We start from the raw sequence: 56,665 nt of genomic DNA on the forward strand, positions 1-56,665 counted from the left end.
GCGCGCACCGATGTCGGCGCCGTCGCCGATCACCCCGTCGCGGATCAGCGCCCGGGGGCCGATGCGGGCACCGAAGCCGATGATCGAGCGTTCGATCACCGCGCCGGCCCCGACCTTCGCGCCGTCGAAGATCACCGCCCCGTCCAGCCGTGCGCCCCCGGCGATTTCGGCGCCGCGGCCGATCACCGTGCCGCCGATCAGCAGCGCGCCGGGTGCCACGCTCGCGCCGTCGTGCACGAGGTCCTCGCCGCGGGGCGCGCCGAGCGCGGGCGACGGGGCGATGCCGCGCACCAGGTCGGCCGAGCCGCGCACGAAGTCCTCGGGGGTGCCCATGTCACGCCAGTAGGTGGCGTCGACGTAACCGCACACCCGCAGGCCGTCGGCCAACAACCCGGGAAACACTTCCCGCTCCACCGAAAGCGCCCGCCCCTTGGGGATGCGGTCAATCACCTCACGCTTGAACACATAGCAGCCGGCGTTGATCTGATCGGTTGGCGGATCCTGCGTCTTCTCCAGGAACGCGGTGACCCTGCCCTCGGCGTCGGTCGGCACACAGCCGAACGCGCGGGGATCACCGACCCGCACCAGGTGCAGGGTGACGTCGGCGTTGTTCTCCTCATGGGAGTTGAGCAGTGCGCGCAGGTCGGCGCCGGACAGCACATCGCCGTTGAAAACCAGCGCGGTGTCGTGGCGCAGTTTCGACGCCACGTTGGCGATGCCGCCGCCGGTGCCCAACGGTTCGTCTTCGACGACGTAATCGATCTGCAGACCCAACTTGGAACCGTCACCGAATGCCGACTCGAAGACCGCGGCCTTGTACGAGGTGCCGAGCACGACGTGTTCGATGCCGGCGTCGGCGATCCGGGACAACAGGTGGGTCAAAAACGGCAGGCCTGCCGTGGGCAACATCGGCTTGGGCGCCGAGAGCGTCAGCGGCCGCAGCCGCGTGCCGAGCCCACCGACCAGTACGACGGCGTCTACCTCTGCCGGATTCACGCTAACGCCGTCCTTTCCCGCGGTTGCGTTGCGAATTGCGTACCACCAGCCCCCCGCGCGCCGCGAGGGCCCCCTTGATGGTCCAACGCAGCGGACCCTGCCACCACCTCGGATACCGATCCGCGAGGAAAGTGTAGGTGCTGGTGTGGTGGGCGGCCAAGTTGCGGGCCGGGTCGCGGCCGGCCGCGTGGCCCTTGTCGTGCAAAACCTCGGCGGCCGGCACATAGACGTTCTGCCAGCCGGCCCGGCCGAGGCGATCACCCAGGTCGACGTCCTCCATGTACATGAAATAGCGCTCGTCGAAGCCCGAGATCTCGTCGAACGCCGCCTTCCTCAGCAACAGGCACGAGCCCGACAGCCAACCGACCGGGCGTTCGCTGGGCTCGAGTCGCTCCTGGCGGTAGGCGGCGGTCCACGGGTTGGACCGCCACACCGGGCCGACGACCGCGTGCATGCCGCCGCGGATCAGGCTCGGTTGGTGGCGTGCCGAGGGGTACACCGAGCCGTCGGGGTCGCGGATCAGCGGGCCAAGCGCACCGGCGCGCGGCCACCGCGCCGCGGCCTCCAGCAGGATGTCGATGCTGCGCGGACCCCATTGCACGTCGGGGTTGGCGACGACGAGGAAGTCCGAATACGCCGCCGCCTCAGTATCTTTCAGATACTCGCTGACGGCACGGTTTACCGCGCTGCCGTAGCCGAGGTTGGCGCCGGTGGGCAGCAGGCGCACATTGGGGTAGCGCTGCAGCGCTTCTTCGGGAGCACCGTCGGTGGAGCCGTTGTCGGCCATGATGACCGTCACCGGCCGGTCGGTGGCATGCGACAGCGACGCCAGAAACCGGTCGAGGTGGGGCCCCGGTGAATACGTCACCGTCACGACCACCAGATTGTCGCTCACGCGACGTCCGCCAAATTGTCGCTCACGCGACGGCCACCAAATTGTCGCTCACGGCGTAGAGGTTAGCCGTGCCCGACCGCGCGCCGAACTCAGCGCGTCGCCGCCCCGACGGGCCGCGCTGTCGCCGATGTCACACCGGCGGCGACGTCGGCGCCACCACAGCCCCCGCCGAGGGGTCCTGACCTGCCAGGACGCCGCCCCACGCGGCGTCGCCGCCGCAGCTAACGAGTCGGTCCGAGTCACGCTGAGCCGAGGTCACGACTCTGGCACGCCGACGCGCGCTACCCGGGATGTGGGCGATGCGCAAGTAGCCTGGGCTGATGCCCGCGCGCACGATTCGTGTCATCGCCGTGTCGGCGGCACTGTTGGTCTTGATCAGCACGGGCGCCGCCTGGGGCAAGATTCGCTCGTTTGAAGCCGGTATCAACCAGATCTCCCCGGTCGCGCTCGGCGGGGGCGGCGAGGACGGCGCGATCGACATCCTGCTGGTCGGCATGGACAGCCGCACCGACGCCCACGGCAACCCGTTGTCGCAGGAAGAACTTGCGATGCTGCGGGCCGGCGATGACGAGGCGACCAACACCGACACGATCATCTTGGTGCGGGTGCCCAACAACGGTAAGTCCGCCACGGCGATCTCGATCCCCCGCGACTCCTATGTGGAGGCGCCCGGGGTGGCCAAGATGAAGATCAACGGCGTGTACGGCTCGGTCCATCTGGAGCGGATGAAGGAACTCGTCGAAGAAAAGGGCATGGACCCGGCCGTGGCCGAGCCGATGGCCGCCGAAGCCGGCCGCGAGGCGCTGATCAAGACCGTTGCGAACCTCACCGGTGTCACCGTCGACCACTACGCCGAGATCGGGCTGCTGGGCTTCTCGCTGATAACCGACGCCTTGGGCGGTGTCGAGGTGTGCTTGAAAGAAGCGGTGTACGAACCGCTTTCAGGTGCGGACTTCCCGGCGGGCTGGCAGACGCTCAACGGCCCGCAGGCGTTGAGCTTCGTCCGGCAGCGCCACGACCTCCCGCGCGGCGACCTCGACCGGGTCACCCGCCAGCAGGCGGTGATGGCCTCGCTCGCCCACAAGGTGATCTCCGGTAAGACTCTGTCCAGCCCCGCGACGCTGAACCGGTTGCAGGAGGCCGTCCAACGTTCGGTCGTGTTGTCCGACGGTTGGGACGTCATGGAATTCGCCCAGCATCTGCAGAACCTCGCCGCCGGTAACGTCGCGTTCGCGACCATCCCGTGGCTGCAGGAGAACGGCTGGAGCGACGACGGCATGCAGAGCGTGGTCCGGGTGGATCCGACCGCGGTCAGGGAGTGGGTGGCCGGCCTGCTGACCGACCAGGACGAAGGCAAGACCGAAGAGCTCGCGTACACGCCGGACAAGACCACCGTCGACGTCCTCAATGGCACCGATGTCAACGGCCTGGCCGCAGCGGTGTCACAAGTGCTGGCCAACAAGGGATTCACCCGCGGCATCACCGGTAACCACGAGGGCGAACCGCTGTCCAGCAGCCAGGTGCAGGCCGCCGCCGATGACCTCGGCGCCCAAGCGGTGGCCGCCGACCTGGGTGGGCTTGCGGTTGTCGAAGACCCCTCGGTGCCGCCCGGCACGGTGCGGGTGGTGCTGGCCGACGACTACACCGGTCCCGGCTCGGGTCTGGACGGCACCGACCCGACGCTGACCTCGGTCGACGCGCTCGCCGTCGGATCGACCGCCTCGACCGACGGCACCCCGCCCCCGCCCCAGATCATCACCGCGGGCTCCGATGACCCGCAGTGCGTCAACTAGCCGTGTCGACGGTCAGTTCGGCGATCCTGGATCCGCTGATGGCGGCCGACCCGGCGGGTCCGCGCATCACCTACTACGACGACGCCACCGGTGAGCGCATCGAATTGTCAACGGCCACACTGATTAACTGGGCCGCCAAGACCGGCAACCTGTTGCGCGACGAGCTGGGCGCCGGGCCGGGCAGCCGCGTCGCGGTGTTGTTGCCCGCGCACTGGCAGAGCGCCGCGGTGCTGTTCGGGATCTGGTGGATCGGCGCGGAAGTGGTGTTGGGGGCAGGCGAGGCCGACGTCGCGCTGTGCACCGTGGACCGGCTGTCCGACGCGGACGCCGCCGTCGGCGTCGGCGAGGTCGCGGTGCTGTCGCTGGACCCGTTCGGCAAGCCGGTCGATGACCTTCCGGTCGGCGTGACCGATTACGCCACCGCCGTGCGGGTGCACGGCGACCAGATCGTTCCCGAGCCAAGCCCGGGCCCGGCGTTGGACGGCCGCTCGGTCGCCGACGTGCTCGCCGAAGCCCGGACGTCGGCGGATGCACACGGGTTGACCGCGCGCGACCGGGTGCTTTCCAGCGCGTCCTGGGACAGCGCCGAGACGCTCATCGAACACCTGCTGGCGCCGTTCGCGGTGGGCGCGTCCCTGGTGCAAGTCGCCAACCCGGATCCGGCCGCGCTCGAGCGGCGCAGACAGATGGAGAAGGTCACCAGGGGCTGACGGGCCGATTAATTTGCGGTTTCGCAAGCGACGGCCGCGTTGTGGTGCCACGCTGGACCCGTGCTCGACAGGCGCGGCTTTCTCGTGCTGTCGGCCGGCCTGGCGGCCGGTGTGGTGGGCGCATGCTCGACGCGTACCGCAGAGCCGGCGTCGGCCCAGCAGGCGGCGGCCACGCCGGGCTTCGACATCGCGTTCACACCCGTGCAGACCGACGTCGACCTCGGCGGCGTACAGGTACCCACCTGGGCGTACGGTGACCGGCTGCCGGGCCCGGAGATCCGCCTGCGCAAGGGCGAGCGGCTACGGGCCCAGCTGACCAACAAGCTGCCCGCCCCCACCACCATCCACTGGCACGGGCTGGCGATACCCAACGACATGGACGGCGTGCCGGTGCTGACACAGCCCGCGGTGGCTCCCGGCAAAGACTTCACCTACGAGTTCGTCGTACCCGATGCCGGCACCTACTGGTATCACTCCCACGAAGGCACACAACTCGATCGCGGCCTCTACGGCCCGCTGGTCATCGAAGACCCGGCCGACGGCGCCGACTACGACGATGAACTCGTTGTGGTGCTTGATGATTGGGTCGACGGCACCGGCCGCGACCCGGACCAGGTGCTGGCCGAGCTGAGGAAGGTCGGGATGCCCGCGATGCCCGAACTGCCGGACGCGGGCATCACGCCGTCGACCCCGCTCGGCGACGACGGCGGCGACGTCACCTATCCGTACTACCTCATCAACGGGCGGGTCACCACCGACCCGCAGGTAATGGATTACCGTGCCGGCCAACGTATCCGGCTCCGGGTCATCAACGCGGGCTCGGACACGGCATTTCAGGTCGGGGTGCCGAACCACCGGCTGCACGTGATCGCCACCGACGGGTTCGCGGTGCAACCGGTCGACACCGACTCGGTGATCCTCGGAATGGGTGAGCGGGTCGATGCGATCGTCACGCTGAAGGCATCGGTGCCGGTGATCGCGGCGGCGTACCGCAAAGACGGCTACGCGCAGCTGAACATGCGCGTCGGCGACAAAGCCAGCGCGGTCAACACCGACGACTACGTCGCCGCGCTGCGCACGCAGGCCCCGCTGGACACGGCGACGCTGAGCGCCCCGCCCGACCTGAACCTGCCCGGTGTGCCCGTCGACCAGAGCATCGACATGCGCTTGGCCGGGCCGGTGGGCGGCTACAACTGGACGATCAACGGCAGGCAATACGATCCGCCCAACGACGGTTACCCGGTGCGCCCCGGCCAGCGGGTGCGCATCCGCTACGTCAACGAGTCGAAGATGTTTCACCCGATGCACTTACACGGCCACACGTTCCAGGTGATGGGTTCGGGCTCGACTCCGTTGGCCCGCAAGGACACCGTGCTGGTGGCGCCGCTGCGCACCGTCGAGATCGACTTCGACACCGACAACCCCGGCCGATGGATCACCCACTGCCACAACACGTATCACCTCGAGGCGGGGATGGCCACTTTCATCGAGTACGCCTGAGCGCGAGCAGACACAAAAGCCCCCTAAAGCACCGGAGTTTGGGGTTTTTGCGTCTGCTGACGGAGAAAGCCGCAGCTATTTCAGCAGGGCGCGGGACATCACCACACGCTGAATCTGGTTGGTGCCCTCGTAGATCTGGGTGATCTTGGCGTCGCGCATCATCCGCTCGACGGGGAAATCGGTGGTGTAGCCGTAGCCGCCGAACAACTGCACGGCGTCGGTGGTGACCTCCATCGCCACGTCGGAGGCAAAGCACTTCGACGCCGACGAGATGAACCCGAGGTTGGGCTCACCGCGTTCGGCGCGCGCGGCGGCGGTGTAAACCATCAGCCGGGCGGCCTCGACCTTCATCGCCATATCGGCGAGCATGAACTGCACCGCCTGGAAGTCGGCGATGCGCTTGCCGAACTGCTTGCGCTCCTTGACGTATTCGATGCTGGCGTCCAGCGCGCCCTGGGCGATGCCGATGGCTTGGGCCCCGATCGTCGGGCGGGTGTGGTCCAAGGTGGCCAGCGCCGTCTTGAAACCGGTGCCTTCATCGCCGATGATCCGGTCGGCGGGGATGCGGCAATTCTCGAAATACAGTTCGGTGGTGGGCGAACCCTTGATGCCCATCTTCTTTTCCTTGGCGCCCACCGAGAACCCGGGGTCGTCCTTATGGATGACGAACGCCGAGATGCCGTTGGCGCCCTTGTCCGGATCGGTCACCGCCATCACCGTGTACCACGTCGACTTGCCGCCGTTGGAGATCCAGCACTTGGTGCCGTTGAGCACCCACTCGTCGCCCTCGCGGCGCGCCCTGGTCCGCATCGACGCCGCGTCGCTGCCCGCCTCACGTTCGGACAGGGCGTAGGAGGCGGCCGCGTCGCCGGCGGCGATCGACGGCAGCACCTGCTTCTTGAGTTCCTCGCTGCCGCGCAGCAGCAGGCCCATCGTGCCCAGCTTGTTGCAGATCGGGATCAGCGACGAGGACGCGCACACCCGCGCCACCTCTTCGATGACGATGCAAGCCGCCACCGAGTCACCGCCTTGGCCGCCGTACTCCTCGGGGATGTGGATCGCGGCCATCCCCGCGGAGGTCAGCGCCGCCAGCGCCTCGTCGGTGTAGCGCGCCTTCTCGTCGACGTCGGCGGCGTGCGGTGCGATCTCTTTCTCGCACAGGTCGCGAAGCACCGACCGCAGCTCGTTGTGCTCGTCGGACAGCTTGAAAGCGTCGAAAGACGGGTTGCCAATCGCCATCACAGACTCCTTGCTACTCGCCGGTAACTTTACCGGCGTCATGCTCAGTGGGCCGATCCGCCGCGACCCGAGACGACCTGCAGGCCGCGCACCATTTCACGGTACGTGCGGTGGTAAAGCGAGCGGATGGTGGCGCTGCGGCGCAGCAGGTCCACCGGCCCCTGCGGGGCGACCAGACCCACGTCGTGCCCGGCGAACACCGACGCGCCGGTCGCCAGCCGCACCTTGCCGCTGACCGCGGACTCCACCTCGGCCCGGTACAGCCCGCAGTAGTCGGGCTGGGCGAAGAAGACCTTGTTGAACCCGATCAGAAACGGCGCCAGCCTCGCGCCCTCCTGCAGGTAGCGCAGCGTGCCGACCGCGACGCCGGGCCACTGCTGGTTGAACACGTCGTCGGCGATGACGATGCCGCCGTCGGCGAGCGTGGCCTCGGCAAGTTTCATGTCGGAGTACACGATCTCGTCGGTGTGGCCGCCGTCGACGCTGAAGAACCGGATGTCGCCGCCGGCCAGGTCCCGCAGCGTCTGCGGGGATAGCTTCGTCGAATCGCCCTGGTGGATCACGACGTCGTCCATCGACGACCACAGGTTCACGTTGTTGACGAACTTGGCCAGGTCGCCGTGTCCGGATCCGTCGACGTTGAGATCCTGGTCGCCGAAGATGTCGATGGCGACCGACTTTTCCCCGGGACGCTGCAGCAACCGCAACCCTATGAACAGCTTGCCGTGGTGCACGCCGATTTCGGCCACCGCGCCCGACACCTGTTTGGCGCGCTGCGCTGAGTTCAACGCATCGAGCAGCAACAGGACCTCAGGCTCTAAGAATCCGGTGACCACCCGATGCCCGACAGCCCGGTACCGTGCGTAATTGCGCTCCATCGGGTTGCAGCCTACTGCCCGAGGAGGCGTTCGCGCAGCGCCGCGTCCTTGCGCAGAACGGTGTCGTGTAGCTGCGCCTGGAACTGCTCGACCCGCGCGCGGAGCGCCGCGTCGGACGCCCCGAGAATCCGCACCGCCAGCAACCCCGCGTTGCGGGCGCCGCCGATCGACACGGTGGCCACCGGCACGCCCGCGGGCATCTGCACGATCGATAGCAGCGAGTCCAGCCCGTCGAGCTTGGCCAGCGGCACCGGCACGCCGATCACCGGCAACGACGTCGCCGAGGCCACCATGCCGGGCAGATGCGCCGCTCCCCCGGCGCCGGCGATGATCACCTCGATCCCTCGGCCCGCCGCGCTCTGGGCGTAGTCGAGCATGCGGGCCGGGGTGCGGTGCGCGGAGACGACGCCGACCTCGAACGGGATGTCGAATTCGGCAAGGGCCTGTGCGGCGTCCTCCATCACGGGCCAGTCGCTGTCGCTGCCCATGATGACGCCGACGCGCGGCGCAGGAGCACTACTCATGTGGATTCCATCCGTCCGTCCATTCCGCATGTGACAACCAGTGCGCCGCCAGGCCGGCGCGTTCCCGCACATCGGCGACGTACGCGTCGTCGTCCACCGAACCGGCCGGTGCGCCGATGATGTTGACGTGGCCGATCTTTCGGCCCGGCCGCTCGGACTTGCCGTAGAGGTGCACCTTGGCCTCGGGCATCCTGGCGAAGAGGTGATGCAGCCGCTCATCCATGCCCATCTCCGGTTTCTGCTGGGCACCAAGAACATTGGCCATGACGGTGACCGGCGCGATGGGGGCGGTGTCGCCGAGCGGGTAGTCGAGCACCGCGCGCAGGTGTTGTTCGAACTGGCTGGTGCGGGCGCCGTCCATGGTCCAGTGCCCGGAGTTGTGCGGGCGCATCGCGAGCTCGTTGACGAGCAGCGTGCCCTCGACGGTCTCGAACAGTTCGACGGCCAGCACCCCGACCACGCCGAGTGCTTCGGCCAGCTGCAGACCCAGTCGTGTGGCCGCGGTGGACAGTTCGTCGCTGAGGTTGGGGGCCGGGGCGACCGCCTCGATGCAGATGCCGTCGCGTTGCACGGTCTGCACCACCGGCCACGCCGCACCTTGCCCGAACGGCGACCGCGCGACGAGGGCGGCCAACTCGCGCCGCATCTCGACCCGCTCCTCGACGAGCACTTCTGAGCCGTCGGCCAGGTGCCGCGCGGCCGCGTCGCGCGCCTCGGCCACATCGCGCGCCAGCGTCACGCCGCGGCCGTCGTAGCCGCCGCGGGCCGTCTTCACCACGATCGGGCCGTCGACCCGGGCGGCGAACGCGTCGACGTCGGCGGGCTCGGTGACGGCTGCGAACCGCGGCACCGGCGCATCCAGGGCCGCCAGCCGCCGCCGCATCACGAGCTTGTCCTGTGCGTGGATCAGCGCCGACGGCGGCGGCGCCACGTTCACCCCGTCGGCCACCAGTTTTTCGAGCAGCTCGGTCGGCACGTGCTCGTGGTCGAAGGTCAGCGCGTCGGTCCCTGCGGCCGCGCGGCGCAGCGCGTCGAGGTCGGTGTGGGCGCCGATCACCACATCGGGGCTGACCTGCGCGGCCGGGTCCTCGGCGGTGACGGCCAGTATCCGCAGCGTCTGACCCAGCGCGATCGCGGCCTGATGGGTCATCCTGGCCAGTTGCCCGCCGCCGATCATGGTCACCAGCGGGGGCCCGCTCGGGGTTCGCGACACGCCTTTATGGTGTCATGGCCACGATCGGCCGCCTCGGCTGCCTTTAGGCCGACCACCTGCGCGGCTACGCGCTGGGTGGGTGATTTCCGTAGACTGTCTCTTTGTGTCCTTTACCGATGCCACGATCGCACGGCTGCCCCGCGTGGTTCGGCCGTACCTGGAACGGCATCACGAACTGATCAAGTTCGCCATCGTGGGCGCGACAACGTTCGTCATCGACACGTCGGTCTTTTACACGCTCAAACTGACCGTGCTGGAGCCCAAACCCGTCACGGCCAAGATCATCGCGGGCATCGTCGCGGTGATCGCGTCGTACATCCTCAACCGGGAATGGAGCTTCCGCGACCGGGGCGGGCGGGAACGCCACCACGAGGCGCTGATGTTCTTCGGGGTCAGCGGCGTCGGGGTGTTGCTGTCCATGGCCCCGCTGTATTTCTCCAGCTACGTGTTGATGTTGCGGGTGCCCGAGGTCAGCCTGACGGTGGAGAACATCGCCGACTTCATCTCCGCCTACATCATCGGCAACCTGCTGCAGATGGGGTTCCGGTTCTGGGCGTTTCGCCGCTGGGTCTTCCCCGACGAGTTCGGCCGCAACCCCGACAAGGCCCTGGAGTCGCTCACCATCGGCGGTATCACAGAAGCGCTGGAAGACCACGTCGAGCACGTGCAGCGCAACGGCTCGCGCAATGGGAACGTCACGCCGCTGCGCCGCCCCAACCGGCGGGCCCGGCGGCTGGCTCAGCTCGACGATTCCTCTGAGCCCAGCGTGTCGAAGACTTCGTGATACAGCAGCGAGTGCACCCGCTCCACCCGCGGAATGTCGTAGAACTCGAGCGGATCCTGCGACGCTGACTCGATGATCAGCGTGCCGGTGCGCACCACCCGGTCCAGTAGCCCGTGCCGGTACTCGACGCTGTTGATCCGCGCCAGCGGGATGTCGATACCCGAGCGGGTCAGCACGCCGTGCCGGAACATCACCCGCCGGTCGGTGATCACGAAATGTGTTGTCCGCCAGCTCAGGAACGGCCAGAGTGAAAGCCAGCCGACGATCACCAACCAGACCGCCGCGATGACGATGAGCACGACGTTGCGGGCGGTGGGATCCCATCCGGTCTGGTTGACGTAACCCGCGCCGAACGCTGCCAGCGCGGTGGCGACCAGCAGCACCAGGATCGGACCGATCAGCCGCTTCCAGTGGGGGTGGCGGTGCAGCACCACCTGTTCGTCGGCGGCCAGCACGTTGTCGGGATATCCCATGCCGAGCACTTTAAGGCGATTTGGGTGCGTTTCGTCGCGGTGAGCGTGCCCAAACGCACCGAAATCGCTACTGGGCGGGGCGCAGGTGGACGATGTCGCCTGCCGACACCTTCGTCAGGGCACCGTCGGTGTCGATGTCGAGCCTGCCCTGCTCGTCGATGTCGCGGGCGACGCCGACGACCTCCTGACCACCCGGCAGCATCGCCCGCACGGGCGTGCCGAGGGTCAGGCTGCGGGCGCGGTAGTCGGCGATCAGCGCGGGGTCGGCGCCGCCGTGCCTGCGCCAAGCGTCGAAGCGACGGCCCAGTTCGTGCAGCACCCGTTGCAGCAGTTCCTGACGGTCCGGGGCGGGCACACCGAGTTCGACGAGCGAGGTGACCCCGGACACCCCGATCTCGGCGCCGGTCAGCGAGACGTTAAGCCCGATACCGACCACCACGGCCTGCGAAGCGGCGGCCACCTCGGCGAGGATGCCCGCGAGCTTGCCGCCGCCGGCCAGCACGTCGTTGGGCCACTTCAGGCCGGCCTGCACGCCGGTGTCGGCGACCGCGTCGACGATCGCCACCCCGGTGGCCAGCGGCAACCATCCCCACGCCTGGCTGGGTACCGCGGCGGCGTCGACGCCGACCGACACGGTGATCTGCGCGTACGGCACCGCCGACCAGCTGCGGCCCTGCCTGCCGCGTCCGGCGGTCTGGTTCTCGGCGACCAGCACGGCGCCGTCGACGGCCTCGCCGCGCTGCGCGCGCCCGATCAGATCGGCGTTGGTGGAACCGGTTTCGGCCACCACGTCGATGCGACGCCACAGCGGCGAGGCACCGATGACGTTGTGCCGCAACGCCGCCTCGTCGAGCGGAACCCGGTCAGCAGTCATTGGGTGCGGGCCTTCCTGCGAAGCGGTCGGATAACCAGTCGAGCATCTGCAATGCGTTGGCGGGGTTGTGGCCGCCGCCGGGATCGAATTCGACCGTCACCGTCCCGCCCAGCGCGCACGCTTCCTCGATCGCCGAGCGGGTCCATTCGGCGTCGATGAACGGGTCCTTGCCGCCGTAGAACACATACAGCGGCGCCGACAGCGGCTGTTGGGGCAGCGCCCAGTTGTCGAGCAGCAGGCGCAACCGCTCGGCGGCTTCCGGGGTGCGCGGCGTGAACTCCCGCGGGCCGATCCGCTGGATCGCCGCCGCGCGGGCGTAGGCGTTTTCCTGGCGGCAGTCCGACAGCTTTTCCCAGTTCCGCGCGGCTTCGAACCCGCGGTAGTCGTCGCGGTCGAGGTCGGGATGTAGCCGTGCCAGCGACTCGACAACCGCCTGCATGACGGGTCGCTGCTCGGTGGTCAGGGTGCCCTGTTCGGCCTTCGTCACGAGCCCGGAGATGTCGGCGGCAGGCGATGACGCGACGGCGCCGACGAGCCGCAGTTCCGGTGCGTAGTCGCGGGCCTGTTCGTTGGCCGCCCACGCCGCGCCGCCGCCTTGGGAGTCGCCCAGCGCCGACCAGTTCTCCGACACGTCCCCGAACGTATGTCGCAGCGCGCGCACTGCGTCGATCATGTTGCGTCCCGCCGTGCGGGCGTCCGAATACGGGTGGATGCCCTTGACCCCGAGGCCCTGGTAGTCGGGCAGCGCGACGGCATATCCCCGCTGGGTGAGCACCCGCACCACGTGGACGAGGTTGTGCAGGTTCGGCGACAGCGACGGCGCGCACTGCGGATCGATGCCCAACGTGCCGTGACCGAACGCGACGACCGGCCATCCGCCCTCGGGCGCGGCCTCCTTGGACGTGAACACCGAGCCCGACACCACGGTCGGTGCTCCGGTGTCGCCGGAGGTGGACCGGTAGACGACCCGGGCCGCCCGCAGCTGTCGGCCTTCCACGGTGCGGGTGACGCCGGGCATCGTGGTGGCGGTCACCAGGGTACCGGGCCCGGTGCCGCTGGTGTCGGCCGACTCGACCGGCACCGGCGGCCCGCCCGATGACGGGAACTGGTTGAGGAACTTCAGCGCGAGCGTGGTGGCGATCGGTTGCAGCGGCACGAGGGCCAGCGCGCCGACCACCACGACCACCAGCGCGACGGCGACGGTCACCACCACTGTGCGGGTCGTGCCGCTGCGTTGGCCGGGCATGAGCCTCCTACCGTTGTCGTCGCGCCGCACCGCCACCCAAACCTAGGGCAGCCGCATCGGTGCGCCGCCTCGAAGTGCGGTGAGAATCACATTCCGCGAACATCGCGACGGCCGCGCACCGCGTTTTCATGATCGATCGTCTCGGACGAACCCCACCCATTACGCACGATGAATTCTTTTGCGGAGACGTTCCGAAGTGAAACCACAATTTGCGTGTCAGCCGACAATATTGATGTTGCTGGCTGACTTGTTCACATGATGGAGGTATTTCGCATTCGGGATAGCTGGCGGGACCCGCAGCACACGGTCAGTACGCGCCGTTGCCCGCCGCGACGGTGCGGATGGTCTTGGCCGCGATCAGCAGGTCGCTGGTGATCGACCAGTTCTCCACGTAGGACAGGTCCAGGCGCACCGAGTCCTCCCAGGACAGATCCGAGCGTCCGCTGACCTGCCACAGCCCGGTGATACCCGGCAGCACCAACAGCCGACGGCGGACCTGGTCGGTGTACGTGTCGACCTCCCGGCGCAACGGCGGACGCGGCCCGACCACGCTCATATCGCGGCGCAGCACGTTGATGAACTGCGGCAGTTCATCGATGCTGTAGCGGCGCAGGAACTTGCCCACCGCGGTCACGCGCGGGTCCTCGCGGATCTTGAACAGCACGCCGCCGACGCTCTCGTTGATGTCGAGTAGCCGGTCGACCTCTTTGTCCGCGCCGTCGACCATGGTGCGGAACTTGAGCATCTCGAACGGCCGGCCGTCCAGTCCGATCCGCTCGGAGCGGTACAACACCGGGCCCCTGCTGGTCAGTTTGATGGCCAGCGCGGCCAGCAGCATCACGGGCAGCGCGCCGGTCAGCACGGTGATCGACACGCAGAGGTCGAAGGCCCGCTTCTGCAGTTTCTTGGTTCCGCTGTACTGCGGCTTCTCGACGTGGATCAACGGCAGCCCGGCCACCGGCCGCATGGTCAGCCGCGGGCCCGCGACATCGACGACACCCGGCGAAACCACCAGGTCGACACCGAGTTTGTCCATTTCCCAGGACAACTCGCGTATCCCTGCGGGGCCGAAATGGTCGGTGGTGGTCAGCGCGACGGTGTCGGCGTCGGTCTTCAGGATCGCGTCGTGCAGGTGGTGTTCGTTGCCGAACACCGGCAGCGCGCCGACGCCGGGCACCTCCAGGGTGCCTCCGCCAGGGCGACCGGTCAGGCACACCCCGACCACCGCGTATCCGTACGACCAGCCGCGGGCGAGCGACTGCACCAAACTGCGCACGGCGCGGGCGTCACCGACGGCGACAACGGTCTGCACGCACTTGCCCTGGCGACGTTTCCGCGCCAGCAGCCGACGGCACAAGTTACGGCTGGCCAGCAGCGCGAGGAGGCCGAGCGGAAGGGCGACCGCGAGATAGCCACGGGCGTACTCCGGGCGAAAGATCATCAGCCCGACGGCGATCACGCCGACCGTTGCCAGCGTCGCGGAGAAGACGCGGCGATACTCCTCGACGCCGGCGCCGACGATCCGCGGTGAGCGGGTGCGGTAGGCCGCCAGCAAGGCCAGCCACGTCGCCGCGACGATGATCGACAGCAGCGAGTAGTAGGAGAACACCCAGAAGTACGCCCCGTGGGGCATCTCCTCCGGCGCGCCGAGCCTGACGAACTGGGCGGCGACGAGGGACAGGCAGACGACGAGGACGTCCGAGACGATCAGGGCGAGGCGGTATGAGTTGTGCCACGGCGCGCTGTGCGCGGCACCGATCTTCGTCAATCGAGGCTTCGCGGGGGTGTAAGCCTCTTCAGCCACGAACACGGCTAGGCGTTCCTCCTAAGATTTGCTGACGGCTACCGGCCCCCCGACGAAGCACGATTGCGCGTTTACTATGTCAAAGTTTGCCCAGCTCCGCTACCCATATCGTGAAATAGCTGGTCAACAAGGAGTGTCGACCAACAACGCCTTCGCGACGCTGGCAAATTGACATGAATTGATAATTTTTCGGCCGGGGTAGCGAGAACTGTCAGCTCGTCGCATATCGAGCAAGTTCCTCGGCGCGCAACTGGCGGAATTTGGTCCACATGTCATGGCCCATCTGCCGCATACCTGCGGCGTTGTAGTGCCGGTCGGTCGCGGAATTGACGCAATTGCGTGGTCCCGAGACGAAAGCGGTGCCCGGTATCCGGGCCGGCGTGTCGACGTGTACGGCGTGGATCTTCGGATAATCGCGGCCGCTCAATTCCATCTCTTCGGGCGCCATTCCGCCCAACAACACCGGCAGGCCTTTCCCGTATCGGGTGCGTAAATCCGCGATGAGGGAATCGAGCTTGGCCCGATAAACCGGGCCGGAGGTCAGCGGAACGTCGCTTTCGCCCTGGTGCCACAGCACCGCGGCCACCTCACTGCCGGGATGGGCCGCCAGCGCCTTGTCGATGGCGCTCACCCCCCGCCGGTAGAGGTTCACCCTGGTGCGGGTGTCGGCGGGATCCCAGGTGTAGCCGTTTTTCGGCGTGAACGACGTGTCACCGCGTGCGCCGGGGATGAGCAGGACGGTGCGTCCGGTCTCGTCGGCCAAGTGTTTGGCGAACGTCATCCCGAACCCGACACCCTTACCGGGGATCTCGTGGATGAGGGGGTCGACGGCGAGGACGGCCTTACCCGCCGACGGTCCGCACATCGCCCACTGGTGCACCCGTGGGTGCGGCCGGTCCGGGCCGCTCAGATCGAGGCCGAGGCCCATGCCGAACGCATTGGACTGGCCGAGCACCGGCACGATCAGATACGGCTGCTCGGGTGGCGCGACGTCGATGCCCTTGGGTGCGAACAGTCGTAGCACCACGCATTTGGTCTCGGTCAGCAGTCGCCGCCACAGCGGCCAGTCGCCGTCAGCTACCGGGTGGCGATGAGGTGCACTCATTTGTCACCGGCTTTCCTGCGAATCTGTCTGCCAGCCATGCGTATTGGGAGCTGATGTCGACGTTGCCGTGGCCTGCCTGCGGCTGCAGGTCCCATACGATCGGGCCGCCGAGGGTGCAGGCGCGCGCGATCGCATCGGTGGTCCACTGTGCGTCGATGTATTCGTCCTGACCGCCGTAGGACACCGACAGCGGCGCCGTGAGCGGTTGCTGCGGCAGTGCCCACTGACCCAGCAGTTCGCGGAGCCGCTCGGCGGCCTGCGGTGTTTTCGGAACCAGGTCGCCGGGCGTGAGCGCCTCCGCCGCCTCCTTGCGGTCCAGTCCCTTGGCGCCCGAACACGACGACAGCACGTCCCAGTATTCGGCGGCCGCGCCGCTGCGGTAGTCGTCGCGGTCGAGGTCGGGGTGCAGCCGCGCCAACGTCTCCACCACCGACTGAAACGCCGGCCGCTGGTAGTACGTCAACGTTTTGGCCTCCGCCTTGTCCACCAGGCCGGTGACGTCGGCGGCCGGAACCATCGCGACGACCCCGACCAGGTCGAGTTCGGGCGCGTAGCCGCCCGCCTGCTCGCCGGCTGCCCACACCGCGCCGCCGCCTTGGGAACCGCCGAGCGCCGCCCACTGCGGCGAGATGTCGTCGAAGGTGCGGTGCAGCGCGCGCACCGAGTCGATGACGTTGAGCCCCGCGGTCTTGGCGTCCAGGTAAGGGTGAACGCCGGGCGCGCCGAGCCCCTGGTAGTCGGCGAACGCGACGGCGTAGCCCTTCCGAACCAGCCCGACCACCATGGAGGACATCCCGAGCAGTGAGTCCGACAGTGACGGCGCGCACGGCTCGTCCATACCCGTCGTGCCGTGCCCGAACGCTACTACCGGCCACCCACCTTGGGGCGCAACACCTTTGGGGGTGTACACCGATCCGGAGACCACGGTCGGCTCGCCGGTGTCGCCGTTGGTGGAGTGGTATAGGACGCGTGCGGCATTGAACTCGGCGCCGACCTTGCTGCGCGACAGCCCCGGCATCGTCATGGCGCTCACCAGGTCACCGGGTTCGGATCCGCCGAGGTGCGCGGTCGGAATCGGTTCGGCGTCGGGGTGGGCGGCCGGGGTGTCGCCTTCACCGTCGCCGGAGCGAAACGCCCATGCCACCACGACCGCGCCCGCCACCAGAACGACCGCTGCCGCGACGGTAAGCGCGACACGAAGCCGACTCATCAGCGCCACCGGTAGCGGTAGCGTCGGGCGATGTTCATTGCGGGCTTCTCCACCGTGTAGTAGGTGACGCTGGACACCGCCAGCGTGACCGCAAGCACCACAACGATGTTCAGGCACATCCCGCCCAGGGAGTCACCGGCCAGCAGGCCGAACCGGTGCAGCATCAACATCGTCGGGAAGTGCAGCAGGTACAGCGACAACGACACCTTACCCACGAACAGGAACGGGGCCCGTTCGAGGCCCTCGCCGATCCTCGAGCGTTGTCCGCACGACAGCGGTGCGACGATCACCAGGATCACCAGTGCCGAGGCGATGGCCATCGCGCTGGTGCCGAACATGTTGCCCAACGCGATCAACGCCAACCCCACCACCAGCACGACGGGCAGTGCCAGCGCCGAAACCGGCCGCACCCGCCGTGCGGCCGACGTCCGCACCGTGCCCTGTTCGATCGCCACGACGGCGACCGCGGCCAGCATCCCGAACGCGAAGTTGTCGGCGTTGACCAGAAAACTCCTCAGGTACACCGAAACCCAGTTGGGTCCCCACTGCATCAGCTCGGGGTCGGTGACACCGAAGTGGTTGCTCACCAACGGCAGCAACAGTTTTGCGACGAACCCGATCACGATGAACACCACGGGCAGGCTGGCGGCCAGCAGCAGGGGACGCGCCGAGGTTCTGCGGCGTATCGCGAACAACAGCACAGCCGACAACGGCAGCGACAAGTAGAACGCGAACTCCAGCGTCAGCGACCACGACGGGTTCAGGCCGGTGAAGATGTACTCGGGAATATAGGTCTGCACGAGCGTGAGATTGGCCAGCAGCTGCCACGGATCGGTGATGGTGCCGGTGCCCTCGTCGGTACCGAGCGCCTGCACGGTGGGGTTCTCGACATACACCACACCGAAGACGTAGTTGCACACCAGAAAGATGACCAGGTAGCCGGGCACGATTCGGGCGATCCGGTGGACCGCGAAGTTGCGTGCGCTGGGCGGCGTTGCCACCGCGGCGTCGTCGGTCAGCCTGCGGACGTAGGGCAGAAACAGCAGGAACCCGCTGAGCACGAAGAAGAAGATCAGGCTCATCCCGACGACGCCGATCTTGGTTTGCGCCGAGGTGTTTGGGGAGAAGTTGGCGGCGACGTGCATGACCGCCACGCCGACGGCAGACAAGCCACGCGCCCCGTCCAGGCCGATGATGCGCCCGGTGGTGGCGGGCACCGGCCGTGCCGCCGACGGGTCCGCGTTATCCCGCGGTTTGATGGTCACTGCGGCGCCCCGGGCGGTGTCAGACCCAGACAGCTGTCGGATGCCGGCTCACCGCGGAACCGCGCGTTGACCCAGCCGAACGCCGAGGAGACGTCGATGTCGGCGTGGCCCTTGTCCGGCTGCGGCGCGATGTCGATCACATCGCCCATCGCGCACGCCGCGCGCAGCGCACGGTCGGTCCACTCCGGCAGGACCAGCGCATCGTTGCCGCCGTAGAGCACGAGCATCGGGGCCGTGGTGGGGAGCTTCGGCAGGCTCATGTTCTGCAGCAGTGCGCGCAACGTGTCGACGGCCTGCGGGGTGGCCGGCCGAAGGTCCTCACCGGTGAGCTGCGGCGTCAGCGCGCTGCGTTCGGCGACCTCGGGCCCGTCGCACGCAATCAACGTGTCCCAGTTGTCTTCTGCGAAGCCCCGCCGGTATTCGTCGAGCGCGAAGTCCGGATGTGTGCGGTGCAGCGATTCGAGGATCACCACCAGTGCGGGCAGCTGTTCGGGGGTGAGCTGAACGGTGGCGGCCGCGTCGGCGAAACCGGCGATGTCGGCGGCCGGCGCCACGCTGACCGTGCCCAGCAGCGCGAGGCCGGCGCCGTAGGTGGCGGCCAGTTCGTTGGCCGCCCAGGCGGCCTGCCCGCCCTGGGAGACGCCGATCGCCATCCAGCGTTCGGATGCCTCGGGGACCAGGTGACGGGCGGCCTTCACGGAGTCGATCACGTTGTAGCCGGCCGTGGTGGCATCCAGGTACGGGTGGTCGCTGTCGTCATCGATGCCCAGGCCCTGGTAGTCGGGCACGGTGACGACGAATCCGGCGTCCACCAACGCGGTCATCACGTTGGACGTACCCAGCAGGTTCGGCGAAAGCGACGGTGCGCAGGTGGATTCGATCCCGGTGGTGGCATGGGCGTAGACCACCACCGGCCAGCCGCCGTCGGGCGCGTCGCCCTTGGGCACGAAGACGCTTCCGCTGACCCGGGTGTGCTGGTTGTCGATACCGGAGGTAGACGTGTACTCAATGCGCGCGGCCAACGAACTCACCGCGCGCAGCCTGCGGTCGATGGTCGGCAAGGAATTGGCTTCGGCCAGCGCACCCGGCTCTTGTCCGGCGGCGCTGTAGTCCGCGTCGATGGGCATCCCCGACATCGCCGCCGGCGCCTCCTGCGCGGAAGTGTCGTCGGCGCAACCGGTTACGAGGGCGCCGGTCGCCACAAGTAGGCACGCCAGCCCGATGCCCCCGAGGTGAGCGCGGATCATCAGTCCCTTTCTGCCAGGACCTCGTCGACGACGTGATCGAGGTGTCGTGTGCCGTGCGTCCGGTCGCGCAGCAGTCCGTACGCGAGCACCAGGATGGCGCTGAGCCCGAACCCCACTGCGCCTGCCGGAACGATGAACTGCCACACCGAGCCCTGCCGGACCGCCGGTTCGGCGGCGTCGACGACGACCAGTTCTGCGGCGCCGGTGTCGACACTGGCCATCTCCTTGGTCAGCGCAACCAGGTTCTCGGTAACACCGTCGGCGGTGCGGCGGGTGAGGTCGGGGTCGCTGCCGGTCACCGCCACCTCCAGCAGCGCGGAGTTCTTGGCCGACACGGTGATACGGGCCGCGAGTTCGGCCGGGCTGGTATCGAGGCCCAACTGCTCGATGGTGCGGATCGTGACCTGCCGGCTGCGGGCCAGATGCTGGGTGGTCAGGTTTCGCGAAATCGAGTTCAGGTGGCCGTAGTAGGCGTCCACGGGGGTCGCGCCGCCCGGCGTCACCGCGAAAACGCGTGCGGTCGAGGTGAACACGGGCGCCGCGCTCTGCCAGGCCAGCCAACCGGCGCCCGCCGAGACTGCGGTCGCGCACAGCAGCACCACCCAGCCGTTGACCAGCAGCCGTAGATAGTCGCGTACCCGGGGCACGTTGGCGGGCGGCCTCATGTGGCCCCCACGCAGACGTCGGCGGGCTGTTGGCCGTCGAAACGCGCCTTCAGCCAGGCCAGCGACGTTTGGATGACCAACTCGTTGGTGGTGGTCGTGTCACCGATGCGGCGATCCACCACGACGGGATCACCTTTGGCGCAAGCCTCTTTGACCGCGAGCGCGACACCGGCCTGTGGCACCACCGGGTCGTGTGTGCCGTACACCACCAGCACGGGTGCGGGCGGGGCCGGTGAGTTGCCAGGTAGCGCCAAGGTGTTCAACGCGTTGCGCAGCGTCGCGGCGGCGGCATCGTCACGCGGGCGCAGGTCCTCCGGGCGCAACTGCGACACCAGCCGGTTCGCCTCGGCGGGATCCGCGGGCGCGCACGAGGTGAGCAGATCCCAGTGCTCGCCGGCCAAACCCGAACGGTAGGCGTCCAGATCGAGGTTGGGCAGCTGCTGCGACAAGCCCTGCAGCAGCACCATGAGCAGCCGGTACTGGTTCGGCGTGAGGTTGCCGTTGCTGGCGGCGTCGACCAACGGCGACAGGTCGGCGTAGGGCGAAAGCGCCACGGCGCCTACGAGGTTGAGCCCGGCGCTGTAGTCGGTGGCCCGGATCGCCGCTGCCCATGCAGCAAGGCCGCCCTGGCCGCTGCCGTACGCCGCCCAGTCCGGGCTGGTGTCGGGAACCACCCGGCGCGCCGCGCGCACCCCGTCGATCATGGTGTTGCCCAAGGCGACCCAGTCCAGCGGCGCGTGCTGTTGGCCGCCCACACCGAGTCCGGGAAAGTCGGGCATCATCACCATGTAGCCGCGGTTGAGCATCACCGTCATCGCCGACGCGTAGCCGCCCAGCCCCTGCGCCAGCGACGGCGCGCAGTTCTCCGTCACGCCGGTCAGCGTGTGCCCGAACGCGATGACCGGCCACCCGCCCTCGGGCGCCTTGCCCGCGGGAACCGCAACCACCCCGGAGACTTCGGCGGGCTGACCGGCGGTGGTGGTCGAGCGGTACACCACCCGCACCGCCGTCACGCCGGCGTCGGTGAAGTGTCTGTTGGGGGCGAGGGGTTCGACCTCCACCAGCGATCCGGGCCCGCCGCCGGTCAGATCCGGCGGCGGCAATTCGGTCGCGCCGACGAACGGAGGCACCAGCGAGTGCGGCGGCCGGTTGTAGTCCGCCGGCGGCTGCGGCGGGTCCGGCGCACAGCCGGCCAGGACCGACACCGCGCCGACGATGGCCCCCGCGCGGGCCACCGCGAGCCGCAACCGCACTATCCGTTGCCTCCGTGTCTGGGCCTGCTCCCGGCGCCCAGCGCCGCGTCGCCGTTGGCATGCCGCGGGGTGTCCGAGCCGACGAGTTGCCCCTTCTGGGTTGCCACGGGTCGGGTGTCGGCCGGGTTGTCGCCTCCGGTGCCCGACGGCCTCGCCGCCGAATCCGATTGGGCGTCACGGCGCACCTGCTTGTGGTGTTGGCGCCGCAGGCGGCCGCCGACACGTTCGAAGGTCGCCACCGTCCCGATCAGCGCGACGTTGGCGGTCTGCAGCGCCTGGATCCCCCGGCGCAGCGCCGAGTTCGTGGTGGAGCCGATGCGCGCCAGCAGCACCGCGCCGTCGCACAGCGCGCCGATGTTCGCGCCGTCGGCGTAGTGCTCGAGCGGAGGCGTGTCGACGACGACGTAATCGAAATTGCGTCCGAGCTCCTCGAACATCGCGGTGGCGCGGTCGTTGGCCCACATCTCGCCGGGGCGCGACGCCTTGGGTCCCGCGGGCAGCAGCGCGATGGCGTGCGCGCCGACGGGGATCTCGCCGATCACCGCTTCGACCACCGCGTGTTCGCCAGCGATCACCGTGCTCACGCCCCGGTTCATCGCGCGGGCGCGACGCTGGTCGTCCAGACCCAGCCGGTCGGCCAGGTCCGCGCCGCGCAGGTCACCGTCGACGACGATGACCGACCGGCCCGACTCGGCCAGCGCGGCGGCGAGGTCGATGGCCACGGTGGTGCGTCCGTCGCCGGTCGACGGGCTGGTCACCGCGATGCGGCGCGGCGGGACGCCGCTACCGGGCGGCACCGCGAACCGCAGGTTCGTGCGCAGTTCGCGCACCCGCTCGGCGTAGAGCTCGTTGCCGTCGAGATCGACGACGGTGGTCGCGGGCCGGGTGGGTTCTGCGGGCAGCGCCCCCAGCAGGTGGGTACCGACGGCGCCCTCCACCGAATCGCGGCCACGCAGCCGCTTGTCGAGGATCCCGGCCAGCACCGCCGCGACGATGCCGACCACCAGACCGATGACCGCACCCAACGCGATCATCGTGAGCACACCGAGCCCCGTCGGTGCCGTCGGGTAACTGGCCTCGTCGACCACCACCAGGCCCGCAGCGGGGCTGCCGCCCCGGCGCGAGGTCTCCAGCTCGCTGACCAGACCGACCAACTGGTCAGCGACCGCGTTGGTGTAGGTCTGCGCCTGCGCGGGGTCGGCGTCGGTGACGCTCACATCGAGCAATACCGTCTTCTCACCGGGCAGCGCCGTGACCTTCGAACGCAGTTCGTCCGGCGAGATCGGCGCCTTCAGCTGATCCACCGCGCGGGCGGCCACTTGTTCGCTGGACGCCAAGTCGGCGTAGGAGTACACACGTTCCTGGGAGAAAAGATTGTTCTGATACGCCTCGGTGACCGAGGTGCCGTGCTGCGTTGCTACGAACAGGCGCGCAGTGGACTGGTATTCGGGTGTCAGTAAAAATGTGGCCGCATAGCCACCGGCGCCACCAACGATCACCAGGGCCACGATCAGCCACCAGTACCTGCGGAAAATGCGCAGGTATTCCATGATCTCCAAGATCGAACCTTTCAGAAGCGCGCCGCAAACTAAAGATCAAACACGGACAGAGTAACGGTTGTGCGGCCGGACCGCCGCAATGCACCTGACCGGGCAGGCTGGTGTCCAGTCCGCGAAGCTGTCACCATAGTCCCCGTGACGCGCCGCCCGGACTTGATCGGCAAATGCCTGCTAGCCGTTGCGGTGATCGCCGTCTGCCCCCTCGTCGCCTGGCTCGCCGTCGGGCGCGGGACGCTGGTGACGTACGGCGTTGTCGGCCTTCTTGGGCTGGTCATCGCGGTATACATCGGTTTGCGCCACCCGTTGTGGCTGTTCTGGGCGACGGCCGCGGTGATCGGCGGACTGCCCTTCGGATACTTCCCCGGCGTCCACATTCCGCTGTACCTGCTATTCGCCGCCGGAGCGGTGCTTGCGGCCATCATCCATCCCACCCAGCGAACTCGACTCAGCACACTCGAGATAGCGGTGATCGCGTTGCTGGTTGCATCGGCTTTGTCCGTTGTCGCCACCGGGGTCACCCTTCCGGCAATTTTGCTGTACGCGAGGTGGGGCATCGCCACGGCGGTGACAATCGCGTTGCTGAGACTGTCGCGGGAGAACCTCGCCCGGTTCGGAAGGATATTCGTCTACGCCGCATCAGCCAATGCCCTCGTCGGGATCGCCATGGCGACGGTGGACCAACAGCAGCGCCTGTTGAAGCCGCTGCAGATCTTCGGCTACGGCGTCGGCGCAGGGCTGCGCGAGCAGACCGCGTTGTACGTCTACTCCGACGAGGGCGGCACGATCGGCAGGACGCTGCGCCTGGGCGGGACGTGGGTGCTGCCCAACAGCGCCGGGCTGGCCCTGGCGACCGCGCTGATCATCTGCCTGGTCTTGTTCACCGGCTGGCGGCGCACCCTGATGTCCACCGTCATCGTGGTGGCGCTGCTGCTCACGCTGAGCCGCAGCATGATCTTCTCGGTCGCGGTCGGGCTGCTGCTGGTGCTGCTGTTCCACAGCATGCGGGCCCGCGACCGCCAGATCGCGATGGGGATCATCGGTGTCGGCGCCGCGGCGGCCCTGCTGACCCCGATGATTCGCGACCGCATCCTGTCCACGTTCGCCGACGAGGACACCGGGCGCGAAGCCCGGGCGGACTCGATCGCCGAATTCCCGAACCGCATGTCGGGCAACTGGCTGTTCGGGCTCGGCTGGGACCGACCCGAATTCCGCAGCGGCCAGTTGGCGCAGTCGCTCAACTACGTCTCCAACGCGCCGCTGTTGACGATCTATCGCGGCGGCATCATCACCGGGCTGGTGTTCGTCGCGATCCTGGTGATCGGTGCGGTGATGGCCTACCGTGCGCTGCGCTCGCCGTCGTTGCCCCATGCCGTCTACGGCGGCGTGTTCATCGGTATCGCGGTGATCTCGGCGAACCTGCAGCAGTCGGTCGTCGACATGCCGCAGATGACGCTGACCTTCTCGATCCTGCTGGCGTTTCTGGTCTATGTCGATCAGACCCGACACGAAGCGCCGCCCGGCCGGGCACAGGCTGTCGAGCCCGCGGCCGTCGCCGCACGCTGACGACGTTCAGGTGATCGCCGGCTCGGCGCGCAGCAGCGCGGCCACCGCGCGGTGCGGGGTGCGCTGTTCCCAGCGCGCCCGGTTGACGTCGTAGAGCCGATCGCCGTCGGCGACCGCCGCGGGCTGGTCGAGAAGATAGCGCCGGCACTGCGCGACGAAGCTGTCGTCGTCGTCGTGGGTTTCCAGGCCGTACAGCGGTCCCAGCTCGCCGATCGCCGCGGTGGTGCCCACCACCGGCAGACCCATTCTGATCGCGTCGAGAATCTTGACCCGCACACCGCCACCGGTCTTGATCGGCGCCACCATCGCGCGGCAGGTGCCGAGGAACTCGGCCAGGTCGTCGACGAAGCCGAGGTCGCGCACACCGGCGGGGTAGACCGGATCGGGTGCGCCCGGCTTCTTCTTGCCGATCACCGCCAGTTCGGCGCCAGCGATGCCCGCGGCGATCCGCGGCCACAGCCGCAGCGCGTGCAGGAACGCCTCCTGGTTCGGCGGCCAGTCCCGCAGCCCCATGAAGACGAGCCGACACGGTGTGTGCGCCACGTCGACCTGCGCTACCGGCGGCAGGGACACATCGAGCCAGCGGGCGCAGGCCACCCCGTTGGCGCGGTAGAACTCGGCGTCGGCCGCGTCGTAGGTGCCGACCGCGTCGGCGGCCCGCGCGACCCGCAGTTCGTCGCGGCGTAAGCGGGGCGCCTCGATGCGGCCCAGCGCGCCGCGGCTCGCGCGCCACACCAGCGCCTCGGAGATGTTGGTGTTGACGACCAGCCGGGCGCGGCCGAATCGGGTGCTGCGCAGGAAGGATTCGGCCATGTAGCTGTGCTCGGCGACGAACACGTCGGCGTCGCACGCATCGATGGCGGCGACCAGATCGTCGGTGTCGAAACGGACGTGGACGAGGCTGCGCCGCTTGCGGATCGAATCGGCCAGCAGTTTCGCCGGCCGGATCGCCGGCTTCGGCAGCCGGGTCAGCGCATGGCCGCCGGGCAGCGTGGCCGGGCCCGTCTGCGCCGAAAGGCACAGCGCCGACACCTCGAACTCGTCGGCGGCCAGGCCCATGAGCAGCTGGCCCAGCTCGACGTCACCGGCCCGCTCCGTCACCGGGTCTTTCGACAGCAGGAACGTCACCTTCGTCTGCGGCCGGCCGCTTGCCATGCCGTCCCTTTCCGTAGATCGCCAGCGAGAAGATGGCCAACAGCGCCGCGTCGGCCGCGGAGGTCGCGATCGCGGCGCCGACCGCGCCGAGATGCGCCAACACCGCCAACAACCCGAACTTCAGCGGCACCAACCCGATCACCGACGCCATCCGAACCATGTCGCGCCGCTGGGCATACAGCACGAACTGGAAGACCATGATCACCGTGCGGAAGGCGCAGTAGGCCGACATGATGATCATCGCGACGGCCAGTTGCTGGGGCGCGGGCGAGATCAGCAACCCGATGCCGACGAGCAGCACCAGCAGTCCCCCGCCCGCGCCCAGCGCCACGGTCAACTTCAGCGGCGGGCCGCTCGACAGCTCTCCGCCGCTGTCGCGCAGCGTCTGCGCGTAGGTGGTGCCGAACGCCTGGCCCACGTAGCAGACCGCAGAGGCGACCACCCAGGTCAGGTTGTAGTAGCCGACGACCGTGGTGTCGGTGAGCCAGCCCAGCAGCAGCACGTCGCCCGCGAGGAAGGTTGAGGTGCCGAGCATCTCCCCGGCCAGCACCAGGATGGTCTGCGGCGGGCCCGGCAACTGCGGCCGGTGGCCGCGCACCGTGGACGCCGCGAGCACCGCGATCACCACGTAGGGCACGCAGTAGGCCACGCTGGCGCCCAGCAGCGTCGGGTGCATGCCCTCCAGCGGCGCACCGAACAGATAGGCGCAGCCCGCCACCACGCTGCCGGCCTGCCTGCTGGTGTCGATTCGCGACGTCACATGCGGGTCGCCCCGACGCATCGCGCGCGCCTTGTAGGCCCCGACGATCAGCTCGCCGCCGGCTACCGTGACGCCGAACCAGACGATGTAGTTCAGCGGAAAGAAAACCTGGCCCAGCACCATCAGCGCCAGCCCGAGCAGATACCGGCCGGCGCGTTCGCGGACGAAGTCCTCCTCCGGTTCGCGCACCGAACGCACCACGTAGGGATTGCTCAGCGTCTGACCGAGCACCGACATCAGCGCGAAGCCCAGGCTGTACAACCCGTAGTCGCTGATGCCCAGTTGATAGATCAGCGCGGCCGTCCACAGCAGGCCGGTGCCACGGCCGCCGTAGACGTAGAGCAGCGACACCAACGTCTTAGCGGATCGGCGGGGTGCGGCTTTGGGCTTAGCTCCGGGAGTCGACAGGTCAGTGCCCCTCGCGGTGTCGGGCCAGCAGCTGCGACCAGGTCGCGGCATACGCCTGCGCGGTGGCCGCAGGAGAGCGCGCCTGGCGGGTCTTCTCCGCATACTCGCCCAGCTCGGTGAGCCGCCCGTCGTCGCCGAGCAGCGCCTCGATCGCCCCTGCCAGGTCCGCCGCGACCGCGTCGGGCTCGGCGTCTTGGGTCCGGACGACGACGGCTGCGGATTTCTCGTCCAACTCGGCCAGCGAGCCGTACGCGGTGCACACCACCGGCGTCCGGTACGCCGTGGCGTGCGCTACGACGCCCGACGCCGGGTACGTCTCGTCGTACCAGTGGCGCTTCCCGTAGGGCACCACGATGGCGCGCACCGAGCCGAAGAACGCATCCTCGGCCGGGCCGTCGACGGCGCCGAGGATCTCGATGCCGTCCACGCGCGGCAGCGATTCGGTGCCGCGGCCGGCGACCCGGATGGCGATGTCGTCGGGCAGCAGTTCGCGGATGCGCGCGACCTGCTCGAAACCCTTGCCCCGGTACACGTGACCGAAGAACCCCACCGCGTTGGGGCGTTCCTGCACGGGACGGATGACGGGTCGGTCGCGCACGAGGTGGGGCACGTACACCGCGGTCGTGTGCGGGTAGCGCTGCTCGATCGAGCGACGGCCGGTCTCGGTGAGGGCGAACAGTGTGCGCCGCCCGTTCACCATGCCTTCCACCTTGGTGGACAGCGGCCGTAGCGGGTAGTGCACGCCGTGGAAGATCAGCTTGCGGGTCAGGGCGGGGCCGAACATGAACTTCGTCGCCGCGGGCCACCACACCCCTTGCGGCGGGTCGTGGATCGTCGCGGTCACCGGGGTGCCCGGCAGGCCGGCGATGGCCCAGAACGGCGCCGCCCCGCCTGCGGCAAGTTCGGCGTGCACCAGCGTGCGGTCCGGCGCCTCGGCGACCGTCTCGGCGACGGCACGTCGATACCGGCGGATGTCACGCACGGTGTCTCCGCCGGGGCCGCGCGTACGAATCTCGGCAACGTCGCGGAAGTGGGGTCTGACGGCGGTGACGAAGTCCTCGGCGTAGTCGCCCACCGCGGTCTGACCTTCGGCAGGGCCGACGAAGACCAGCCGGTATTCGCGCAGGTTCGTCGTCACCTCGAATGCTCCCGTCGTTGATCGGAGCTAACGATACCCAAACGCCGATGGGGGCCCCGGTAAGGGCAATAAAAAGGCCTGTGCGCTGAGGTCGCAGCATTGTCGCCGTGTTATGCTACGCCACGTTTTTCGCCGTCTGGCAGGAGTACATCGTGGGCATAGCTGGGACCGCCAAATTCCTTGCGATACAACGCCTTAAGGGCTTTGACGTACCGGACACCCCGGTCTTCTACGGCACCGACGGCAGCTTCGAGAAGGGCACCGACTGGTTCATCGAAACGCTGCGCGGCTCCAAGCGTTATCTGGAATTCGGCACCGGCGGTTCGACTTATCTGGCAGCAAAGTTCGGAATTGAGTTCATCGCGGTCGACTCGGACCGGTTTTTCTTGAAAAGCGTGGAAAAAAAGATTCGCGACGACGGGCTGGCCCGGCCCGTCGGACAGAGCTTTCACTACGCCGATATCGGGCTGACCGCGCACTGGGGCCGTCCCATCGGGCCCGGCCTGAACTCACCCGGCCGGTTGGCGAAGTTCCGCCGCTACTCGGATCTGCCTGCGGCCAGCTTCGAGGGCGGCCGGGCCCCCGACTTCGTCCTGGTCGACGGCCGGTTCCGGGTGGCCTGTGTGCTCAAGACGCTGCGCGCGCTGCGCCACGAGCGCGGCTGGACCATCGCGATGGACGACTACGGTGACCGCCCGCATTTCCATGTGGTGGCCGAGTTCGCCGAAATCGATCAGCTGGTCAACGGCCGGATGGCGGTCATCACCGCGGCCAAACCGGTCAGCTCGGAGTCGCTGGACGCGGCGATCCGCAAGTACGAAACCGAACTCGACTAACCGAACAGTGGGCGGTAGTAGGCGCTGTACTGCAGCGCGTCGGGATTGCGCTTGGCGATCAGCTTCGCAGGCACGCCGCCGACCACCTCGAGTTCGCCGATCTCCTTGTACTGGTTGACCAGCGCCTGCGCCGCCACGACGGCGCCGCGACGGATATGGCTGGGCAGGATCATCGCGCGGCTGGCGATCCAGACGTAATCCTCGATCACGGTCGGCACCGGCACCGGCAGGAAGTCGGGATGGTTGATGTCGTGCCCGCCGCCGATGATGTGGACGTCGCTGGCGATCGTGACGTTGTCGCCGATCCACAATCCGGCGCGGGCGTCGAGCAGACACCGCTGCCCGATCGTGCTGTGGCGTCCGATGCGCAGGAACTCGGGATCGAGCACCTGCGTCGTGCGCATGATCGAGGACCCTTCGCCGATCGTGGCGCCCACCAGCCGCAGGAACCCCAACCGCACGGCGTGGGACGGGATGTAGGTGACGAACATGTTGTACAGCAGCTGGGCAATCCGGTTGCGCGCCTTGCGCGCAAGGCCCATCGTCTGCATGCGGTAGTTCGCGAGCTCACCGTCGGGTCCGATCTCCCACGACGGCGGCGGAGGTAGTTTGAGATCCGGTGCGGCCGCGAGTTTGCGTGCGACATCGGCCGGGTCGGCTTTCGTCGGTTCTACGAACACTCAAGTACTCCTGTCAGAAGAACAGCGGGCGGTAACTCGCGCTGTAGGCCAACGCCTCCGGGTTGCGCTTGCCAATCGGCTTGGCGGGGTTGCCGCCGACGATCGTCAGCTCGTCGATGTCCTTGACCACCAACGCATGTGCGGCCACCACGGCACCGCGTTTGATGTGGCTGGGCAGCACCATGGCGCGGCTGGCGATCCACACGTAGTCCTCGACGACCGTCGGGTCGGGGCCGACGATCGGGAAGTCGGGATGGTTGATGTCGTGGCCGCCGGCCAGCAGCTGCACATCGCTTGCGAGCGTCACGTTGTCGCCGAGGTAGATGCCCGCGCGGGCATCGAGCACGCACCGCATGCCGACCGTGGTGTTCTCCCCGATCACCAGATAGTGGCTGTTCTGGATCTGGGTGCCCCGCATGATCGAGGAGCCCTTGCCGATCTCGGCGCCGAACAGCCGCAACCAGGCCAGCCGGATGGTGTGCGAAGGGATATGGGTGATGACGATGTTGAAGGCCAGTTGCCCGACCCACCGGCGAAGCTTGTCGGTGAACGTGACGCCTTCGGTCTCAACGTCGACGATCCGGCCGTTCTCGTCGGTGATGTATTCGAACTGCGGGCTCATCTTGAGCGCGGGCGCTGCGGCGCGCTTGCGGGCGACGACCTCGGGGTCGATCTTCGTCGGTTCTAGACCCATCGCGTCACCCCTTGGCAGCAGCCAGGTTGTCGACCGCGGCGTGCAGCTTTTCGGTGAAGACTTCCTCGGTGAACTGCTCGACGTGGCGGCGGATCTTGTCCGCGTCGAACCGGGTGGCCTCGAACCGGCTCAACGTCTCGGCGATCGCGGCGGGCTCCGGCTTGTCGAAGTACATCCCGGTGACGCCCTCGTCGATGGTGTCCAGGAAGCCGCCGAAGCGCAGCGCCACGCTCGGGCGGCCCCACACGCCGGCTTCGATGGGCGTCAAGCCGTAGTCCTCGTAGCTGGCGGCCAGCAGCGCCCGGCAGTTCTTGTAGAGCCAGGCCATCTGGCCGTCGGTGAGGTCGGACAGCATGGTCACGTTCGCGGTCTTGATGCCGCGCAACCGCTCGGCGTCGGGGCCCTTGCCGACCACGACGAGCCGGCGGTCGGTTCCGGCGAAGGCACGCACGATGACGTCGACGTTCTTGTAGGGCAGCAGCCGGGACACGACCAGGTAGAACCCCTCCTCGGGGACATCGAGCCCGGGGATCGGTTCAGGGTTCATCGACTGCGACATCGCCACGGGGGCGAACATCACGTCGGAGTCGATGCCGTAGGTGTCGGCGATGCGGTTCTGGATCAGCGTCGAGATCGCGTAGTACTTGTCGGCGGCCAGCGCCTGGCGACGGTCCCACGCCTTGAGGTAGGGCTTGGACAGCGCCAACCCGGCGCGTTTGATCAGGCCGCTGTCGTCGCCGAGATACTTGTCGGACAGATACAGCCACCGCGCCGGTGAGTAGCAGTAGATGAGCTTGCGGCCGTTGGTGCGAAATCCGTGCGCCCACCCGCTGGTGCTCGTCAGCACGATGTCGGCGTCCACGAACACCGAACGCGCGATCTGGGGGTACAGCGGCAGGGCCGCGCGGTGATACTTGCGCAGCGGCCCGAAGCGGTTGTAGGGCGACACCCGGACGTCGCAGTCGGCAAACTCCGGGTAGGTGGTTTGCGGCTCGTAGAGCATCGTGTAGATCGGCGCCTCGGGGAACGCCTTGGCCATCGAGAGGACGATCTTCTCGGCTCCCCCGAGTTGGGTCAGGTAATCGTGCGCAATCGCTACCTTCGGACCGTCGATTCCGTCGTATTTGCGGGCTGGTTGCACGCTGATAATCCTCTCACGAGGCTCCGTCGCCTGTTTGCCAGATGTTTGGTTGAATGGTTGCTCTACTTCCGCGGGGACTATAGAACCGCAAATACGGCCCCGTGACAAGCCGGGGTTTTGAATTTGCTGATCGGCCCTCTTTAGTTGGCACCTGCGGCAGGTATGCTTTGCCGAGCCGCCGCCCGAAACGTACCGGAGTAAACGCATGAATAACGAAGGCGTCAATTTAACGGTGTCGCCCGCCGGTAGCCGTGTTAGCTACCGGGATATCGAAACGCTGTGGAAAGGCTACGACGAATACGTCCGTGAGCTGGCGTTGCGCGAGGGCGCGCAAAACATCGCCGAGCTGGGCGGCGGCGCCAACCCGGTGCTGGGCGACAACGAGCGCTGGGGGTTCGCCTCGCACCGCATCGTCGTCGACATCTCGGCCGAGGAGCTGGCGAAGGCCGGCGGGGACGTGGAGACGCGGGTGCTGGATCTGTGCCAGCCCGTGCGCGACGGCCGCGAGATGTACGACATCGTGTTCTCCAAGATGCTGTGCGAGCACGTGCCCGACGGGCGGGCGTTTCACCGCAACTGCTTCGATCTGCTGCGCCCCGGCGGGCTGGCCGTGCATTACTTTCCGACGCTGTACACGCTGCCGTTCGTGCTGAACCGGCTCATCCCCGAACAGGCGGCGCGCACGCTGCTACGCAAGATCCAGCCCGGCCGCATCGACGACCCCAAGCACGAGAAGTTCCCCGCCTACTACCGCTGGACCACCGGACCCACCAAGCGGGCGATCCGGCGCTTCGAGAGCGTGGGCTTCGAGCTCGAGCAGTGGCACGGCGCCTTCGGCCATCACTACTATCACCTGGTCAAACCGCTGGACGCGCTGGAGCAGGCCAAGTCCCGGTTCCTGCTCAAACACCCGGTGCCCGCGTTGACCAGCTTCGCCGTCGTCGCGCTGCGCAAGCCTGCTTAAGGAGACATTAAGGAACCCGGTAGCATCGGGCACCATGACTAGCGTTACCGAACCGGGCGAAACGCACGAGATCGATATCCACACCACCGCCGGCAAGCTCGCCGATCTGCGCAGGCGCGAGGAGGAGACGCTGCACCCGGTGGGTGAGGCGGCGGTGGAGAAGATCCACGCCAAGGGCAAACTGACTGCCCGCGAACGCATTCTGGCGCTTCTCGACGAGGGATCGTTCGTCGAACTCGACGCACTGGCGCGGCACCGCAGCAAGAACTTCGGGCTGGACAGCAAGCGTCCGCTCGGCGACGGCGTGGTGACCGGCTACGGCACCATCGACGGCCGCGAGGTGTGCATCTTCAGCCAGGACGCCTCGGTGTTCGGCGGCAGCCTCGGCGAGGTCTACGGCGAGAAGATCGTCAAGGTCCAGGAGCTGGCCATCAAGACCGGCCGCCCGCTGATCGGCATCAACGACGGCGCCGGCGCGCGCATCCAGGAGGGCGTCGTCTCGCTGGGCCTGTACAGCCGGATCTTCTACAACAACATCAAGGCCTCCGGCGTTATCCCGCAGATCTCGCTGATCATGGGCGCTGCCGCGGGCGGGCACGTGTACTCCCCCGCGCTTACCGACTTCGTGATCATGGTCGACCAGACCAGCCAGATGTTCATCACCGGCCCCGACGTCATCAAGACCGTCACCGGTGAGGACGTCACGATGGAGGAGCTCGGCGGCGCGCACACCCACATGTCGAAGTCGGGCACCGCGCACTACGTCGCCTCCGGGGAGCAGGACGCCTTCGACTACGTCCGCGACCTGCTGAGCTACCTGCCGTCCAACAACTACGCCGACCCGCCGCGCTACCCGGCCCCGGTGCCCGAGGGCGCGATCGAGGACAACCTCGTCGAGGAGGACCTCGAGCTGGACACGCTGATCCCGGACTCGCCGAACCAGCCCTACGACATGCACACGGTGATCACCCGGATCCTCGACGACGACGAGTTCCTCGAGGTCCAGTCGGACTACGCGACCAACATCGTCGTCGGGTATGGCCGCGTGGAGGGTCGGCCGGTGGGCATCGTCGCCAACCAGCCGACGCAGTTCGCCGGCTGTCTGGACATCAACGCCTCGGAGAAGGCCGCTCGCTTCATCCGGACCTGCGACTGCTTCAACATCCCGATCGTGATGCTGGTCGACGTGCCGGGCTTCCTGCCGGGCACCGGCCAGGAGTACAACGGCATCATCCGCCGCGGCGCCAAGCTGCTCTACGCCTACGGTGAGGCCACCGTGGCCAAGATCACGGTGATCACCCGCAAGGCCTACGGCGGCGCCTACTGCGTGATGGGGTCCAAGGACATGGGCGCCGACGTCTGCGTGGCGTGGCCGACGGCGCAGATCGCGGTGATGGGCGCGTCGGGCGCGGTCGGCTTCGTCTACCGTCAGGAGCTGGCCGAGGCCGCCAAGAAGGGTGAAGACGTCGACGCTCTCCGGCTCCAGCTGCAACAGCAGTACGAAGACACGTTGGTCAACCCGTACATCGCCGCCGAGCGCGGTTACGTCGACGCGGTGATCCCGCCGTCGCACACCCGCGGGTACGTGGGCACCGCGTTGCGGCTGCTGGAGCGCAAGATCAGCCAGGTGCCGCCGAAGAAGCACGGGAATATTCCCCTGTGAGCGGGGCGAACAATCCAGCCACTGTGAGCGGGGCGAGCGAGACCGTGAGCGGCGACGAGCAGCACGAGCACGAGGCGCACATCCAGGTGGTGTCCGGTCACCCGACCGAGGAGGAGCTCGCGGCGCTGCTCGCCGTGTTCGCCGCCGCGTCGGGGACTCCGGAAGAGCCGCGCGAGCAGGAGCAGAACCTGTGGGGTCATCCCGTTGACCGGCTGCGCTACTCGACGTTCAGCTGGCAGCGGGTGACGTTGGTGGAACGGACCCACATGCGCCGATGACGCGGGTGGTCCTCGCGTCGGCATCGCCGGGCCGCCGAAAGGTATTGCGGCAGGCCGGAATAGATCCGCTCGTCATCGTCTCCGGCGTCGACGAGGACGCTGTGCTGGCAGGGCTTGATCCCGCGGCCACCCCGTCGGAGGTGACGGCCGCGCTGGCGGCGGCCAAAGCCGAGGCGGTCGTCGACGGCCTGGATTCGGCTGTGGCGGGCGATTGCGTGGTGATCGGCTGCGATTCGATGCTCTACCGCGACGGGGCGTTGGTCGGTAAGCCCGCGACAGCCGCGGCAGCGCGTGCCGGCTGGCAGCAGATGAGTGGCACGTCCGGTGAGCTGTACACCGGTCACTGCGTTATCCGATTGCAAGACAACGCCGTTGCGTTTCAGTGCGCCGACAGCATGGCCACCACGGTGCACTTCGGCGTGCCGTCTGCTGACGAGCTTGACGCCTATGTCGCCACCGGTGAGCCGACCGCGGTGGCCGGCGGTTTCACGATCGACGGGCTGGGCGGCTGGTTCATCGAGGGGGTCGACGGTGACCCGTCGTCGGTGGTGGGCATCGGGCTGCCGCTGACCCGTCGCCTGTTGCGCGACGCGGGGTTGTCGATCGCGGACCTCTGGGCCGCCAACCCGGTCACCTAAATTCTCGCGAGCAGACACAGAAGGCCCCTCTGCGGGCCTCCGAAGGGGCCTTCTATGTCTGCTCGCCTCGGTTAACTGGCCGCCGCGGAACGTGACAGGTGATACCGCAGGCGATCGGCGAGCTGCCACGGTGTGCGCCGGACATCGTCGACCGTTATCGGGACCAGCGTCCAGTCCACCTCTTGCACACCGGCGTACCTCTTCTTGTCTCTGAGCATCTCGAGTCGGCCTACGTGCCAATCGAGGCTCTCGTACTCTGCGGCCACACACTGCTTCGGCCAGGCGAAATCAACGCGGTACACCGTGCCGTCGAGGCTGACGATTTCGTACTGCAGCTCAGGAAGCGGTAACCCGTAGTCGATCATGACCAGACGCGCCTCGCTTTCCATCGCGGATTCTGCGCGGCCGTCGGCGTATTGCAAGAGCTCTCGTACCTGGACGATCCCGCGTCGCCCCTTCTGTTCACGCACGGCGTTTTCGAGTTGCGCACGTGTACAAGCGTTTACGTGAAGCGCAGCGTCGAGTGTGGCAAGCGCTCGGGGCCTGCGTAATTGCCGCGCGACCTCCACCGCAGTCCAGGCCGGTGCCGTCGCCAGCCGGCCGTCCACTCGCTGCAACGGAGCGCCCACACGCTGGTGGACCATCAATCCGGTCGTCGGCCGCATCCGCACACCCGGGTCGAGCACGTGTACTGCGCTGGTGTTCTCGACGTCGAAGCCATACAGCGCGGCGGCCGTGCCCATGCACGCCACAGCGCGTTGTCCCATGAACAGGTCCAGGGCGGCAAGCCGACCTTTCAGGTCAGGCGCGGTGGCGGCGTAAACGCCGTACCAGACGCGGACAACGCCTCCGTTGCGGACCTGAACACGTAATTCCTTCCTCGTCATGACGGCGAGTAGTTCCGCGGTTGTAGCGAAACCGCCCCATTCATCGAGGAGCGCAAGTGCGGCCGAGCGCATACAGAAAGCATCTGCCCACAGCGGTATCGCTCAGAACGGAAACTGGGTGTCCTGGGGATAACTCACCCGGGTGAGCCAACCCCCTACGCCGAGCAGACGCGGAAGGCCCCTTCGGAGGCCCTCAGAGGGGCCTTCTGCGTCTGCTCGCGGGAAAAGAGGGGGTTACATCAGGGGGTTGGGTGGCACGTCGCCGCGGTGCGCGCGATACCACTCGACGGTGCGCTGCAACCCTTCCTCGAGGCCGACTTTCGGCGCCCACCCGAGCGCGCGCATCTTGGCGATATCGGGGCAGCGCCGCTTCGTGCCGCCCTCGGGGGCCTCGCCGGGTTTGATGTCCAGATCCACGCCGACGACCCCGACGATCCTGGTGGCCAGCTCGCGAATCGTGAGTTCCTCGTCGTTGCCGATGTGGTAGATCTCGCGGTGCGCACCCTTCTCGTACATCGCGAGGATGCCCTCGACGCAGTCGTCGACGTAGAGGAACGAGCGCGTCTCGGTGCCGTCACCCTGGATCGGCAGCACGCTGCCACCGGACTCCTGGGCATCCAGCGCCCGCAGAATCAGCTGCGGCTCAACGTGTTTGAAGCCCATATCGGGTCCGTAGACATTGTGCGGCCGGAACACCTGCACCTTGCGGTAGTGCTCTTGGCCGTAGTTGAACGCGATGAGTTCGCTGACGATCTTGGAGCCGCCATACGAGTAGCGCGGGTTGAGGCTGTCGGGAAGCATCAGCGGAACGGTCTCCGGGGTGGGAATCACCGGCGGCGTCTGGTACACCTCGGCCGTCGACGCCACCACCAGGTCGGGCACCCCGGCGTTGCGTCCGGCGTTGCTCACCGCCAGCGCACCGCGCAGGCCCATGTCGAGCACCAGTTCCGGTCGGGTGTAGAAGTTTTCGGTGCCGTTGATGGCGGCCAGGTGCATCACCACGTCGGCGCCCTTGAACGCCCGCTCCAACGCATCCTGATCGCGCACGTCGTTGGTGAACAGTTCGACGTCGTCGGCGACGTCGCCAAGGCGTCCGGCGTCGCCGCGCACCATCGAGTCGACGACAGCCACGTTCCAGCCGTCGACGACCATCCGCCGCGCCAGGTACGCCCCGATGAAGCCGCACCCGCCGGTGATCACCACGCGGTCAGGCATCGCACACCACGCGTCCACTCTTGCCGACCGCGAAGTAGGAGTCACCCAGTTCGGACTCCGGCAGGTGGCTGAAGTGATTCCAGTAGTCGAAGACGAAGCCCTTCGGCTTGATGAACTCGCTGATGGTGCGTGGCGAGATGGTGCCGAGCGACGGGTGGTTGTTGCCGATCACCACCACCGACGCGCCGCTGACCGCGTCGCCGAACCGGTCGCAGACGACCTCGTCGCGAAACTCGGTCGCCAGCAGATCGGTCGGGGTGACCGGGTCGTAGATGCAGATATCGGCCCCGGGGTGGGCCTTCTTCAGCGCGTCGAGCACCCTGATCGACATCGACCCGCGCAGGTCGCTGGTCTCCGGCGACCCCTTGAACGCCATGCCGAGCAAGCTGATCTTCATCGGCGCCGACGCCTGCAGACCGCGCCGTTCGATCTCGCTGCTGATGAAGCGCACCGTCTCCTCCGGCTGGCGTTCGTTGACCATCCGGCCCGCCTTGGTGATCTCCAGATCGAGGCCGCGAGCTCGCGCGCTTTCCATCAGGATATGCGGGTCCTTCTCCAGGCACGGCCCGCCGACCAGGCCCGGCAGCGGGATGTTGGTGCGGTTGTAGCCGAGCTTGCCCGACGAGATCACCTCATGCGCGCTGACGCCGAACGCGTCGCACACCCGGGCCACCTCGTTGGCGAAGGCGAACTGCACATCACGGTAGGTGTTGGAGACCAGTTTCATGATCTCGGCCGTCTCGATATCGGACACCAGGACGATGGATTTCGTTAGCCGGCGAAATACCGCGGCCGCCCGGTCGGCCACCTCAGAATTGTCGGCACCGACAATTTGCGGCAATTCGCGCAATTCCTGTAGCGCCCGGCCTTCCAGCGTCCGTTCTGGACACATTGCGATATCGAATTGCTTGCCGCTGGCCGCCAGGATCGGCGCGACGACCTGGCGCGTGGTGCCGATCTTGACCGTCGAGCGCAGGATCACCAGGGCGCCGTCGCGCATGTTCTCGGCGATGTCGCGCGCGGCGGACTCGATCATGTCGATCTGCGCCACACCCGCCGCCGAAAGCGGTGTGCCGACCGTAATGATGTAGGTACTACAGGTAAAGCTGTTGTCGAACCGCTCGGCGGCCACCAGCTTCTTGAACCTGGTCACGCCGTCCAGCGCGTCGGGCAGACCGGTCTCGGTGAAGTGCGGTCTGCCCTCGTTGGTCATCGCGACAAGCTCCGGCCGCTTCTCCACCCCGATCACCGAGTAGCCGGCTTCGGCGAGCACCGTGGCCAAGGTCAGCCCCACATAACCCAGTCCGACTATTCCAATGTCGTAATTTGCTGGCTCAGGCATATTTCCTCGAGTTTGTTGAATGCAACGACCCCGACACGAGTGAACACAATACTTTGCCAGACTTCTTTTTGCACGGCGGGTACATGCCGCGCGCCCTGGCGGCTGGGTAGGCTCTGACTGTGCCTCTGCCACCCGATCCAGATCCCGCCCTGCAGGCGTACGCCCATCCGGAACGCCTGGTGACCGCTGATTGGTTGTCGGCCAACCTCGGTCGACCGGGCTTAGCCATCGTCGAATCCGACGAGGATGTGCTGCTCTACGACACCGGCCACATCCCCGGCGCCGTCAAGATTGACTGGCACACCGACCTCAACGATCCCCACGTGCGCGACTACATCGACGGTGAGCAGTTCGCTGACCTGATGAACCGCAAGGGGATCTCCCGCGACGACACCATCGTGGTCTACGGCGACAAGAGCAACTGGTGGGCCGCCTATGCGATGTGGGTGTTCACCCTGTTCGGCCACCCTGATGTCCGGCTGCTCAACGGCGGACGCGACCTGTGGATCTCCGACGGCCGCGAAACCACCCTCGCGGTGCCCACCAAACAGTCCACCGGCTATCCCGTCGTCGAACGCAACGACGCGCCGATCCGCGCGTACAAGGAAGACGTGCTGGCCATCCTGGGCCAAGAGCCGCTCATCGACGTGCGCTCACCGCAGGAGTACACCGGCGAGCGCACGCACATGCCGGACTATCCCGAGGAGGGTGCGCTGCGCGGCGGCCACATCCCCACCGCGAAGTCGATCCCGTGGGCCAAGGCGGCCGACGACAGCGGCCGGTTCCGCAGCCGCCCCGAACTCGAGGAGCTCTACGGGTTTTTGCAGCCCGGCGACAAGACGGTGGTGTACTGCCGCATCGGTGAGCGCTCCAGCCACACCTGGTTCGTGCTGACCCATCTGCTCGGCCTGCCCGATGTGCGCAACTACGACGGCTCGTGGACCGAATGGGGCAACGCGGTGCGCGTGCCCGTCGCGGTCGGGGAAGAGCCAGGCGAAGCGCCGTGAGCATGCCGCCCGCCTTGGCCGAGGTGGTGTCGGATTTCGCCGAGGTGCAGGGGCAGGACAAGCTGCAACTGCTCCTCGAGTTCGCCATGGAGCTTCCCGCACTGCCCGCCGATCTCGAAGAGGCCGCGATGGAGCCGGTGCCCGAATGCCAGTCGCCGTTGTTCTTGCATGTCGACGCCCAGGACCGCGAACACGTGCGGCTGTACTTCAGCGCCCCGGCCGAAGCCCCGACCACGCGCGGGTTCGCCGCGATCCTCGCCGCCGGGCTCGACGACCACCCCGCCGACGTGATCCTGGCCGTGCCCGACGACTTCTATTCCGAACTCGGGTTGGCCGCGCTGATCAGCCCGCTGCGGCTACGCGGCATCTCGGCGATGTTGGCCCGCATCAAACGTCGACTGCGCTAGCCAACCCAAAGCGCTGCGGCTCAAGATGTTTCGCGGCGCGCCCACCTTGCCTGTGCGCACCGGACGGCGTCGAACTGCCCAGCGGCCCGATCGCGGGAGACACGTGGGCACCGCGTCATCAGGTGCCCCGTATCGCCCCTTAAACTTCCCCGGGATAGATTCTTAAAGACGTTTCTTAGAGATATGCCGTCAGGAGGCCACGTGGCAAGTCACGCCAGCTCAAAGATCTCCAAGGTGCTCGTCGCCAACCGTGGGGAGATCGCGGTCCGGGTCATCCGGGCGGCCAGGGATGCGGGGCTGCAGAGCGTGGCCGTCTACGCCGAGCCCGACGCCGACGCACCGCACGTACGACTCGCCGACGAGGCGTTCGCGCTCGGCGGGCAGACCTCCGCGGAGTCCTACCTCGACTTCGCCAAGCTGCTCGACGCCGCCGCGAAGTCGGGCGCCAACGCGATCCACCCCGGCTACGGGTTCCTGTCGGAGAACGCCGACTTCGCCCAGGCCGTCCTCGACGCCGGGTTGATCTGGATCGGCCCGAGCCCGCAGTCGATCCGCGACCTAGGTGACAAGGTGACCGCGCGCCACATCGCCGCGCGTGCGCAGGCTCCCCTCGTGCCGGGCACCTCGGATCCGGTGAAGGACGCCGACGAAGTAGTGGCCTTCGCCAAGGAGTACGGCGTGCCGATCGCCATCAAGGCGGCGTTCGGTGGCGGCGGCCGCGGTATGAAGGTGGCCCGCACCATCGAAGAGATTCCTGAGCTCTACGACTCGGCGGTGCGCGAGGCCACCGCGGCGTTCGGGCGCGGCGAGTGCTTCGTCGAGCGCTATCTGGACAAGCCGCGCCACGTCGAGGCCCAGGTCATCGCCGATCAGCACGGCAACGTCATCGTCGCGGGCACCCGCGACTGCTCGCTGCAGCGCCGGTTCCAGAAGCTGGTGGAAGAAGCACCGGCGCCGTTTCTCACCGATGCGCAGCGCAAAGAGATCCACGAGTCGGCCAAACGCATCTGCAAGGAGGCCGGCTACTACGGCGCGGGCACCGTCGAGTACCTGGTCGGCCAGGACGGGCTGATCTCGTTCCTCGAGGTCAACACCCGCCTGCAGGTCGAGCACCCGGTGACCGAGGAGACCTCGGGCATCGACCTGGTGCGCCAGCAGTTCCTGATCGCCAACGGCGACGCACTCGAGATCACCGAGGACCCGACCCCGCGCGGGCACTCCATCGAGTTCCGCATCAACGGCGAGGACGCCGGCCGCGGTTTCCTGCCCGCGCCCGGCCCGGTGACCAAGTTCGAGGCTCCGCAGGGCCCCGGTGTGCGGTTGGACTCCGGCGTGGAGACCGGCTCGGTGATCGGCGGACAGTTCGACTCGATGCTGGCCAAGCTCATCGTCACCGGCGCCAACCGCCAGGAGGCGCTCGAGCGGTCGCGCCGCGCGCTCGACGAGTTCACGGTCGAGGGCCTGGCCACCGTCATCCCGTTCCACCGCGCCGTGGTGTCCGACCCGGCGTTCATCGGCGACGACAACGGTTTCACCGTGCACACCCGCTGGATCGAGACCGAGTGGGACAACACCATCGAGCCGTTCACCGGCGGTGACCCGATCGAAGAGGAAGACACCATCCCGCGGCAGACCGTCGTCGTCGAGGTGGGCGGGCGTCGGCTCGAGGTGTCGCTGCCCGGTGATCTCGCGATCGGCGGTGGCGGCGGCGCAGCGGGCGGCAACGTCGTGCGCAAGAAGCCCAAGCCGCGTAAGCGGGGCTCCAACGCCGGTGCGGCCGCCTCCGGCGACGCCGTGACCGCGCCGATGCAGGGCACCGTGGTGAAGGTGGCCGTCGAGGAGGGCCAGCAGGTCGCCGCCGGTGACCTCGTCGTGGTGCTCGAGGCGATGAAGATGGAAAACCCCGTCACCGCGCACAAGGAGGGCACCATCACCGGGCTCGCGGTGGAGGCCGGAGCGGCCATCACCCAGGGCACCGTCCTCGCCGAGATCAAGTGACTTCGGTGCGCGAACCGACGCCGAGCGAGCGTTAGCGCACCGAAATCGCATGGAGCCCGTCGAGATCAACGCAGGCGCGTGGTATCTGCGCGCCTTGCGCGCCGACGACCGCATCGACGACCGGCCTGCGCTTTCCGAGTTGGGTGAGACGGCCGCCGACTACGTCGAGACGCGGGCCGCGCAGTGGGCGGACGACACCACGTATTCGTGGGCGGTGTGCGAGCCGACGACCGGTGAGATGCTCGCGGAGGTGACGCTGTCCCCGGCCACCGGGCACATCGGTCTGCGCGCCCGCGAGGGCCATGGCCGCGCCGCGCAAGCCGCCGGCGACGCGGTGCGGCGGTTCGCCGACTCGCTGGGATGACCCTCTACCTGACGTCGATGTCGGTTCCGGTCGCGAGGTCCTCGCACGGTACTGCGACGACGTCGTCGCGCTGCGCCAAAAACGGCCGCGCGCCCTCGTCGCCGTGCAGCCGCTCGAGCAGCGGCGCCCAGTGTCTGCGGGCGAGCACGACGGGGTGACCGGGCGTGTCGGCGTAGTGCGCCCGCGCCAGACCGGACGCCGACCGACGCGCCGCTGCGAGCACCCGCGCCACGACGGCGGCGCCGATGTCGGGCGTGTCGACGGTGAGCACCACCGCATAATCGGCGTCGACCGCGGTCAGACCGGCGCGCAGCGAGGCCGACAGACCGGCCGCCCAGTCCTCGGCGATCACCGCGCGGGCAGGTGCAGGCACATCGACGACGGCCGCGCCCAGCACCACCACCACGTCGTCGCATCCTCCGCGGTGCAGCGCGGAGACCGCCGATGCCAGCCACTGACCTTGTGCGGCAAGCACTTTGGGCATTCCGTAGCGGCTGCCCGCCCCGGCGGCCAGCAATACGCCTGCGGTCGTCATGGCCCTCTCTCAGGTTTGCGACGCTGTGAGCTGCGATTATAAGAAGCCTGCCATTGCGATTGTGGTTGTCATGGCCAGCGCGTAGGGTTCAAGACAGGTTGAGTTCACAGCCGAGCTGGGAACGTCATCGACGCACAGGGGAGAATGTCTCCCTGTATTTTGACTTTGAGATCGCAGGGTCTACTTCTTTTGACGTGAACCACAGTCCCGAATCCGACTGATGGAGTCACAATGTCTACTGTTTCTGATACCTCGTCCGCTTCGCCGAGAGCCTCCGCCGACTCGGTGCACTACCGCACCGCGCGGTTCAGCACCCAGTGGTTGACGCCCGATACGGCGGTCATCGCAGTGCACGGCGAGATCGACGCGGCGAACTCCCGCGAGTTCGTCGATTACGCGCTGCGCCACGCCGGCCAGACCCGCCGGCTGATACTGGATCTGTCCGGTGTCGAGTTCTTCGGCACAGCAGGGTTTTCCGCGCTGCATACCTTCAACGTGCGCTGTGTGGGCGCACGTATCGAGTGGGCGCTGACAGCGGGCGCCGGGGTGGCCCGGATCCTGCAGATCTGCGACCCCGACTGGTACCTGCCGATGCACTCGAGTGTCGACGAAGCGTTGTCGGCAGTGCAGGGTCAATCACCGCCGCTACTGCAGCTGGTCCCGAAGTCGCGCTAGGGATTTCGCCAACAGCCTCGAGACGTGCATCTGCGAGATGCCCACTCGTTCGGCGATCTGGGTCTGCGTGAGCGACTCGAAGAACCGCAGCACCAGCACGGTCCTTTCCCGCTCCGGTAACGCAGCGAGCAACGGCCGCAAAGCTTCTCGGTTCTCGATCTGATCGAGCCCGAAGTCGACGTCGCCAAGGGTGTCGGCGATGGCGGGGGCGTCGTCATTGGCGCTCCCGCCGCTGTCGATCGACAGCGTGTTGTAGGAACTGCCGGCCACCAGGCCCTCGACGACCTCGTCGCGGTCCATGTCCAGTTCGGCCGCCAACTCCGACGCGGTCGGTGCGCGGCCGAGCCGCTGTGACAGTTCGGCGGTGGCCGCGCCGAGCCGCAGATGCAGTTCCTTGAGCCGGCGGGGCACCTTGACCGACCAGCTGTTGTCGCGGAAATGCCGCCGGACCTCACCCATGATCGTCGGCACCGCGAACGACACGAAGTCCGAACCCGCCTCGACGTCGAAGCGGATCACCGCGTTCACCAGCCCGACCCGGGCCACCTGCACCAGGTCTTCGCGCGGCTCACCACGCCCGTCGAAGCGTCTGGCGATGTGGTCGGCCAGCGGCAGGCAGCGCTCGACGATGCGGTCGCGCTGCCGCTGGAATTTCGCCGAACCTTCCGGAACGGCCTTCAACTCGCGGAACATGTCGGCGACATCCGCGTACTCAGAGTTCGATCGCGACGACGAACCCTGTGACGTGGGGGGCGTCACTGCAGCGAGCTCGCTCGTCTCGTCGTCATCGAGATCCCGAACACCCGCGCGTTGTCGGGACCACGCCCGTCCTCGAAGGTGCGGACCTCGTCGGTCAGCGAACTGAGCACATGCCAGCTGAAGCTACCGGGCGAGAGGATGTCGGGGCTCTTGCATGTGGTGGACGCGTCGATGACTACCGCGTCCCGCCGTGCGTCGATCACCACGAGAAGCACCGAGCCGGGCACCGCCGACCGGATCAACCGGGTGCACGCTTCGTCGACGGCCAGCCGCAGGTCGGCGACCGCATCGAAGTCCAGGTCTTCAAAGGTCGCCACCGCGGCGACCAGAGTCCGTAGCACGGCAAGGTTCTCGAGCTCGGCGGCGACCCGAAGTTCCACTGACGAGCCGCCACGCTGGTGCCCGTTGTTCGTGTTGGTGGCCTCGGCCATTTGCCCTCCCGGCGATGTCGAGCCGAGATTACCCCAGGATGTACCCCAGCTAACCACTAGCGCTCCGATAACCCAGTGCAGCCGCGCGTGTGCCGGCTGCGCCCAACGGGTAATCCACGAGCATGGACACGAGGTTGCGCAAGATCCTTGTGACGGCCGGGCTGGTGCTGATGGCGTTGATTCTGGTCGCGGTGGCGATATACGCCGCCGCGTTCATCATGATCGCGCCGATGATGCAGTGACGTCGACAGCTTCGACCTTGCTGGGTCCTTGTTCAAAATCTCTTTCACCATGGTGCAGGTCCAGTACCCCCACGACCTCGGACATCAAACATGCGGCTGCGCCGTAGCGATGTGCAGGGCCCGGGTCTGCGCCGGGTGCGGCGCGGACGCGGGTTCTCCTATCAACATCGCGATGGCACCGCGGTCACCGATGCGGCGACGCTAGAGCGCATCAAGGACCTGGTGATCCCGCCGGCGTGGAAGCGGGTGTGGATCTGCCCCTATCCCAACGGCCACATTCAGGCCGTGGGCACCGACGCCGCCGGCCGACGTCAATACCTCTACCACCAGCAGTGGCAGGAGGAGCGAAGCGAGGAGAAGTTCGACCGGGTGCTGCAGATGTCGGCGGCGCTGCCCGAGATGCGCCGCCGGATCGCATCGGATCTGCGCGGTCGCGGGCTGAGCCGTGACCGGGTGCTCGCGCTGGCGCTGCACCTGCTCGATCTCGGATACTTCCGGTCCGGCAGTGAGCAATACGCCGAGGAGAACAACTCGTTCGGGATCGCGACGCTGCTGCGTGAACACGTCACGCTGCACCGTCAGGGCGTCGAATTCGACTACCCGGCCAAGAGCGGGGTGCGCCGAACCTTGCACATCGATGATCCCGAGGTCATCAGGTCCGTGCGCGCGCTGCTGCGCAGACCCGAGCGCGGCGAGCGGTTCTTGGTCTGCCGCAGCGGTGCGGGCTGGACCGAGATCCACGCCGACGACCTCAACAGTCGGTTCAAGGAGCTGGTCGGCGAGGACTACTCCGTCAAGGATCTTCGGACCTGGCATGGCACGGTGCTGGCCGCGGTGGCCTTCGTCGACGCTGACCCGCCGGTGAACGAGAAGGTGGTCAAACGGGTCGAGTCCGCCGTGATGAAGGAGGTCGCCGAGGAACTCGGCAACACCCCGGCGGTGGCGCGCGGTTCCTACGTCGACCCGCGCGTGGTCACCGGCTATGAGTCGGGGCTGACCATCGCCGCCGCCGCGCGCCGGGCGGCCAAGGTCGACGCGGTCGACGAGCGGCAGGCGATTCTGGACCGCAGCACGGCGCGGTTGATCCGCAAGGTCGCCAACGGCTAGTCCGCTAGTAGCCCGACGCGGCCCCGTTGCCCAGATAGCTCAACCCGGTGTCGGCCAGCGACGCCGGGTCGAGCAGGTTGCGCGTGTCGAGCACGACGGCGCCCGGCGACTGTTCGGCGATCAGCGGCCAGTTCAGGTCGCAGAACTCGGGCCATTCGGTGAGTACGACGACGGCGTCGGCGTCCTTGGCCGCCAGGTACGGGTCGTCGACGGCAGCGACGCTGGCCCGCCGCAGCGCGACCTGGTCGATCTGCTCGAGGCGCGGGTCGTAACCGGTGATCTGCGCGCCGGTTCGGCCCAGCTCGGCGCAGATCGTCAACGCCGGTGAATCCCGCACGTCGTTGGTGCCGGCCTTGAATGTCAAGCCCAGCACGGCGACCCGCGCGTGTGCCAGCGGGGTGGCCATCGTGCGGCTCAGCGTGGAGACGATGCGTGCGGGCTGTGCGGCGTTGGTGCAGCGCGCCGATTCCACCTCCGGCAGCTCGACTCCGGCCAACCGACCGGTGTGCAGCAGGGCGGCGGTGTCCTTGGGCAGACACGAGCCGCCCCATCCCGGACCCGGCTGCAGGAAGTGCTGGCCGATCCGCACATCGGCGCCCATGCAGCGGGTGACGTCGCCGATGTCCGCGCCGACCCCCGCGCACAGCCGGGCAAGTGAGTTGGCGTACGAGATCTTCACCGCGAGAAACGCATTGCTCGCGTACTTGGCCAGCTCGGCGCTTTCCGGGCTCATCCGCAGAATCGGCGCCGACGCCCCGTACACGTCGGCGACGGACTCGGCGGCGGTGTCGTCGTCGGCGCCGATCACGACCCGGTCGGGATGACGGAAGTCATAGACGGCGTGGCTCTCGCGCAGAAACTCCGGATTGGACACCACCTCGATACCGGTCGGCTCGAGCCGGCGCGCCAGCCACCGCGTAGTGCCGACCGGCACCGTCGACTTCAGCACCAGCACGGCGGTCGACGGCAGCAGCGCGGCCAGTTCGGCGACGGCGGCTTCGACCGCGGACAGATCGGCTGATCCGTCGAACCGGCTCGGCGTCGGCACACAAACGAACACCACGTCGCGATCGGCGAGTTCGGCGTAATCGGTGCTGAACACCAGGGTTTGGGCAGCCAAGCCCTGCCCCAGCAGCAGCGGCAGCCCGGGTTCGTCCAGCAGCGCCTGACCGCGGTTGAGCTGTTCGACCCGGCCGGCGTCGACGTCGACGCACACCGTGGGGTGCCCCCGCTCGGCGAGGCATACGGCGGTCGTCAACCCCACGTAGCCGGCGCCGATCACGCCCACCCGCACGCCGCTCATGCGCACTCCTGCAGCAGGTTCTTGCTGGCTTCGAGCACCCGCGACACCGTGATCAACAGCAGCCCGGGATGCGGATCCTCGGCGTGCGGATCGCCTTTGTCGCCTGCCCACACCGCGATGTGCGGGCCCGCGCCGCGCGGACCCCAGCGGCTCGGCGGTGTCGGGCCGAACAGCAGCACCGACGGGGTGCCGGTTGCGGTGGCGATGTGTCCGACACCGGTGTCACCACAGATCAACAGCCGGCAGTCGTGGATCAGCGCCACCAACTCGAGCAGCCCCAGAGTTCCTGCCAGCACACGGCTGTGCGGCAGGCCGGCCATGTCGGCCACCGACCGCGCCAGCTCGACCTCGGAGCGGTCACCGGTGATGACGACGTCGTGCCCGCCGTCGTGCAGCGCGGCGGCGACGGTCGCGAAACGTTCAGGCGGCCAGCGCCGCGCCCCGTACGCCGCGCCGGGATGAATCACCACCGCCGACGAGCGGTCGGGGTGACCAGGCGGGCGCGGGATGGTGAGATCTGTTGGATCGCAGGCGATCCCGGACCACGCCAGAAGCGCACACCAGCGGTCGACCTCGTGCAGATCCGCGCGCCACGGCGGGCCGTTCACCCCGGGATAGGCGTTGTGTCGATGGCTGAGCAGCGTGCGCGGATTCAGCGCCAGCAGGTCGGCCAAGCTCTGCGGTCCGCTGCCGTGCAGGTTGACCGCCAGCGCGGGCGGGTGGCCGAGTGCAGCCAGCTGGCCGAGTCCCGGTGTGTGATGGACCCCGTCGACAGCGCCCGTCAGCATCGCCAGGTCCGCGTACCGCTGCGGGGCGGCCAGCACGATGCGCGCGTCCGGATGTGCGCGTCGCAACCCGCGCAGCGCCGGGACGCCGGTCAGCAGGTCACCGAGGCCCAACGCACGCAACACCAGAACGGTGTCTTGGCTCACGGCCACGAGGATTCCGTCGAGGCGCACACGACCATCTCCCGGATCTCGCAGCCCGCCGGCTGGGCCAACGCGAACACCACGGTTTCGGCGACGTGTTCGGGTTGGTTGAGTTTGGCGTCCGGTGGCGGCTTGTACTGCTCGTCGCGGTCGTCGAAGAACGCGGTGTGCATACCGCCGGGGATCAGCGTCGTGACGCCGACCTGCCCGGCCAGCTCCGCGGCCAATGCGCGGGAGAACCCGACGACGCCGAACTTGGCGGCGCAGTATGCGGTTGCGTCGCTGACGGCCTTGATCCCCAGGGTCGACGCGCAGGTGACGATCGTGCCGTGGGTGCTTTTCAGATACGGCAGCGCGGAGCGGATCACCGCGGCGGTGCCGAGCAGGTTCACGTGTACCACCCGCTCCCAGTCCTTGGCGGGGACGTCGTCGAGCTTGCCGCACGAGTCGATGCCCGCGGCGGTGAACACCCCGTGAACCTGCCCGTCCACGCGATCGGCAAGGGCCTTCACGGCGCTGTCGACGGCTTCGGTGTCGGCCAGGTCCGCCCGCTCGAAGATCATCGAGCCGTCACCGGGCTCGTTCCTGTCGATGATCAGCGGTGTGCCACCCTGTTGCGCAACGGCTTTCGCGGTGGCGGCACCAAGGCCGGATGCACCGCCGGTGATGATGATGTTCCCCATGCTCATGTCTCGACTCCTCCTCGATCCGGTCCTCGCTCGTTCCTGGCTGCGATCCTCACTCGTTGTCGCCTTCGGGCGCTCATACGCAGTTCCTTTCGGTCACGACCGCGCCGCGGCGATCAGGTTGGACGAGGAGTAACCGGCGACGGTGGGTAGCAGCACCACTTCCCCGCCGTGACGGCGCACCACGTCGGCCTCGGGCAGTTCGGCCTCGGTGTAGTCGCCGCCTTTGACCCAGATGTCGGGCCGCAGTTGGGCAAGGGCATTCTCCGGGGACAGTTCGTCGAAGATGACGACCGCGTCGACGCACGCCAACGCCGCGAGCACGCGCGCTCGGTCCGCGCCGGCCATCACCGGCCGCCGCGGGCCCTTGAGCGCACGCACCGACGCGTCGGAGTTGAGCAGCACCACGAGCGCGTCACCGAGTTGGCGGGCCTGGCGCAGCAACCGGATATGGCCGGTGTGCAACAGGTCGAAGCATCCGCCCGTGGCGACCAGCGTCTTGCCCGGGCGGCGGATCTGCTCCCGTACGGCGGTCACGTCGTCGGTGATCAGCTCGGTTTGTACTGCCGCAGAGCGGTTTCCGTCCGGCGCCGCCGGACTGGACACGCCGACCGCACCGCCGGTGCTGACGAACCGGCTTGCGGCGTCCACCGCGGCAGTGACCGCGGCCTCCGCGGTTGCGCCCGTGCCGAGCGCTTGGGCGGCAGCGATCGCGAACCGGTCACCTGCGCCGCAGGTGTCGCCCGCGGCACCGCGGGCGGCGGCTTCGGGCACCCCGATGGGCACGTTGCCGTTCTCGGTGGCCAGCAGCGCGCCGCGGGCACCCAGCGTGATACACACCGCCCTGGCGTCCCACAGCCGGCGCAGTGAGCCGGGCGGGTTCCCGGCGGCCTCAGCCTGATTGGGGGTGACCAACCAGCATCCCCTGGTCGGCACCGCGCCGCGCGGATGCGGATCCCAGACCACCGGCACCCGGTCGGCGATGCGGGTCAGCACGTCGCGAATGCCTTGGTGGGCGGTGACGCCGTGACCGTAGTCCGCAACGCACACCGCGCGCGCCTGTTCCAGCGCGGTCACCACGGCCTCTGGAGCGCTGTCGCCCACGGCCACGCCGGTGCCGTGGTCAAGCCGCAGCATCGACTGTCCGGCCGCGCGGATCCTCGTCTTGCACACCGTTGTTCCCGACATCGGCAGGGCAAGCACCGTCACGCCGGCGTGCGCGAGCAGGTCGGTGAGCGCACGCCCGTCCGCGTCGTCGCCGACGGCGGTGACCAACACCACGTCCTGCTCCACGCGGGCGGCGAGGGCGGCGGCCAGGCCGGCGCCGCCGGGACGCTGCCAGATGCGCTCGGCGTCGACGACGGGCACGGGCGCCTCCGGGCTGAGCCGGGTGGCGCTGCCCTCGATGTCGACGTCGAGCATCGAGTCACCGACGATGACCAACGGCTTAGCCATGAGACACCTCCAGAAGCACGTCGTCGAGCGCGATGCACAGCGCGTGCACCAGAAGCAGATGGATCTCCTGCACGGTCGCGGTGGTAGCCGCTTCCACGCACACCGCGTCGTCGCACATGGCGGCCAACGGGTTCGGCGCAGGCCCCGTCAGCGCCCAGGTGGTCAGCCCGGTCTCGTGGGCGGCCTTGACGGCGGCGAGGACGTTGGCGCTGGTGCCGCTGGTGGACAAGGCGACCAGGATGTCACCCGGCCGACCGTGTGCGCGCACCCCGCGGGCGAACATCTCATCGGACCCGTAGTCGTTGGTGATCGCGGTCAGCGCCGACGTGTCGGCGTGTAATGAGATGGCCGACAACGGCATTCGTTCGGCACGGAACCGTCCGACGAGTTCTGCTGTCAGATGCTGGGCCTCGGCCGCGCTGCCGCCGTTGCCGCAGGCCAGCAACCGACCGCCATCGGTGAGCACCCCGGCGAGTCGCCTGCCCCATTCGGTGAGCCGGGGCGCCTGGTGGCCGATGTGATCGACGGCCTGCGACAGCGCGCAGAAATGTTGCTCGATCATCGTTGTCCTCCCAATCGGTCGACCGCGCTGCACAGTTGTGCGTCGGTGATGTCGTCCAGACACGGATGGCCATCGACCGGACATTCGCGGGCACGGGTGAGTCGGCACGGGGCTTGCTGGTCTCCGAGCCGGATAACGTTGTGGCCGTAGGGAAGCCACTGCTCGGCGGGCACCACCGGCGCGAACAGTGAGACCACCGGTGCGTCGACGGCTGCGGCCAGGTGTGCGGGCCCGGTGTTGGGCGCGACGACCACCTTCGCGCTCGCATACACCGCTGCCAGCGTGGCAAGCGATGTGCACCCGCCGAGGTCGATCGCGACGTCACCGGCCACCGCAGCGGTGAGGTCACGTTCGGTGTCGTCGCCGGTGACCACAACGCGGTGTCCGGCCGCCGCCAACGCCGCGACCATCCAGGCGCTTCGCGCGGTGGTGGGTCTGCGGGCCGGCACCGCCGCCCCGGGGTGAAAAGCCACATACGGTGCGTCACCGAGCTTCTCGGTCAACGCGGGCGGCAGTTGGGGCGGCGTCCGTACGCGCAGCCTGCCGTCGTCGTCCGTCGGCAACCCGCATCCGGCCGCGCGCACCAGCGACAGGGCCCGCTCGGGTTCGGGCACACCGTCTTCGACGTGGTGACGCAGGTCGAGCAGGGTGCCGGGATAATCCTCGCTGATCGCGCCGATCCACGGCACCGACGCCATCCGGCAGATCAGCGCCAACGGCAACGGCGACTGGTGAAACGACGTGAGGATGTAGACGCGGTCGGGCGCCAGGTCGCGCAGCTGCTTGACGAGTGCGTCCACATGTCCCGCGGTGAGTTCGGGTGAGTCGAAATCGACCCAGGGCGCCTGCCATTCGATGATGTCGTCGACCGCGGGCAGCAGCTCGGCCGCTGCCCGGCCCCGCGGTCCGGCCAGAAAGGTCACATCGCCGTGGCGCGCGGCGACGGCGCGGACCGCAGGGCCGGTGATCAGCACATCGCCGGCACTGTCGAGTCGGGCTACCACGGCGCCACTCATCGGCAGTCCCTGAGCACCAGCCGTACCGCGTCGCCGATGGTCGCGGCGACACGGGCGCGTTGGTGCGCGTCGCTGATCTCGCGGGTCAGCGTGCGCTCGGTCGGTACCAGCACCGCGTGCGCACCCGCGGACAGGGCGGCCTCGACATCGGCGCCGGTGTCCCCGATCAGCACGCAGCGGGCGGGTTCGACGCCCAGTTCGGCTGCGGCGGCCCGCACCATTCCCGGTGCGGGCTTACGGCATTCGCAGCCGTCGCCGGCGTCGTGGACACAGATCTGCCACGAGCCGAACGGTCCCACCGCCGCGTCGACTTCGGTGTTGACCGCCGCCAGTTCGTCGGGGCTGATCAACCCCTTGGCCACGCCGGACTGGTTGGTGACGATGGCCAGCAGCAGACCCCTGTCACGCAACCGCCGCAACGCGTCGTGCGCACCGCGTACCGGCCGCACCCCGGCGGGGTCACGCAGATACGGTCCGTCTTCGATGACGGTGTCGTCGCGGTCGAACAGCACCGCCAGCGGCGGCTCCGGCCGCGACGACCGAAACGCCCACGCCCCGCCGATGCGGTGAGCCACTGCGACAGGCGGGATCAGGACGCTCGTGACCGCCATCTTCGTCGCTTCGCGCGCGGTGTGCGGGCCCGCCCAGAATCGGCGGGCGGCGAACTCGGTGGTCAGCGCGGCCCATAGCGCGGCCGCGCAACCGGCGATGCGTCGCCGGCCCGCGAGGACGACGGCCGCAGCGGTCAGCGCCGCCGCGGTGGCCGCAGCGTGCACGCGCAGGCGTCCGCGTCCCTCCCCGATCGCCTGGCGCCAGCGCCTTCCGTGTTTGCGCAGCATCAACGCGTCGTCACGGTTGCCGCGCTGGGCGCGTACGCTGCTGAAGAACGTCGCCGGCGCGACGGGATGCGTGCACCGTCGGGTTCCCTTGACGATGGTGTTGCCCGCCAACGTGATTCGCAGTGCGATGTCGGCGTCTTCGCGGTAGGCCCGCCGAAACCTCTCGTCGAACCCGCCGACGCGCACCAGCGCCGAGCGCCGGTAGGCCATGTCCGCGGTGATCCACTGGGCGTCGGCCAGTCCCTGGGTGCGACGTTCGTCGTCGGTGGCGCGCCGTCCCGGTGCGCGCGGCACGTCGATGACGCCTTGCGAACCGGCCGCGTCTTCGGTGTCGGCCTTCGCCAGGTCGTCGGCCACCGCTTCGAACCAGTTGTGTTGCGGTATGACGTCGTCGTCGAGGAAGCAGATCCATTCAGTGCTGCTGGCGCGCCACCCGAGGTTGCGTGCGGCGGCGGGCCCACGGCCCCCGCTGGACAACACGGTGACCGGCAGGCTGGTCTGAAAGCGCAACGGCGTTGTGGGCTGCGCGCGGTCGTCGACGACGATCACCGCCGTCGGCTTCGGGCCACCGGATCCGTCCAGTTGGGCCAGCAACCGGTGTACCGATTCCCGTCCGACGGTCGGCACCACCACGGCGAACTCCGGTGTCATCGCGGCCGCCTGACGAGGTACGGTCCGATCGCGAGCACGTCGATCGGTGCGCTGCCAAAGCATTCGAGCGCGTCGCGCGGGCTGTCCACCATCGGTCGCCCGGCGGTGTTGAAGCTGGTGTTGACGATCACCGGCACCCCGGTATGCGCAGCGAAGCGGCTGATCGTGGCGTGCAGAAGCGGGTTGTCGCGATCGACGGTCTGGATCCGCGCGGTGCCGTCGACGTGGGTGACGGCGGGGATCTTCGGCCGCCAGTCTTCGGCGACGTCGTGGACGAACAGCATGTAGGGGCTGGGAATCGGTCCGCCGGAAAATATCTCGTCGGCACGCTCGGCCAGCACCATCGGGGCGACGGGCCGGAACTGTTCGCGTCCCTTGACGTTGTTGAGCCGCTCCAGGTTCGCGATGCGGCGGGGGTCGGCCAACAGGGAGCGCTGGCCGAGGGCCCGCGGGCCGAACTCGGCGCGGCCCTGGAACCACGCCACCAGTTGGTCCTCGGCCAGCGCATCCCCGACGGCAGCGGCCAGATCGGCGGGCCGCTCGTGCGGTATCGCAGCGTCGCGCAGCACATCGGCGATCTTTTCGTCGGAGAACCCGCGGCCCAGCGCCGCCGACGGCATCGGGATAAGCGGTTCGCCTGCCTCACCGGCCAGCGCCAGCGCGGCGCCCAGCGCGGTACCGGCATCACCGGCAGCCGGTTGCACCCACACGTTCGAGAAGCCGCCCCGTGCCCAGATCTTGGAGTTCGCCACGCAGTTGAGTGCTACTCCCCCTGCCAGACAGAGGTTTTCCTGGTCGGTCTGGGCTCGCAGCCAGCCGACGAGATCCAGCAGCACCTCCTCGACGACCCGCTGCACGCTGCACGCCAGGTCGGCGTGCTGCGGTTCGGGGCGGTCCAGCGCATGGCCCTTGCCCGCACCGGGTTCCCGACGCGGTGTGAACGACTCCCAATCGATTGGCTCGGTGCGAAATCCGCCGTCGCCGGTGGCGTAGACCAACTCCCTGAACCGGTCGATGAAACGCGGCGTCCCGTAGGACCCCATCGCCATCACCTTGTACTCGTCGCTGGACCGCTGAAAACCCAGATGCTCGGTGAGGCTTTCGTAGAGCAGGCCCAGTGAATGCGGAAGTGATTGGCTGGCAAGGACATCGAGTTTGCTGTCGCGGTAGCTGCCCGCCAACATCGACGTGCGTTCCCCGCGGCCGTCGACCACCAGCACCGCCGAATCGGGGTGGGCTGAGGCCAGCGCGCTCGACGCGGCGTGCGCGGCGTGGTGGCGCACGTATCGGACGATGCCGGGGTCAAGACCGGGCAGCGCGGACTGCAGGAACTTGGGTGCGCGTTGGGCGTACATGGTGCGCAGGTACTCCCAGTCGCGGTCGAGCCCGGCCATGTCCTCGGTCGACTCGTCCATCAGGCGCGGGTCGTAGGAGTAGCCGACCGCGTCGAGGTCGGCGGGGCTCAGGCCGCCTTGCTGCAGACACCACCGCGCCGCCGCCACCGGCAGCTCCCACGTCGAGAACGGCACGGCGGACTTTCCGTGCTTGCGCCTGGAGAACCGCTCCTCTTCGGCGGCCGCGACAATCTGCCCGTCGACCACCAGCGCAGCGGCTGGGTCGTGAAATACCGCGTTGATTCCGAGGATTCGCATTGCCGGCTCCTAACTACCCTGCCGCCGCGGTGGCCTCGGGCGAGGTGGTCATCTGCGCGCGGAACCACTCGACCGTGCGGGCCAAGCCGTCCGCATAGCGCACCCGTGGTTGCCAACCCAGGAGCCTGCGCGCCAGCGTGATGTCCGGGCATCGCCGCTGTGGGTCGTCCTCGCCGGGCGGAAGGAAATGGATGGGCGAGTCGCTGCCCGCCAGTCCGCGGATGAGCTCGGCGATGTGAAGGACCGTCACCTCGTCGGGGTTGCCGATGTTGACCGGTCCTGCGCAGCCCGAGCTGGCCAGCGCCACCAGCGCGTCGACGGTGTCGTCGACGTAGCACAGCGACCTGGTCTGCACCCCGGTGCCGTTGACCGTGATCGGCTCCCCGGCCAGGGCCTGAGCGCAGAACGTCGGCACGATGCGGCCGTCGTCGGGGCGCATCCGTGGCCCGTAGGTGTTGAAGATGCGTGCCACGGCGACGTCGGCTGACCGTCCCCGCTGATAGGCGAACGTCAACGCTTCGGCGAACCGCTTGGCTTCGTCGTAGACGCTGCGCGGCCCGACGGGGTTGACGTTGCCCCAATAGGTTTCGGGCTGCGGGTGCTCCAGCGGGTCGCCGTACACCTCGCTGGTGGAGGTCAGCACCAGCCGCGCCCCGCAACGCTCGGCGAAGTCGAGCGCGTTGGCGGTGCCGAGCGCGCCGGTGCGCAGCGTCTGCACCGGCAGCCGCATGTAGTCCACGGGAGATGCCGGGGACGCCAGATGAAAGACCGTGTCGACATCGGGCCGCGTCTCGGTCAGCGGCTCGCTGATGTCGTGGCGGACGAACCGGTAGCCGGGCCGGTCGCGTAGCAACGTGGCGGCCGTCGGCGCGCTGGTGGACAGGTCGTCCACGCAGGTGACCGCCACCCCGTCGTCGAGCAGTCGCTCGCACAGGTGACCACCGAGAAAGCCGCCGCCGCCGGTGACCACGACACGTCTCAGCTCATGCATCGTTTGCCCTTCTGTCGCCTGGGTAGCCAGCACAGTCATGAAGCCCCCGGATACGTCGTTTGTGATCGCCAGCCGCAACCGCGCCCAAGAGCTCGCGACGGTGGTGGCGCGCCTGCTGGATACCACCGCGTGCCCGATCGTGGTGGTGGACAACGCTTCCGAAGACGACAGCGTTGCGATCATGCGCCGAATCACGGCTCGCTCGGCGGGGCGGCTGCAGGTTGTCGAGTTGGACACCAACCAGGGGGCGGTGGGGCGCAATGCGGGGGTCGCGGCGTGCGCCACCCCGTATGTCGCGTTCTGCGACGACGATTCCTGGTGGACAGCCGAGTCCCCGGCCATCGGCGCGGAGCTCTTCGACAGCCACCCGTCGCTGGGCCTGCTGGCCGCCCGCACGATCGTCTGGCCGCAACGGCGCGAGGACCCGTTCACCGCGTTGTTGGCCGACAGCGCCCTCGGTC

55 protein-coding genes (2 of these 55 cut by a window edge) are annotated in these 56,665 nt (G+C 68.2%); 17 read left to right on the forward strand and 38 right to left on the reverse strand.

The genetic code is table 11. The annotated features are described in order from the left end of the window. A protein-coding gene (locus ABQE93_RS08080) for a mannose-1-phosphate guanylyltransferase ManB (protein WP_448407055.1) crosses the window boundary here: on the reverse strand, positions 1–996 show its 5' portion. It extends 81 nt beyond the left edge of the window; 996 of the gene's 1,077 nt are visible here — the first part of the coding sequence; it begins with the start codon at positions 994–996; its stop codon lies beyond the left edge, outside the window. A gap of 1 nt (position 997) precedes the next feature. Next, positions 998–1,891 (reverse strand): glycosyltransferase family 2 protein, encoded by an 894-nt coding sequence (locus tag ABQE93_RS08085; RefSeq protein WP_448407054.1) that lies wholly within the window; start codon positions 1,889–1,891, stop codon positions 998–1,000. A 320-nt stretch (positions 1,892–2,211) separates the two neighbouring features. Between ABQE93_RS08085 and ABQE93_RS08090 the strand changes: the two genes are divergently transcribed. From ABQE93_RS08090 to ABQE93_RS08100, 3 genes are read left to right on the forward strand one after another with little or no spacing between them, the layout of a single operon-like run. Continuing rightward, complete coding sequence (locus tag ABQE93_RS08090; protein ID WP_448407053.1) at positions 2,212–3,684, forward strand: LCP family protein; 1,473 nt, start codon at positions 2,212–2,214, stop codon at positions 3,682–3,684. 2 nt (positions 3,685–3,686) lie between these two features. Beyond that, a complete protein-coding gene (locus tag ABQE93_RS08095) occupies positions 3,687–4,394 on the forward strand; it encodes a TIGR03089 family protein (protein WP_448407283.1) in 708 nt (235 codons plus the stop codon). Positions 4,395–4,454: 60 nt separating this feature from the next. Further along, positions 4,455–5,894 (forward strand): multicopper oxidase family protein, encoded by a 1,440-nt coding sequence (locus ABQE93_RS08100; RefSeq protein WP_448407052.1) that lies wholly within the window; start codon positions 4,455–4,457, stop codon positions 5,892–5,894. 75 nt (positions 5,895–5,969) lie between these two features. Here ABQE93_RS08100 and ABQE93_RS08105 read toward each other — a convergent pair whose 3' ends face one another. The 4 genes from ABQE93_RS08105 to ABQE93_RS08120 are packed head-to-tail and all read right to left on the reverse strand — an operon-like array spanning position 5,970 to position 9,748. Beyond that, a complete protein-coding gene (locus tag ABQE93_RS08105; protein WP_448407051.1) occupies positions 5,970–7,133 on the reverse strand; it encodes an acyl-CoA dehydrogenase in 1,164 nt (387 codons plus the stop codon). 44 nt (positions 7,134–7,177) lie between these two features. Next, the gene (locus ABQE93_RS08110; RefSeq protein WP_448407050.1) at positions 7,178–8,011 is read right to left on the reverse strand and encodes a class I SAM-dependent methyltransferase; all 834 of its coding nucleotides are present in this window, start codon (positions 8,009–8,011) and stop codon (positions 7,178–7,180) included. Positions 8,012–8,022: 11 nt separating this feature from the next. Beyond that, the gene (gene purE / locus ABQE93_RS08115; RefSeq protein WP_448407049.1) at positions 8,023–8,535 is read right to left on the reverse strand and encodes a 5-(carboxyamino)imidazole ribonucleotide mutase; all 513 of its coding nucleotides are present in this window, start codon (positions 8,533–8,535) and stop codon (positions 8,023–8,025) included. Continuing rightward, on the reverse strand, positions 8,528–9,748 hold the full coding sequence (locus ABQE93_RS08120) for a 5-(carboxyamino)imidazole ribonucleotide synthase (protein WP_448407048.1): 1,221 nt from the start codon (positions 9,746–9,748) through the stop codon (positions 8,528–8,530). Before ABQE93_RS08120 ends, purE begins: the two co-directional genes overlap by 8 nt. 103 nt (positions 9,749–9,851) lie before the next feature. Between ABQE93_RS08120 and ABQE93_RS08125 the strand changes: the two genes are divergently transcribed. Continuing rightward, complete coding sequence (locus ABQE93_RS08125; protein WP_448407047.1) at positions 9,852–10,532, forward strand: GtrA family protein; 681 nt, start codon at positions 9,852–9,854, stop codon at positions 10,530–10,532. Here ABQE93_RS08125 and ABQE93_RS08130 read toward each other — a convergent pair. From ABQE93_RS08130 to ABQE93_RS08180, 11 genes are all read right to left on the reverse strand, one after another. Further along, positions 10,487–11,005, reverse strand: a complete 519-nt coding sequence (locus ABQE93_RS08130; protein ID WP_448407046.1) for a PH domain-containing protein — start codon at positions 11,003–11,005, stop codon at positions 10,487–10,489. The two genes, ABQE93_RS08125 and ABQE93_RS08130, sit on opposite strands and share 46 nt — an antisense overlap. A 67-nt stretch (positions 11,006–11,072) precedes the next feature. Then, the gene (locus ABQE93_RS08135; protein ID WP_448407045.1) at positions 11,073–11,879 is read right to left on the reverse strand and encodes a biotin--[acetyl-CoA-carboxylase] ligase; all 807 of its coding nucleotides are present in this window, start codon (positions 11,877–11,879) and stop codon (positions 11,073–11,075) included. Continuing rightward, positions 11,869–13,125, reverse strand: coding sequence for a lipase family protein (locus ABQE93_RS08140; protein WP_448407044.1), 1,257 nt, complete (start codon positions 13,123–13,125; stop codon positions 11,869–11,871). The genes ABQE93_RS08135 and ABQE93_RS08140 overlap by 11 nt, the downstream gene beginning before the upstream one ends. A 307-nt stretch (positions 13,126–13,432) precedes the next feature. Beyond that, on the reverse strand, positions 13,433–14,935 hold the full coding sequence (locus ABQE93_RS08145; protein WP_448407043.1) for a sugar transferase: 1,503 nt from the start codon (positions 14,933–14,935) through the stop codon (positions 13,433–13,435). Between the two features lie 205 nt (positions 14,936–15,140). Continuing rightward, entirely contained in the window at positions 15,141–16,034 is an 894-nt protein-coding gene (locus ABQE93_RS08150; RefSeq protein WP_448407042.1) for a sialate O-acetylesterase, read from the reverse strand. Continuing rightward, positions 16,003–17,244: a lipase family protein gene (locus ABQE93_RS08155; protein WP_448407041.1), complete on the reverse strand. Its 1,242-nt coding sequence runs from the start codon at positions 17,242–17,244 to the stop codon at positions 16,003–16,005. The genes ABQE93_RS08150 and ABQE93_RS08155 overlap by 32 nt, the downstream gene beginning before the upstream one ends. Continuing rightward, positions 17,244–18,509 (reverse strand): acyltransferase family protein, encoded by a 1,266-nt coding sequence (locus tag ABQE93_RS08160; protein WP_448407040.1) that lies wholly within the window; start codon positions 18,507–18,509, stop codon positions 17,244–17,246. Before ABQE93_RS08160 ends, ABQE93_RS08155 begins: the two co-directional genes overlap by 1 nt. Then, positions 18,506–19,756: an alpha/beta fold hydrolase gene (locus tag ABQE93_RS08165; protein ID WP_448407039.1), complete on the reverse strand. Its 1,251-nt coding sequence runs from the start codon at positions 19,754–19,756 to the stop codon at positions 18,506–18,508. The genes ABQE93_RS08160 and ABQE93_RS08165 overlap by 4 nt, the downstream gene beginning before the upstream one ends. Continuing rightward, positions 19,756–20,421, reverse strand: coding sequence for a YveK family protein (locus tag ABQE93_RS08170; protein ID WP_448407038.1), 666 nt, complete (start codon positions 20,419–20,421; stop codon positions 19,756–19,758). The genes ABQE93_RS08165 and ABQE93_RS08170 overlap by 1 nt, the downstream gene beginning before the upstream one ends. Then, the gene (locus ABQE93_RS08175) at positions 20,418–21,674 is read right to left on the reverse strand and encodes a lipase family protein (protein ID WP_448407037.1); all 1,257 of its coding nucleotides are present in this window, start codon (positions 21,672–21,674) and stop codon (positions 20,418–20,420) included. The genes ABQE93_RS08170 and ABQE93_RS08175 overlap by 4 nt, the downstream gene beginning before the upstream one ends. Continuing rightward, positions 21,674–23,224, reverse strand: a complete 1,551-nt coding sequence (locus tag ABQE93_RS08180; protein WP_448407282.1) for a tyrosine-protein kinase domain-containing protein — start codon at positions 23,222–23,224, stop codon at positions 21,674–21,676. The genes ABQE93_RS08175 and ABQE93_RS08180 overlap by 1 nt, the downstream gene beginning before the upstream one ends. Positions 23,225–23,368: 144 nt before the next feature. Between ABQE93_RS08180 and ABQE93_RS08185 the strand changes: the two genes are divergently transcribed. Continuing rightward, positions 23,369–24,796: an O-antigen ligase family protein gene (locus tag ABQE93_RS08185; RefSeq protein WP_448407036.1), complete on the forward strand. Its 1,428-nt coding sequence runs from the start codon at positions 23,369–23,371 to the stop codon at positions 24,794–24,796. A gap of 6 nt (positions 24,797–24,802) precedes the next feature. Here ABQE93_RS08185 and ABQE93_RS08190 read toward each other — a convergent pair whose 3' ends face one another. Genes ABQE93_RS08190 through ABQE93_RS08200 form a run of 3 tightly spaced genes read right to left on the reverse strand, consistent with a single transcriptional unit; the run spans position 24,803 to position 28,257 of the window. Then, the gene (locus ABQE93_RS08190; RefSeq protein WP_448407035.1) at positions 24,803–25,951 is read right to left on the reverse strand and encodes a glycosyltransferase; all 1,149 of its coding nucleotides are present in this window, start codon (positions 25,949–25,951) and stop codon (positions 24,803–24,805) included. Beyond that, positions 25,878–27,062: a polysaccharide biosynthesis protein gene (locus ABQE93_RS08195; protein ID WP_448407034.1), complete on the reverse strand. Its 1,185-nt coding sequence runs from the start codon at positions 27,060–27,062 to the stop codon at positions 25,878–25,880. Before ABQE93_RS08195 ends, ABQE93_RS08190 begins: the two co-directional genes overlap by 74 nt. A gap of 58 nt (positions 27,063–27,120) precedes the next feature. Further along, the gene (locus tag ABQE93_RS08200; protein ID WP_448407033.1) at positions 27,121–28,257 is read right to left on the reverse strand and encodes a glycosyltransferase; all 1,137 of its coding nucleotides are present in this window, start codon (positions 28,255–28,257) and stop codon (positions 27,121–27,123) included. 107 nt (positions 28,258–28,364) lie between these two features. Between ABQE93_RS08200 and ABQE93_RS08205 the strand changes: the two genes are divergently transcribed. Continuing rightward, on the forward strand, positions 28,365–29,093 hold the full coding sequence (locus ABQE93_RS08205; protein WP_448407032.1) for a hypothetical protein: 729 nt from the start codon (positions 28,365–28,367) through the stop codon (positions 29,091–29,093). On the opposite strand, the gene ABQE93_RS08210 is transcribed toward ABQE93_RS08205, so the two are convergent. From ABQE93_RS08210 to ABQE93_RS08220, 3 genes are read right to left on the reverse strand one after another with little or no spacing between them, the layout of a single operon-like run. Continuing rightward, positions 29,090–29,773, reverse strand: coding sequence for an acyltransferase (locus tag ABQE93_RS08210; RefSeq protein WP_448407031.1), 684 nt, complete (start codon positions 29,771–29,773; stop codon positions 29,090–29,092). The genes ABQE93_RS08205 and ABQE93_RS08210 overlap by 4 nt on opposite strands. Before the next feature lie 13 nt (positions 29,774–29,786). After that, complete coding sequence (locus ABQE93_RS08215) at positions 29,787–30,467, reverse strand: acyltransferase (protein WP_448407030.1); 681 nt, start codon at positions 30,465–30,467, stop codon at positions 29,787–29,789. 4 nt (positions 30,468–30,471) lie between these two features. Further along, the gene (locus ABQE93_RS08220) at positions 30,472–31,608 is read right to left on the reverse strand and encodes a glycosyltransferase (protein ID WP_448407029.1); all 1,137 of its coding nucleotides are present in this window, start codon (positions 31,606–31,608) and stop codon (positions 30,472–30,474) included. Between the two features lie 205 nt (positions 31,609–31,813). On the opposite strand from ABQE93_RS08220, the gene ABQE93_RS08225 reads away from it, so the two are divergent. The 4 genes from ABQE93_RS08225 to ABQE93_RS08240 are packed head-to-tail and all read left to right on the forward strand — an operon-like array spanning position 31,814 to position 35,151. Further along, on the forward strand, positions 31,814–32,572 hold the full coding sequence (locus tag ABQE93_RS08225; RefSeq protein WP_448407028.1) for a class I SAM-dependent methyltransferase: 759 nt from the start codon (positions 31,814–31,816) through the stop codon (positions 32,570–32,572). A 34-nt stretch (positions 32,573–32,606) separates the two neighbouring features. After that, on the forward strand, positions 32,607–34,235 hold the full coding sequence (locus ABQE93_RS08230) for an acyl-CoA carboxylase subunit beta (RefSeq protein WP_448407027.1): 1,629 nt from the start codon (positions 32,607–32,609) through the stop codon (positions 34,233–34,235). A 23-nt stretch (positions 34,236–34,258) separates the two neighbouring features. Beyond that, positions 34,259–34,513 carry an acyl-CoA carboxylase epsilon subunit gene (locus ABQE93_RS08235; protein WP_448407026.1) on the forward strand — a complete coding sequence of 85 codons (255 nt, stop codon included), beginning with the start codon at positions 34,259–34,261 and terminating at the stop codon, positions 34,511–34,513. Beyond that, positions 34,510–35,151 carry a Maf family protein gene (locus ABQE93_RS08240; RefSeq protein ID WP_448407025.1) on the forward strand — a complete coding sequence of 214 codons (642 nt, stop codon included), beginning with the start codon at positions 34,510–34,512 and terminating at the stop codon, positions 35,149–35,151. The genes ABQE93_RS08235 and ABQE93_RS08240 overlap by 4 nt, the downstream gene beginning before the upstream one ends. A gap of 71 nt (positions 35,152–35,222) precedes the next feature. Here the strand turns inward: ABQE93_RS08240 and ABQE93_RS08245 are convergent, their stop codons facing one another. The 3 genes from ABQE93_RS08245 to ABQE93_RS08255 form a co-directional block, all read right to left on the reverse strand. Then, the gene (locus ABQE93_RS08245; protein WP_448407024.1) at positions 35,223–36,110 is read right to left on the reverse strand and encodes a type IV toxin-antitoxin system AbiEi family antitoxin; all 888 of its coding nucleotides are present in this window, start codon (positions 36,108–36,110) and stop codon (positions 35,223–35,225) included. Positions 36,111–36,272: 162 nt separating this feature from the next. Next, a complete protein-coding gene (locus ABQE93_RS08250) occupies positions 36,273–37,253 on the reverse strand; it encodes an NAD-dependent epimerase/dehydratase family protein (RefSeq protein ID WP_448407023.1) in 981 nt (326 codons plus the stop codon). Beyond that, positions 37,246–38,595 (reverse strand): nucleotide sugar dehydrogenase, encoded by a 1,350-nt coding sequence (locus ABQE93_RS08255; protein ID WP_448407022.1) that lies wholly within the window; start codon positions 38,593–38,595, stop codon positions 37,246–37,248. Before ABQE93_RS08255 ends, ABQE93_RS08250 begins: the two co-directional genes overlap by 8 nt. 119 nt (positions 38,596–38,714) lie before the next feature. On the opposite strand from ABQE93_RS08255, the gene ABQE93_RS08260 reads away from it, so the two are divergent. From ABQE93_RS08260 to ABQE93_RS08275, 4 genes are all read left to right on the forward strand, one after another. Continuing rightward, positions 38,715–39,602 carry a sulfurtransferase gene (locus ABQE93_RS08260; protein ID WP_448407021.1) on the forward strand — a complete coding sequence of 296 codons (888 nt, stop codon included), beginning with the start codon at positions 38,715–38,717 and terminating at the stop codon, positions 39,600–39,602. Next, a complete protein-coding gene (locus tag ABQE93_RS08265) occupies positions 39,599–40,009 on the forward strand; it encodes a SufE family protein (protein WP_448407020.1) in 411 nt (136 codons plus the stop codon). The genes ABQE93_RS08260 and ABQE93_RS08265 overlap by 4 nt, the downstream gene beginning before the upstream one ends. A 201-nt stretch (positions 40,010–40,210) precedes the next feature. After that, the gene (locus ABQE93_RS08270; protein ID WP_448407019.1) at positions 40,211–42,007 is read left to right on the forward strand and encodes an acetyl/propionyl/methylcrotonyl-CoA carboxylase subunit alpha; all 1,797 of its coding nucleotides are present in this window, start codon (positions 40,211–40,213) and stop codon (positions 42,005–42,007) included. A 49-nt stretch (positions 42,008–42,056) separates the two neighbouring features. Next, entirely contained in the window at positions 42,057–42,371 is a 315-nt protein-coding gene (locus tag ABQE93_RS08275; protein ID WP_448407018.1) for a hypothetical protein, read from the forward strand. A gap of 4 nt (positions 42,372–42,375) precedes the next feature. Here the strand turns inward: ABQE93_RS08275 and ABQE93_RS08280 are convergent, their stop codons facing one another. Beyond that, on the reverse strand, positions 42,376–42,906 hold the full coding sequence (locus ABQE93_RS08280; protein ID WP_448407017.1) for a nucleotidyltransferase family protein: 531 nt from the start codon (positions 42,904–42,906) through the stop codon (positions 42,376–42,378). A 231-nt stretch (positions 42,907–43,137) separates the two neighbouring features. On the opposite strand from ABQE93_RS08280, the gene ABQE93_RS08285 reads away from it, so the two are divergent. Then, positions 43,138–43,581, forward strand: coding sequence for an STAS domain-containing protein (locus tag ABQE93_RS08285; protein ID WP_448407016.1), 444 nt, complete (start codon positions 43,138–43,140; stop codon positions 43,579–43,581). On the opposite strand, the gene ABQE93_RS08290 is transcribed toward ABQE93_RS08285, so the two are convergent. Continuing rightward, positions 43,552–44,274 carry an RNA polymerase sigma factor SigF gene (locus ABQE93_RS08290; protein WP_448393144.1) on the reverse strand — a complete coding sequence of 241 codons (723 nt, stop codon included), beginning with the start codon at positions 44,272–44,274 and terminating at the stop codon, positions 43,552–43,554. The two genes, ABQE93_RS08285 and ABQE93_RS08290, sit on opposite strands and share 30 nt — an antisense overlap. A gap of 62 nt (positions 44,275–44,336) precedes the next feature. Further along, positions 44,337–44,771 carry an ATP-binding protein gene (locus ABQE93_RS08295; protein ID WP_448407015.1) on the reverse strand — a complete coding sequence of 145 codons (435 nt, stop codon included), beginning with the start codon at positions 44,769–44,771 and terminating at the stop codon, positions 44,337–44,339. Between the two features lie 332 nt (positions 44,772–45,103). Between ABQE93_RS08295 and ABQE93_RS08300 the strand changes: the two genes are divergently transcribed. Continuing rightward, complete coding sequence (locus tag ABQE93_RS08300; RefSeq protein ID WP_448407014.1) at positions 45,104–46,120, forward strand: DNA topoisomerase IB; 1,017 nt, start codon at positions 45,104–45,106, stop codon at positions 46,118–46,120. Positions 46,121–46,124: 4 nt separating this feature from the next. Here ABQE93_RS08300 and ABQE93_RS08305 read toward each other — a convergent pair whose 3' ends face one another. The 9 genes from ABQE93_RS08305 to ABQE93_RS08345 all read right to left on the reverse strand — a co-directional run bounded on the left by ABQE93_RS08305 (position 46,125) and on the right by ABQE93_RS08345 (position 56,204). Continuing rightward, positions 46,125–47,423: a UDP-glucose dehydrogenase family protein gene (locus tag ABQE93_RS08305; RefSeq protein WP_448407013.1), complete on the reverse strand. Its 1,299-nt coding sequence runs from the start codon at positions 47,421–47,423 to the stop codon at positions 46,125–46,127. Continuing rightward, positions 47,420–48,355, reverse strand: coding sequence for a glycosyltransferase family 9 protein (locus ABQE93_RS08310; protein WP_448407012.1), 936 nt, complete (start codon positions 48,353–48,355; stop codon positions 47,420–47,422). Before ABQE93_RS08310 ends, ABQE93_RS08305 begins: the two co-directional genes overlap by 4 nt. After that, on the reverse strand, positions 48,352–49,041 hold the full coding sequence (locus ABQE93_RS08315) for an SDR family oxidoreductase (RefSeq protein WP_448407011.1): 690 nt from the start codon (positions 49,039–49,041) through the stop codon (positions 48,352–48,354). The genes ABQE93_RS08310 and ABQE93_RS08315 overlap by 4 nt, the downstream gene beginning before the upstream one ends. 93 nt (positions 49,042–49,134) lie before the next feature. Continuing rightward, positions 49,135–50,493, reverse strand: a complete 1,359-nt coding sequence (locus tag ABQE93_RS08320) for a PfkB family carbohydrate kinase (RefSeq protein WP_448407010.1) — start codon at positions 50,491–50,493, stop codon at positions 49,135–49,137. Then, positions 50,486–51,055: a D-sedoheptulose-7-phosphate isomerase gene (locus ABQE93_RS08325; RefSeq protein ID WP_448407009.1), complete on the reverse strand. Its 570-nt coding sequence runs from the start codon at positions 51,053–51,055 to the stop codon at positions 50,486–50,488. The genes ABQE93_RS08320 and ABQE93_RS08325 overlap by 8 nt, the downstream gene beginning before the upstream one ends. Continuing rightward, entirely contained in the window at positions 51,052–52,071 is a 1,020-nt protein-coding gene (locus ABQE93_RS08330; protein ID WP_448407008.1) for a glycosyltransferase family 9 protein, read from the reverse strand. The genes ABQE93_RS08325 and ABQE93_RS08330 overlap by 4 nt, the downstream gene beginning before the upstream one ends. Then, positions 52,068–53,561, reverse strand: a complete 1,494-nt coding sequence (locus tag ABQE93_RS08335; RefSeq protein ID WP_448407007.1) for an HAD-IIIA family hydrolase — start codon at positions 53,559–53,561, stop codon at positions 52,068–52,070. Before ABQE93_RS08335 ends, ABQE93_RS08330 begins: the two co-directional genes overlap by 4 nt. Next, a complete protein-coding gene (locus ABQE93_RS08340; RefSeq protein ID WP_448407006.1) occupies positions 53,558–55,213 on the reverse strand; it encodes a carbamoyltransferase family protein in 1,656 nt (551 codons plus the stop codon). Before ABQE93_RS08340 ends, ABQE93_RS08335 begins: the two co-directional genes overlap by 4 nt. A 13-nt stretch (positions 55,214–55,226) precedes the next feature. Continuing rightward, complete coding sequence (locus ABQE93_RS08345) at positions 55,227–56,204, reverse strand: UDP-glucuronic acid decarboxylase family protein (RefSeq protein WP_448407005.1); 978 nt, start codon at positions 56,202–56,204, stop codon at positions 55,227–55,229. A gap of 37 nt (positions 56,205–56,241) precedes the next feature. Here ABQE93_RS08345 and ABQE93_RS08350 point away from each other — a divergent pair, with 37 nt between their 5' ends. After that, positions 56,242–56,665 carry the start of a glycosyltransferase family 2 protein gene (locus ABQE93_RS08350; protein WP_448407004.1) on the forward strand. 452 nt of this gene lie beyond the right edge of the window, so only the first 424 of its 876 coding nucleotides appear in the window; the start codon lies at positions 56,242–56,244; its stop codon lies beyond the right edge, outside the window.

Source organism: Mycolicibacterium sp. XJ662, assembly GCF_053484035.1.

Coding starts and splice junctions, on each gene's coding strand:
- ABQE93_RS08090 (WP_448407053.1), top strand. CDS start 2,212: ATGCCCGCGCGCACGATTCGTGTCATCGCCGTGTCGGCGGCACTGTTG.
- ABQE93_RS08105 (WP_448407051.1), bottom strand. CDS start 7,133: ATGGCGATTGGCAACCCGTCTTTCGACGCTTTCAAGCTGTCCGACGAG.
- ABQE93_RS08110 (WP_448407050.1), bottom strand. CDS start 8,011: ATGGAGCGCAATTACGCACGGTACCGGGCTGTCGGGCATCGGGTGGTC.
- purE (WP_448407049.1), bottom strand. CDS start 8,535: ATGAGTAGTGCTCCTGCGCCGCGCGTCGGCGTCATCATGGGCAGCGAC.
- ABQE93_RS08130 (WP_448407046.1), bottom strand. CDS start 11,005: ATGGGATATCCCGACAACGTGCTGGCCGCCGACGAACAGGTGGTGCTG.
- ABQE93_RS08135 (WP_448407045.1), bottom strand. CDS start 11,879: ATGACTGCTGACCGGGTTCCGCTCGACGAGGCGGCGTTGCGGCACAAC.
- ABQE93_RS08140 (WP_448407044.1), bottom strand. CDS start 13,125: ATGCCCGGCCAACGCAGCGGCACGACCCGCACAGTGGTGGTGACCGTC.
- ABQE93_RS08150 (WP_448407042.1), bottom strand. CDS start 16,034: ATGAGTGCACCTCATCGCCACCCGGTAGCTGACGGCGACTGGCCGCTG.
- ABQE93_RS08155 (WP_448407041.1), bottom strand. CDS start 17,244: ATGAGTCGGCTTCGTGTCGCGCTTACCGTCGCGGCAGCGGTCGTTCTG.
- ABQE93_RS08165 (WP_448407039.1), bottom strand. CDS start 19,756: ATGATCCGCGCTCACCTCGGGGGCATCGGGCTGGCGTGCCTACTTGTG.
- ABQE93_RS08170 (WP_448407038.1), bottom strand. CDS start 20,421: ATGAGGCCGCCCGCCAACGTGCCCCGGGTACGCGACTATCTACGGCTG.
- ABQE93_RS08180 (WP_448407282.1), bottom strand. CDS start 23,224: ATGGAATACCTGCGCATTTTCCGCAGGTACTGGTGGCTGATCGTGGCC.
- ABQE93_RS08190 (WP_448407035.1), bottom strand. CDS start 25,951: ATGGCAAGCGGCCGGCCGCAGACGAAGGTGACGTTCCTGCTGTCGAAA.
- ABQE93_RS08215 (WP_448407030.1), bottom strand. CDS start 30,467: ATGGGTCTAGAACCGACGAAGATCGACCCCGAGGTCGTCGCCCGCAAG.
- ABQE93_RS08225 (WP_448407028.1), top strand. CDS start 31,814: ATGAATAACGAAGGCGTCAATTTAACGGTGTCGCCCGCCGGTAGCCGT.
- ABQE93_RS08230 (WP_448407027.1), top strand. CDS start 32,607: ATGACTAGCGTTACCGAACCGGGCGAAACGCACGAGATCGATATCCAC.
- ABQE93_RS08240 (WP_448407025.1), top strand. CDS start 34,510: ATGACGCGGGTGGTCCTCGCGTCGGCATCGCCGGGCCGCCGAAAGGTA.
- ABQE93_RS08245 (WP_448407024.1), bottom strand. CDS start 36,110: ATGCGCTCGGCCGCACTTGCGCTCCTCGATGAATGGGGCGGTTTCGCT.
- ABQE93_RS08250 (WP_448407023.1), bottom strand. CDS start 37,253: ATGCCTGACCGCGTGGTGATCACCGGCGGGTGCGGCTTCATCGGGGCG.
- ABQE93_RS08255 (WP_448407022.1), bottom strand. CDS start 38,595: ATGCCTGAGCCAGCAAATTACGACATTGGAATAGTCGGACTGGGTTAT.
- ABQE93_RS08275 (WP_448407018.1), top strand. CDS start 42,057: ATGGAGCCCGTCGAGATCAACGCAGGCGCGTGGTATCTGCGCGCCTTG.
- ABQE93_RS08280 (WP_448407017.1), bottom strand. CDS start 42,906: ATGACGACCGCAGGCGTATTGCTGGCCGCCGGGGCGGGCAGCCGCTAC.
- ABQE93_RS08285 (WP_448407016.1), top strand. CDS start 43,138: ATGTCTACTGTTTCTGATACCTCGTCCGCTTCGCCGAGAGCCTCCGCC.
- ABQE93_RS08290 (WP_448393144.1), bottom strand. CDS start 44,274: ATGTTCCGCGAGTTGAAGGCCGTTCCGGAAGGTTCGGCGAAATTCCAG.
- ABQE93_RS08295 (WP_448407015.1), bottom strand. CDS start 44,771: ATGGCCGAGGCCACCAACACGAACAACGGGCACCAGCGTGGCGGCTCG.
- ABQE93_RS08300 (WP_448407014.1), top strand. CDS start 45,104: ATGCGGCTGCGCCGTAGCGATGTGCAGGGCCCGGGTCTGCGCCGGGTG.
- ABQE93_RS08305 (WP_448407013.1), bottom strand. CDS start 47,423: ATGAGCGGCGTGCGGGTGGGCGTGATCGGCGCCGGCTACGTGGGGTTG.
- ABQE93_RS08315 (WP_448407011.1), bottom strand. CDS start 49,041: ATGAGCATGGGGAACATCATCATCACCGGCGGTGCATCCGGCCTTGGT.
- ABQE93_RS08320 (WP_448407010.1), bottom strand. CDS start 50,493: ATGGCTAAGCCGTTGGTCATCGTCGGTGACTCGATGCTCGACGTCGAC.
- ABQE93_RS08325 (WP_448407009.1), bottom strand. CDS start 51,055: ATGATCGAGCAACATTTCTGCGCGCTGTCGCAGGCCGTCGATCACATC.
- ABQE93_RS08330 (WP_448407008.1), bottom strand. CDS start 52,071: ATGAGTGGCGCCGTGGTAGCCCGACTCGACAGTGCCGGCGATGTGCTG.
- ABQE93_RS08335 (WP_448407007.1), bottom strand. CDS start 53,561: ATGACACCGGAGTTCGCCGTGGTGGTGCCGACCGTCGGACGGGAATCG.
- ABQE93_RS08340 (WP_448407006.1), bottom strand. CDS start 55,213: ATGCGAATCCTCGGAATCAACGCGGTATTTCACGACCCAGCCGCTGCG.
- ABQE93_RS08345 (WP_448407005.1), bottom strand. CDS start 56,204: ATGCATGAGCTGAGACGTGTCGTGGTCACCGGCGGCGGCGGCTTTCTC.